Consider the following 56954-nt stretch of genomic DNA (forward strand, 5'->3'; position numbering starts at 1 on the left):
AATATTATGTGGCGGAGGATTCCAGGCTTGGCAGGCTTGGCGGGCATCTGCGCAGCTCCGCCACATAATCTCGCCCGACACATAAGAATGGTTATGTGGCGCGCCACATAACCCTTCAGCGGGGCCGTGTACGTCTTCCGGGCGAAGCGGACAGACCGGATCAAGCTGATCTTCTGGGACGGCACCGGCGTCTGCCTCTATGCCAAGCGTTTGGAGGATGGGGAGTTCCGCTGGCCGAAAGTACATGACGGCATGATGCGGCTGACGGCCGCGCAGCTCTCGGCGCTACTCGAAGGTCTCGACTGGCGGCGCGTCCATGAGGCGCGCCGGACCCGCGTTCCAGCCCAGGCCGGCTGACCCGCGACGAAGTGAATCAGCCTGGATTCCGCTGTCGCGGGCTGTCGGCGAATATGGTCTGATCCTGTCATGGCGATGACTGCTGACCAGCTTCCCGACGATCCGGACGCGCTGAAGGCGATGGTCCTGGCGCGCGACGTCGAGAACGCCCGGCTGATCCAGATCATCAAGGAATTGCAGCGCCACCGCTTCGGCCGTCGTGCTGAAACGCTCCCCGAGGATCAATTGCTGCTGGGGCTCGAAGAGGCCGAGCAGATCGAGGCCGCCGGCGAGGAAGCGAAGGAACAATCTGCTCTCGCCGAGCGCCAAGCAAAGGCCACGAAGCGCCGGGCGAACCGCGGTGCGTTGCCACCCCACCTGCCGCGCACGGAGATGGTCGTCGACATCGAGGACCATGCCTGCCCGTGCTGTCGCAATGGCCTGCACCGGATCGGCGAGGACGTGAGCGAGCGGCTCGACATCGTTCCGGCGCAGCTGCGCGTGATCGTGGTGCGGCGGCCCAAATATGCCTGCCGCGCCTGTGAGGATGTGGTCGTTCAGGCTGCCGCGCCGGCCCGGCTGATCGAGGGTGGTCTTCCGACCGAAGCGACGGTCGCCCAAGTCCTGGTCTCCAAATACGCCGATCACCTGCCGCTCTATCGTCAGGCGCAGATCTATGCCCGGCAAGGCATCAATCTCGATCGCTCCACGCTCGCCGACTGGGTCGGCCGCGCCGCCTGGCACCTGCGTCCGGTGCATGAGCGGCTGCTTGGCAAATTGAAGTCCTCGCCAAAACTCTTCGCCGACGAGACGACCGCGCCGGTGCTCGATCCCGGCCGAGGCAAGACCAAGACCGGGCAGCTCTGGGCCTATGCGCGTGACGATCGGCCATGGCAGGGAGCCGACCCGCCGGGCGTTGCCTATGTCTACGCACCCGACCGGAAGGCCGAGCGTCCGATCGCTCATCTCGCAGGCTTCACTGGAATCCTGCAGGTCGATGGCTATGGCGGCTATCGCGTGCTGGCCGACAAAAGCGACGTGACGCTCGCCTTCTGCTGGGCACACGTGCGCCGACGCTTCTATGAACTGGCGGCAGCGGGTCCCGCGCCGATCGCCAGCGAGGCGCTGAGACGGATCGCCGAGCTCTACAGAATAGAGGACGATATCCGCGGCCGATCGGCCGATGAACGCCGTGCGATGCGTCAGGAAAATAGCCGCGCTATTGTCGCCGATCTCGAACCCTGGCTGCGCGAGAAGCTCGGCCTGATTAGCCAGAAGACAAAGCTCGCCGAGGCGATCCGCTACAATCGCGCTGGCAAGGCCTCTCGCGCTTCCTTGACGACGGCCGCATCGAGATCGACAGCAACACCGTCGAGCGCTCAATCCGTCCAATCGCGCTCAACCGCAAGAACGCGCTCTTCGCGGGCTCGGACGGCGGTGCCGAACACTGGGCAGTCATCGCATCGCTCATCGAAACCTGCAAACTCAACGGTGTCGAGCCGCTCGGCTATCTCGCCAACGTCCTCACCAGGATCGTCAACGGCCATCCGAACAGCCAGATCGACGACTTGCTGCCCTGGGCCTACATCCGGGCGCCTGAGCTCAAGGCCGTGGCCTGAGAACAGCGCTTACGATGCATCCGTCCTGTCGATCATTGAGTTTGAGGCTGCCCGGTTTACTCCACCGGGGAGATCAGGTAGTTCCCAGGTTTCAGTTGAGGGCCGGCCACCAATTCTGTTTTTACCTGCCTCACGATGCCGCCGGAACCAGCCATGAGATGCATCTCGATCGGATAGGGGAATAGTTTCTGAACGTCCTGAAGCGAACTCAGATCTTCTTCAAGGGTCCCGTCACCGATCTCGATCCAGACGACCGGCCTGGACTTGGCAAGTGTCCTGTTGAGCCCTCGCAAAGCGTGCGGTTCAAAGCCCTGAATATCGATTTTGATCGCGTCGACCGTCGAAACCCCTTTCGCTTCCAGAAAATCATCCCCCCGTTCGACCCGCAACACGCCAACCTGCTGGAGCGGTCGGTCATACTGCTCGACGGTGGAGAACGTCCCTAAGCCGAGATTGTCCTTACCGATGTCGAAGAACGGCAGATCGGCCGAATGCTCAGCTAGTCCAACCCGGTGGAGATGCACATTCTTAAGGTCGTTAAGCGCGACGTTCCGTTCGAAGGTACCCCAAAGCCGGTCGTTTGGCTCGAAGGCGTGGACCGCCGCGAAACGACGGGCGAACGCTAGACTGTGGGTTCCGGCGTTGGCCCCAATATCAAGCGCGATGCCTCGCTTCTCGGGCGGGATGAAATTGAGGAAGGCTTGAATGAGGCCATCTTCATAGCCGCCGAACAGGTAGACTTCGCGGTCGAGCCTCGAGGAGAAAGTTCCCGAATAGACGGTCGAACCGTTGACCACCGTGAAAACCGCTTCGCTCGGTGTGATGCGGGCGACTCGGCGCCAGCCGCGGAACCGATCTAGCCACCTCATTGCCCTGAATATCCTTGCGGACTTGCTTGGGTGTATTTCCGAAGTGATCTGCTTCAGCATAGCTCGCGCCTCCGACGCGAGCTTCTTCCCATCAATCTTTTATTGAACGATGTTGTTTTAAAGGAAGATGTTCGCCGCAGAAGTCTATGGCAATTCGGACAACGGTTCAAGCAGCTACTCGCCTGCCGCGATCTCCATCGACACGGGCGGCGCAGCGTGAGTTATCGAATATTCTTCTACTACCGTCGATGAATCGCAGTGTCGGGTGCGCTGTCGAAGATGTTGCCGCTGGTTCCGTTCGCCAGAAAAGACCGGCTCCAAAGACGCACTGCGTTCGACGAATTCCACGTCCAAACCTTCGAAAAAGCGCGAAGCCGATCGCGATGCCGGCACCAAAAAATCAGCGTAAGCGGGCTCGGGTCCATCGTCGTGGAAGGAGCAGAACGATGATGCATCCTCTAATGGGTATCGTCAGGAGATGCCATACCTTAAAATGCCATGAAGCGGGGCTAAGTGGTCAAGCTAGGGTGTCAACGGGCTTGAGACGGTTGCAGAAATGAACAAGTTTGTCTTCCCTCCCCTCGCTTCCTTGCCCGACGACAACGCGTCGTTCGGCGAGTTGTTAGCTCTTGCCGATAGCTAGAGACCCGCCATGAGCGATCTAGGAAAACCGTCTCGTCGTTATTTTTTGCAGGGACTACACGCCACTTTTACGAGCGCAACTTTCCTCCACGGTGAAGGCAGGACAGCTGAAGCAACGCCAACGTTCGGGTCAACCGCCTATCAGTTCGTCAGCGTGCTCGCAGCACCCACATACATCCGCACTGTACAAGATCGCCTTTACAAGGATCGAGTCCACTTATTCGATTTTATCGCCTCATCCGACCAAGCGGCGATTATGAATAAAACGTCGACCCATGATCATGCCAATGAGATCCAAAGTGCTATCGACGAGATCCTATATGGGGAAATCCGAAACAAGCTCTACATGCCTGGCGGCCTATACAATATAACTAAGACGATCCATTTGGGTTACGGTGATTCATTCCGCTCTGGAGTTGTGGAGGGAGACGGATATGCGTACGGATCTAGTGCAAATATAAATGGCCCCGTAATAAAGCCGAGTTTCTCCAATGCTCCAGCTCTGAATATTCAAGGCGCAAGAGGTTCAGTTGTTCGCGGGGTTAGCTTCGTTGGCCCGCTCTCGACTTACATCGAGTGCAACCGCATGGGAGGCAGCGAAATTCCTCTAATTGATGACACGAACCATGACAACTGGAACGACCCAGCACTGCACATTCGTCAGGACGCCAGATATGCGCCTTTTGCAGCTATTAGCATAGACGGGTATTCGGGTGTTCGTCCAGCAATACATTATCCCGATGTAGCTTATCCTCCGCACGCCGTTAGTTCGGCCCAATACAGGAAACACTTCTCTTCTGATGTTCTGATTGAGAACGTGTACATTAGTGGATTCACCGTTGGGATCGCCAATCAGCCATGTGACGACGATGGCAATGGCGACTTCACCCACCTTTCGCGTGTCTTTATTGAGAAATGTAAATGGGGTGTATCGGTTGGAAACACACAGGCTAGGAATACTGGCCTGGACAATGTGAAGTTTAGTCGCGTGTATGCATGTATAACGAACCAGAGGCACGGGAGGCAGAAAGGCAAGTTCGGTGGCGCAATCAGCAACATGTCGGTGTTTGGAGCGATCAATCTTGTCGACTTTGGCAGCTTTTACCCACAGCCCATTGTCTTCACCAACCTGTACGCGGAGAGCCTTTGGAAAATCGGAACCTCTGATGCAAAGTCGAGTAACGAAACCAGCCTGATATGGGTTGGTTGCGAGTTTTCCTTCGGCGGCCAGAACGATACGCGCGGCTATCCGGGCTATGTCATGGACGGTGGAGTTTCAGGCGGCACCTACAACGTGAAGTTCGACGGGTGTTCATTTCACAATTACAAATCTGTTGCGGCATTTGTCCACGCCGGGACGGTGTTCGAAGGGTGTGATTTTAGAGGGCCGTCCAGATCAGAAGAGTTTGAAAAATTTGCGCACAATCTTCTTACCGGCGGCGTCGTCAAATTTGGACTCTCCCGGGCTACACGAGCGCGGGTCAAGAGTCGTCACTATGACCTCTCGACTGGCGCTTTGTCGGTAACCCCACAGGAAACGAGCGTCGTACGATACGGCAGCCGTAAAGGGTGTATCCCCATAATGTGCGAGGCTGTAGGGGCGGCCATGGAAGATGGCGATCGAATGGACCCGCCAACTCTCGCGCGAGGCATTTTTGCAAAATCCGATCTGGCTTCCTGCTCCCTGTCCGGCCGAACACTGACGATATCGTTTTCGTTCCGAACCGATCACGTTTTTATGGAGCAAGGTCCGTTGCCGGGTGACGTAATATGGGACGATGCGTCGGGAAGTATTTTCTTTGTGTCGTCGAGGAATTCACTAGACGTCACGGCGATACTGCAAAACAATTACAAGCGCGATGAAGTCGAAGTGTGGAAGCCCATCACCGCGTTTTCGACCTCTGAGGGAAATTTCTACATTGCAAACAGCCGTGTCTATACAACGCCGTTTTACCTACGCGGGGACCTTAGTTCGGGCCGCGCCGTCATCGTAAATTGTGCTCGAGACGACGGTTATACCGACTGGTTCGACTCGGAAATCGGTATACACGACTGGCTGTTAGTTGAGGCAACCAGGGACCGGTTTGTCGCACCTACTAGTAGCCGTATCGTTGGGATAGATCAATCCGCTGGAACCATCACGCTAAACTCCTCAGTAGGCGTTAGGACGCAGGCGAGACGCCGCCTCAATTACTTCATTCGCCAGCCGCCCGCAAACGTCTTGATCGCGAGGTCGGGCCGATCCTGAAGCCATGCTCAATGCTTCCGCCCAAATTCTATGTGGCGTGAAGGTCTTGTGCAGGATCCGGTCCTGCGGCTATTCTGGAGATAGCGGAAATTGCGCACACTTCCACGCCGAAGCGCGCTAGGCATACGGCTCCTTCTTAGGTGGCAGAGCCATTGGATCTCGTCTCCTGCCGCTCAATTCGAGAGAGCCCGAAGAGCAGAATCACAGAACCGGACTGGAGAAACTTTTGTTGTCCAAGAAGATGCGCTGGCAGCGTCTGCATTCCTCATCACCTTTCTTGGCATTATCGTGGCGCAGAAAAGTAAGCCGAATACGCCGGCACCGAACGCGGCCGCAGCTATCGAGCCATTCGATGGCAAGCTAGCAGTTCTGGCGATCAATGATCTCCGGATAGGCGGTCGAAAGATACTGCTCTGTGGAGTAGCTTTTGCAAAGCCCCAGTCTATGAACAGATTGGCGACGGAGGCAGCCCAACGCGATTTCGAAGGGCTCGCCTTGACATGTAAGCCCGTAGGCTCGGGGACGCCATGCGACGGCAACGCCGCGCGAAATTCCGTGACGCCGTCGTCGTGCAGTGCCTCACCTCCGACGGCACGGATCGGGCCGCAAAGCTCGTCGAGGCAGGCATTCTGTGCGGGCAGCCCGCGCAGGCGGGCTCGACCTACAAGTCTTGCGCGCCAGGCTCGTAGCTCCTGCTGGCCCGGTGGACGACATCACGAAGTTGTCGGCCGCAGCCTGTGCAAAGCCTCGAGCGATTGCGAGGAACGCCGGATTGCTCGCCGGCAACCCGCTCTATTGTGGCCGGCAGTAAAGATGATACATTTCGATGCACTAATGGTGTGTTCAATCAACCACACCGAAACCAAAAATTTTCTCGCATCTGCGAAACGGGTTGGAATTGACGCAAAAAGCTGTTACGCGCATTTGAGTACCTTGGTGGCTGGGTGGGCCTCAGGTAACGTAGGACAGAAGGATTGATGCGGATGAACCTAGTTTTGAAAAGTGCGTTGGCCGGAGTTGTTGTGTTGGCCGGCTTCGCCCCGGTGTCGTCTTTCGCGCAGGATGGGTCGTGCACCTGTGCAACTGCCTATACGGGCGTAAATCCGATTGGGTCGATCGGGAGTGTCAATGGCGATGTGATGATCTCGCAGGTGGCTGGCTATGGTCCGGCGCAAGCGGGGGGCGCTCTTGATTTCGGCAGCCGCGTCGTGGTTGGCGGCAAGGGGTCTGCTTCGGTTAAAGTCGGCGGCTGCAATTTGAGCGTGCCGGCCAATTCGACCCTCGACATCTCCCGCGTCGACAACAAGATTTGCCTCAATGTCCTCGGTTCGGAGCACACTGCCCAAACGGGCGGCGGTAGCAGCACCAACTACACGCCGGCCATTGTGTTTGGCGGCGTAGCCCTCGGCGCTCTTGGCTTGGGTCTATCGCAGGATGATGACCACGGCCGACCCATTAGCGACTAGGCTGACCGTAGATAGGGCAACAGCAGCAGAGGCGCATGGCGCTTCTGCTGCGTGTCTGTTTCTGACGACAGAATGGCCTTGGCCTGTATGCTGGTGTCGTAGCCGGTGTATCAGTTGGATCGCATAGGCCAAGGCGACAAGCGGATGTCTGAGGCTAGCGAATGCCGGGATGAAGGGCGAAGTGCGGGTCGTCCAGGCATCATGGCCGGCTCGCAATCTTTGCTTCGCTGCTGCGTGTTGGTCCAAGTTTTGGACACGCCGTCCGGCAAACGCGACGATCAAAGTCAATCCTGGGGAGGGCGGCATGTGTGTAGCGTTCGATACATCAGGCGCAGCGTTTACCGCCGATCTGGCGCTGATCATCGGCCTGCATGATGACGACAACTTTGTCCGCCGGTAGCCTGGACCTGGCATCCATCGCATCGCATGAACTTGACAAATGCGTCACTCGCTGTCTTGCGAATGACGCATTTGTCGTTTTGGGGGATGACGTCGCTACGTTGCTTCGCTGCAGTCACAAACGCCCATGATCGATCTGCATTCCCATATCTTGCCCGGTCTCGACGACGGCTCGCCCAGCCTTACCGAATCGCTGGAAATGGCTCGGCTGGCGGTGGCCGACGGAACGACCCACATGGCGTGCACGCCGCACGTGACGCCGGGCGTTTACGAGAACGGAACATCGAACATTGTCCGAGCGGTTCAAGAGTTGCACCAGGCGCTGCGTAGCGCTGCCATACCACTTGCTCTCTACGTCGGCGCCGATGTTCACATAGCGCCGGATCTCCCGGACCAATTGGCGGCGGGCAGCGTGCCGACCTTGAACAGGTCCCGCTATTTTCTGTTCGAACCGCCGCATCATGTCTTGCCTCCACGAATGGAGGATCTTGCTCTACGCCTTATAAACGCCGGTTTCATCCCGATTCTTACTCATCCAGAGCGTTTGACCTGGATCAAAACGAATTACGACGTTATCGAGAGGTTGAATGCGGTCGGCTGCCTTATCCAGCTTACCGCAGACTCGATTGTTGGTGCTTTCGGACGCACGGCGCTTTATTATTCGGAAAAGCTGATTGACGAGGGCAGGGTGGATATCATCGCGTCGGACACTCATAGCGCCACGCGCCGGCGCCCTGGGCTTTCACAGGCGGTTGCTGCTGCTGCCAAGCGATGTGGGGAAGACGAGGCCCGCAACATGGTATTGAAACGTCCAGGCGAAATATTGGCGAACCGTCCCATCGAGCCGGTCGGAAAAGCACGTCCGAAGAACCCAACCGCCGGCAACGCCGGCCGTTTTGGAGGATTGGGCCGCCTATTCAAGGGCGGGTCAGCGTGATGGGCATTTTTCATTTCGCAAAAAGCCAAATTATCGCGATACTCGTCTTGCTGGCTTCGGCTGCAATGTCGGCATGCACGAGCACCTCGTCGACGACATCTGCTTCCTCGAGTTCGGTCGATGCGCTGCAATTGACGTCGTCATCGACGCCACTTTCGGGCGGCGGCGCGCTGAAGGTTGTGAAGGATCTGCCTGCACCGCAAAATACCCAGAACGGCAGCGAGCAGCCTTTGTCTCCGAATGATGTGCTCGAAGTGAATGTATTCCAGGTCGACAATTTGAGCAGAACGGTTCAAGTCGACTCCGGCGGTCAGATATCCCTTCCGCTTATCGGAACTATTACGGCGGCAGGAAAAACCGTCCGTCAGCTGGAGCAAGAGATCGAGACGGCCTACGGCGCCAACTACCTGCAGTCGCCTGATGTGACGATTTTCGTCAAGGAGTCGATTGGGCAGCGCATAACCGTCGATGGCGAAGTCAACAGGGCCGGTATCTTTCCAGTAACGAGTAATTCCTCGCTTCTTGACGCGATTGCTTTGGCAGGAAATTTCAGCCCGGTTGGGGATGCAAGCAAGGTCTTCGTCTATCGCAATATTGGTCAGAATACCTTGGTCGCAAATTACAACGTGGAGGAAATTCGTGCCGGCAAGGCCCGTAACCCGCGGATCTACGGTGGTGACAAGGTTGTCGTCTTTGCCTCAAAAACGAAGATTGCGGTGAACAATCTCAAGGACGCGCTAGGCATAGCCTCCAGTGCCGCGCGAATTGCCGTCATCCCAGGAATATAACCCGCAGCCGGTCAGTCGAATAGGATCACTTCGCACCATGCTCGATCGCAACAGGCAGCATCAAATTGCAGGTCCAGGACATGGCCAAGCCTTGTCCTCCGATCTTTATTATGACGGCGGGCAAAACTACAGCTCCTACGGTCGCGATTATTCGGAGCAGGAACAAGGTTTCAATCCGCTCAAGCTGTTCTTTTACGTCGTCCAGTATCGATGGCTGTTCGTCATTATGGCTGCAGCCGGGCTTGTCGCCGGCGTCATCATCACGATGATGCAGACGCCGAAATACCAGGCAACGACGCAGCTGGAAGTGCTGGTCCCTTCGGCCAAGGTATTCCAGGACATTGAGGTGGTTTCTGAAAACAGCGATGTGCGTTCCTTTTTGACGGCCCGCGAAAAGCTTAAAAGCCGCGCATTGGCGCAGCGTGTCGTGTTCCAACTGGGCCTCAGCGAAAAACCGGACTTCCTGTTCCCCACGCCAAGCTTCTCGCTCGGCAATATTTTGTATCGCGCGTTCGGAATTTCCCACTCCCCCTCAATTGAGGAGAAAACTCCAGAGCAACGAGAGGCAGTTGCCATCGGGCGCGTTCTAAATGATCTCAGCGTCAACCTGGTTACTAACACGAGCCTGCTGTCGATCACCTTTGTCGATCAGAATCCAAAATATGCAAGCGACGTCGCCAACCAGGTCGCGCAAAGCTTTATTGACCAACGTCTCGACCAGACCAGCGAAACATCCGACCTGGCGCGGCAATTCATTCAGGAACAGGTTTTGCAGGTGAAGCAGAAGCTTCAGAAATCGGAAGAAGAACTGGTCGCTTATGCGAAAGATGCCGGCATCACGATAACTGGTGATGACAAGTCGCTGATAGGGTCGAACATTGAGGCGCTGAATACCGCCCTTGCGACAGCGATCCAGGACCGTCTCGATGCGGGGCGGATGGTGGATCAGATAGATAAAGGCCGTGGTTCGAGCTTGGCCCCCGTCCTGGAAAGCGAAGGTCTGCAGAAACTCAGTGAAAAGCTGGCGGATTTGACAAGCCAGTACCAGCAGAAGCTAGGCATTCTCAAGCCCGGCTTTCCCGAAATGCAGCAGCTTCAGTCTCAGATCAGGGAGCTGCAACGTCTCTATAAGAACGGCGAGCTTGCCATTACCGATTCACTGCGGCTGAAATATCAGGAGGCGCAGAACAAGGAGGCCGATCTCAAGGCCAAACTTGCTGAGATGGAAAAACAACAGGTTATCTTCAACGATAAGAACATCAAATACACAATCCTTAAGCGCGAGGTCGATTCGAATCGGTCGCAATATGACAATCTCATCGCCAAGCTGAACGAGGTTGGAGTTAGTTCCGAGCTCAAAACGCAAAGTGCTGCAATCGTCGATTTCGCCACCCAGCCGGACCGCCCATATTCGCCGCGCTTGAGCATCAATCTTGCGATGGCGCTGGCTCTTTTCCTAGCTCTGACCGCATCGGTCATTTATGTCATTGAGTTGCTGAACAACACCTTTACCAATCCCGAGCAGGTTGAAAAGGAGCTTGGATTGGCGATGCTCGGCATCTTGCCGCTCGTTGACGACCGGGAGCTCACAGCCAGTATTGCCGATCAGAAGTCCGGGCTATCGGAGGCCTATCGTTCGCTTCGAACATCGTTGCAATTCTCCGGTGCGGAAGGCGCGCCGCGATCGCTAGTTGTTACGAGTTCGGAGCCCTCGGAAGGCAAGTCGACCACATCGTTCAAGCTTGGGCAGGATTTTGCTGCGCTCGGTGCGAGAGTACTCATTGTCGACGGCGATCTTCGAAAGCCGAATCTTCATCGCCTGTTTGGCCTAGACAATGCGATCGGGCTCAGCAATCTGCTGACAAATACCGTCCGCAAAGAGGATCTGACGAATATCTTCAGGGCGACGAAATATCCCAACGTGACCGTTCTGACTTCTGGAACGATCCCGCCAAACCCCGCGGACCTACTCTCATCACCGAAGATGGCGCTGATCGTTACCAACCTCGGCAAGCGCTTCGATCTTGTCATCATCGATGCGCCGCCAGTCGTCGGCCTTTCCGATGCTCCTATTCTCAGCCGGCTCGCTGAGGGCACATTGATGGTCATCTCGACCAATCAGGTGACCCGCAAATCGGCCAAGACCGCGTTGAAGCGTCTACGAGCTGCTGGCGCGAACGTAGTCGGAGCTGCTATGTCTAAGTTTGCGGTGAACAAGTTCGATTACAACTACGCCTACAAATACATGAATTATCAGTACTACAACTACGGCACGGACACGAGTACTCCGAAGATTGAGGGCAAAGTCGATGATGGAGCAGGCCAGCCCGCTTATGCAAAATCTGCGGCGTTCAGTCGTTTGGTTCGTCGCATCCGTTCTAGTGTTCGTGGCTTCCTCGATCGGGCTAAGTCGATTTCTTGAAACTGAAACGCCAACCGTCTCTCTTGCGCTGGAAGCGTTCAACGTCGACGCCTTGATAGCTGAAGTCACCAGCGACTTGAACGATAGGAACAATGCTCCCGATCTTGATGCATTGCTTGCCAGGGCCAGAGGCGCGCTCGCCTTCAATCTGGCGGATGCGCGTCTCTATAGCCTGATTGGCGAGATCAAATACCAACAGGGCGAAAAAGACGAAGCCTATAGGCTTTTCGATCAAGCCCGAAAATTGTCCAAAACAGAGATCCATGCCCTGCAGAGGTCCATTAGCCGCAATATCGAAGCGGGTAATTTGCCGAAGGCCGTTGGCGAGATCGACGTATTGTTGCGGCGATGGCCGGACCAATTTTCGGCAGTCGCCACAGGCATTCCGGCAATTCTTTCAAACCCTGAGGGGTACCAGGCCGTGCTGGCGGCCGTAGAGGCAGAGGCGCCTTGGAGAGCCAGCCTGTTCGTCGCTCTTAGCAACACTTCAGAGGGGCTCGATTTGGCAAATCGCCTGCTGCTCGGCTTGACCGGATCACCTGCGCCGCCCACATCGAGCGAATTGTCCGGTGTGATCAATGGCTACATTCGCCAGAGGCAATATGAACCGGCTTATCGGCTGTTTCTTTTCAGCCTGTCTGAGCAAGAGCGGAAGTTGGGCGGATACATTTTCAACAGCACGTTCGAGCCGGCCTCCCGCGGGAAACCCTTTGATTGGTATATCCCCGGACAATCCGGCTTGGAAGTCACGTTTGCTACATCTCAGGATGTAGTAGAGGGTGAGGGTGGGGCGACGATCCGGTTTTTGAATACCCCCGTCAAGGGCGCAGCTCTTCAGCAGTTAGTTTCGCTGCCGTCAGGCTCATACAAGATTTCCCTGATTGCCTCTGCACGGAACTTGAAGCTTCCCAAAGGATTGTTTTGGTCCATTCGATGTGTTGACCCGGCGGGAGAAATTGCGCGATTCAACATTCCGGAAGGCACTTACAATCGTCAGACTCTCAGCCTGGATTTCTCAGTTGGGCCAAGTGCGTGCCCGCTGCAGTTGCTGCGGTTGCAATCTGCCGCCATTGCCGAGAGCTGGCGATTTCGATATGTCGGCACTCTGGTAATGCACAAATTGAACATTGAGAGACTTCCATCTTGAACGACCGGCCGTCGGAATGGGATAAATATCTCCTCGGCACGGTCCTGTTTGTATCGCTGCTGATCGGCGGCGGTACTGCAAGCGGCCTTTACACGGACACTCTGGTCGAGATCGCGGCAATAGTTTCGGCCGCGGCTGTCTTCTCGCAAACCCCCGGCCAGAGAATCCCCCGGCCCGTTCTGTGGCTGCTGGTCTTCGCTGTGGCGTTGATCGTTTTGCAAATTGTCCCATTGCCGGCGGCCATATTCAACGGGTTACGGCCGGAACTGCTGCTCGGAGATCCCTGGGTCGGAGAAAGTCGATTTCGCTTTATCAGCGTTGGGGTCGGCCGCACGGTCGAAAGTCTGCTCTATCTCTTAGCCGCAGCAGCGTTTTTTTTAGCCGTATTGCGGCTGCGCGCTGAGCAGGTCAGTGCGCTTCTTCCGTTTCTCTTCATGGGGGTTATCTGCAATGGTTTGGCGGGAGCGATCCAATATTCGCTCTCAGACGACGTCGCTATCGTCGGACTGTTGCCTTTTACGATCAATGCCGGGCTTTTTGCCAATGTGAATCATTTTTCGGCGTTGCTTTTTGTGTCTATCCCCTTCGTCGTCTATTACGGTCTGTTCCGCGGACATCTCTTGTCCGGATCCTTCGGCCTGATCGCGCTTTTGCTGCTTCTTTTGGCGGCCGGTTCCCGTGCCGGTGTTTTGATCGGGTTGGCGATCACAATATTATCAGTGATCTTTCTCTCAGCTCGTTCAAGGGTGAGTGGGTTCAGCATTCTCCTGATTTTTATCGGACTTTCGATCTACACGATGAGCGCTTGGACCAAGCTGGATGCACAGGCGCTCGACCCGGCGTTCGGGCGAGGCGAATTTGCGCGAACCACAATTGAGGGAATCAAGGATAATTGGGCGATAGGTATTGGGTTTGGGAATTTCCAGAAAGCCTATCAGATATACGAAAGAGCAGGCATGATTTTCAGGGAGTATGTGAATCATGCCCACAATGAATACCTTGAAATAGCCTTCGAGGGCGGAATTCCTGCTATCTTACTTATGGTAGGCTATTTCGCACTGCTTTTTGCTGCATTGGCCAGGGTTCGCCGCGACCCACTTCAGAAGGCCGCATTCCTCTCGGTATCGTTTCTTCTCATTCATTCTCTGGTCGACTATCCGCTGCGAACCGAGGCGTTGGCGATGACCTTTGCCTATATGAACGCCATCATCTTTCACAAAGGATTTGCGGAACGCTTGGGCCGCAAGAGCGAGATGATCGAGATCGACCACAACGGTGACAAGCTACTTGTTCCCATCGGAAGTTCGTCCTAGCGACCTCGTCGCTGCGGCTGGCGGCCTCTGAACGAGGCGGCCGGCTGTCAGGCGAGCCGGCTCCCGGCCCTCAGGCCCCCCAAGCGCTGGCAGCATTTCCTGCTCCTCTCAAGCGCAACTGGTCGCTGAGCAGAAATTTCCCGATTTCGCCGGCTGCATGGAAAATTCATTCCCGAACCATTCGGCCGCAGGCTTGTCTTGCATTGTTCTGAGCAGGAACGATCTGCTAGAACGCCCTCACGAGAGATAGATTTGTCCAGAAGTGCAGCTTGAACCGGGCGACTGAAGATCGCGTCCGTTGATGATACAGGCCCTTCTGTGGATGGCACGAAAGAACGCTCACAGTCCATGAACATCGCGCTTACGCACCTTCAGCGGCTCGAGGCCGAATCCATCCATATTTTTCGCGAGGTGGCCGCGGCTTTCGCCAAGCCGGTGATGCTCTATTCGGTCGGCAAGGATTCATCCGTGCTCATGCACCTGGCGATGAAGGCGTTTTATCCGGCCAAGCCGCCCTTTCCCTTCCTTCATGTCGATACGACCTGGAAATTCCGCGAAATGATCGCCTTTCGCGACCAGATGCAGCAAAAGCTCGGCTTCGATCTCCTGGTGCATGTCAATGAAGACGGCGTGCGCGACAACATCAATCCGTTCGACCACGGCTCCAACACCCATACGCATGTGATGAAGACGGTGGCGCTGCGGCAGGCGCTCGACAAATACGGGTTTGACGCAGCCTTCGGCGGCGCTCGACGCGACGAGGAAAAATCGCGCGCCAAGGAGCGGATCTTTTCGTTCCGCAACGCTCAGCACGTCTGGGATCCGAAGAACCAGCGGCCGGAGATGTGGAAGATTTTCAACACCCGTATCGCTGCCGGCGAATCGATCAGGGTGTTTCCACTGTCGAACTGGACCGAGCTCGACATCTGGCAATACATTCTCCAGGAAGACATCCCGATCGTGCCGCTGTATCTGGCCAAGGAGCGGCCGGTCGTCGAGCGCGACGGCATGCTCATCCTGAGGGACGACGAGCGCATGCAGCTGCGGCCCGGCGAGACGGTGGAGAACCGGATGGTGCGGTTCCGCACGCTCGGCTGCTATCCGCTGACCGGCGCGATCGACTCGGAAGCCGACACTCTGGAGGCGATAGTCGGCGAAATGCTCACGGCGCGCACTTCCGAGCGGCAAGGTCGCCTGATCGACCGCGACGAAGCCGGCTCGATGGAAAAGAAGAAGCGTGAGGGGTATTTCTGAGCATGCGCCACATCATGGCCAAGAGCCTCGCCCCGACCGACGGCGTCCGCGACTATCTGGCGGCGCAGGAACGAAAGTCGCTGCTGCGCTTCCTGACCTGCGGCTCGGTCGACGACGGCAAGTCGACGCTGATCGGGCGCCTGCTTTCCGATACCAAGCAGATTTTCGAGGACCAGCTGGCCACGCTCGAGCGCGATTCGCGCAAGCACGGCACGACCGGCGACGACGTCGACTTCGCGCTGCTGGTCGACGGCCTCGAGGCCGAGCGCGAGCAAGGCATTACTATCGACGTCGCCTATCGCTTCTTCGCCACGCCAAAGCGCAAGTTCATCGTCGCCGACACGCCCGGCCACGAACAGTATACCCGCAACATGGCGACGGGTGCATCGACGGCCGATCTCGCCATCGTGCTGATCGATGCTCGTCAGGGCGTACTGCGCCAGACAAGGCGGCATTCGATCATTGCCTCGCTTCTGGGCATTCGCCACATCGTGCTCGCCGTCAACAAGATCGATCTTGTCGGCTTCGACGAGGCGGTCTTTAAACGGATCGTCGCGGATTACGGGCAGTTCTCACGTGAACTCGGCTTCCAGACGATCGTGCCCATTCCGATGTCGGCCCGCTACGGCGACAACGTTACTGGCCGTTCCGATAGGACGGACTGGTATTCCGGCCCGACGCTGATCGAACATCTCGAAACTGTCTCGGTCGACGAGGCCGCGGTCGAATTGCCGTTCCGGTTTCCTGTCCAATATGTGAACCGTCCCAATCTCGATTTTCGCGGTTTCGCCGGCACCATCGCCTCCGGCTCGGTTGCGCCCGGCGACGAGGTTGTCGTCGCGAAATCGGGCAAGTCCTCCCGTGTCAGGCGCATCGTTTCGCATGGCGGAGACCTTCAGCAGGCTGTCGCCGGCCAGGCCATCACCCTCGTCCTCGACGACGAGGTCGAGGTCTCGCGCGGCAACATGCTGGTCTCGCCGGCAGCGCGGCCGCAGGTCGCCGACCAGTTCGCCGCCAACGTCGTGTGGTTCGACGAACATGCGTTGCTGCCCGGCCGCTCCTACATCCTGCGCACCGAGACCGACCAGACCAGCGCCACCGTCACCGACCTGAAATACCGGGTCAACGTCAACGACTTTGCCCATGAGGCGGCCAAGTCGCTTGAAATGAACGAAGTCGGCATCTGCAACATCTCGACGCGGTCGCCGATCGCCTTCGATCCGTTTGCCGAAAACCGCACCACAGGCGCCTTCATCCTGATCGACCGCATCACCAATGCCACGGTTGGCGCCGGCATGATCCTGCACACGCTACGCCGCGCCGAAAACATTCACTGGCAGTCGCTCGATGTCGGCAAGCGCGCCCGCGCCGATATGAAGAACCAGCGGCCGGCGGTGTTCTGGTTCACCGGGCTTTCGGGCTCGGGCAAGTCGACCATCGCCAACCTGTTTGAAAAGAAGCTCTTCGCCACCGGGCGCCATACCTACATTCTGGATGGCGACAACGTCCGTCACGGCCTCAACCGCGATCTCGGCTTCACCGACGCCGATCGTGTCGAAAACATTCGCCGCGTCGCCGAAGTGGCGCGTCTGATGGCCGACGCCGGGCTGATCGTCATCGTGTCGTTCATTTCGCCGTTCAGCGCCGAGCGGCGCATGGCGCGCGAATTGATGGCCGACGGCGAATTCGTCGAGGTGTTTGTCGACACCCCCTTCGAGGAATGCGCCAGGCGCGATCCGAAGGGTCTTTATGCGCGGGCATTGAATGGCGAGATCAAGAATTTCACCGGCGTCGATTCACCATATGAGGCGCCGGAAAAACCCGAAATCCACCTCAAGACACTCGGCCGATCAGCCGAGGAGATGGTGGAGGCCCTGGAACACTGGCTGATCGAGCGTGACATTGCCGAAGACCAATATGATAGCGGCGGCGGCATCTGACGACGAAGCGATGCTCGCCGACTTCGAGCGCCTTGCCTTGGCGGCGGGGCGCGAGGTGATGCGCGTGTTTCAGGCCGGCTGCGCGGTCGACAGCAAGTCGGACAGTTCGCCGGTGACGGAGGCGGATCGCGAGAGCGAAAAGATCATCCTTGCCGGGCTGCGCGCCGCATTTCCGGAGATTCCATGCGTGGCCGAGGAAGAAGCTTCTGCCGGCATCATGGCGCCGGATCTCGGCGATGCCTTCTTCCTGATCGATCCGCTCGACGGCACCAAGGAATTCGTCAACCGCCGCACCGATTTCACCGTCAACATCGCGCTGGTTCGCCATGGCGTGCCAGAGATCGGCGTCGTTTTTGCGCCTTGCACCGGGCGCTTCTTTTCCGGCCGGCCGGGCAAGGCGGAAGCGATCGAGATCAATGACGACTACGAGATCGTCGATCGCCAGCCGATTTCGGCAAGGGCCGGTGTGGCGCCGCTGACCGTCGTCGCCAGCCGGTCCCACAATACGCCTGAGACCGAGGCCTATATCCGGGCCTTTGGCGCTGCCGAGATCGTCTCGGTCGGCTCATCGCTGAAATTCTGCCTCGTCGCCGGCGCCGAGGCGGACGTCTATCCACGCTTCGGCCGCACCATGGAATGGGACACTGCCGCGGGTGACGCAGTGCTACGTGCTGCCGGCGGCATGACGCGCACGCTGGACGGTAAGCCGCTCGCCTACGGCAAGCGCAACCAGAGCGATGACGAGGATTTCGCCAACCCGCATTTTATCGCAAGCGGCAAGGCTGCTCGGCCTGCCTAGACGATGACTGCGCAGTTCTAGACCCGTACGAAAGTGCGAGTGTTACAAGCGACTTATAGAAGCGACTTCAGACACTGCTCCAGGTCTGTAAACACAACAGTCGGCCCATCCAGCCGTCGGCGTGCCCGATTCTCTGTGTCCGGTCGATGCTGGCGGAGCCTTCACACGGTGTATCCAAATTGCTCTATACCGGACTGCTATACGAGCGAGTAGCGAGTGAGGTGTGATGGCGTTCCACATCAAGAATCCCGAGACCGACGCGCTGGCCCGCCGGGTCGCCGCGCTCAAGAGGGCTGGTCTGACAGAGGCCGTCCATGCCGCGCTCAAGCATGAGCTTGAGCGCGAACAGGCTAGACCGTCCCTGGTGGAGATCGGCGTCAGGTTCTGCCGTGATCTGCGAGCCTGGGGCAAGCCTGATCACGGCAGGCCCGCCGACAAGGCGTTTCGCGACGGCCTGTAGGAGAATGACTGATGTTCATCGACTCCTCGGCCTTGACGCGCTGATGACGAGGATCATGCGCGCGCGCCAACCCCTGGCCGGCACCCGGCGCGGCTGAACGGTGTTGAACCCGACTTATGTGGCTGGCCACGGTCCAGATTGGACCAGGTTCAAGAACCTAAAATGCGGCGGGCTTGGTTCGGATGGATAAGGCCAGGAGTGCCTCCGAAAGTCGTTTCTTCGCCCGCTCGACCCCGTTCTCGTCGATTGCCTCAACATCGAGGAACAAGTCGAGGCCAGTCGCGTGCTCGCTGATGACCTGAGGGCGCTGGGCGAGTTCACCCAGGAGGCCCTCGACTTCGTAGGGGACAACCTCCCGGCTAATCCCCTTCATCGCAATCGGTGCCAACGGACGCGCCCGGACAAGGTCGCGCACGAGCGCGTAAGTCTCATAGCTGAGGCAGATGCCGCCGGGCTCGGCAATCGACTGCAGACGCGCCGCCAAGTTCGCTTCGGCTCCAATGATCGTGTAGTCCATCCGATCGTCGGAACCGAAGTTCCCAACATTGCAATAGCCCGTGTTGATGCCCATGCGAGCTCGGAAGGGCCGTTCAACTCCGCGGTCATGCCACACCCTGTTCAACTGCTCCACCCGACGCTGCATGTCGACAGCCATGCGCAAGCAGGCTCTCGCGTCTTCCTCGACGCCTTGCGTCTCGGGGTCGCCGAAGAACACAAGAAGCGCGTCGCCGATGAACTTGTCGACAGTGCCGCCGTGTTTGAGGGCGATCGCCGACATCTCGGTGAAGTACTCATTGAGGAGAAGCGTCAGGTCCTCGGGCTGGAGCCGTTCCACGATCGCGGTGAAATCCTTGACGTCGGAGAAAAAGATCGTGAGCTTCTTGCGCTCGGTCGCGATGGTGACGTCCTTCTGGCCGCTGAAGATGCTTTTGTAGATTTGAGGCGAAAGGTATTTGGCGATCTTCAATGAAATCGCGGCCAGGAAGTCGTTTGCCTCCGAAAGCTCCTTGTTGATGCCCTGAATCAACGCGGACTGCCGACGCTGCAGGAGAATGAACGTCAGGCCCGCCGCCGCCGCGAAGGCGAAATATACGAGCAGATACTTGAAAGTGAGGATGTTCGCAGCGATAGGCTGATTGACTGATATCTCCTGGATCCCTCGGACATCCCCTACCTTCCAATCCGTCTTGGGGCTGTCCGGGTGTGAGTTATGGCAGGTCACGCAGACTTGTCCCATTATAACAGGGGCCGCGGCGCGGACCTGCCGGTCAAACAGTGAACCCGAGACTTCGATGATCGGCTCCTTCGGGTTGGCGCGCAAAGCCAAGATTGCATTCCGCTCGAATACATCGAGCTGGTGGGGGGCGCGACCTTTGAAGGGCAGATCCGAGACGAACCGATATTTGACGGACCCGTCGTGAGCGCTGATGCGCTTGCCGAGTTCAATCGAGAGGGTTGCTGGAATAGGGATCGCACCCGGCACGTCCCGGTAGTTGTGCGTCGCAGTCACGGCGCCGTTTGCTTGCAGCACGCGTCCCACGACGTCGCTGCCGTAGAATCCGCGCATTTCGTCGATGATCCGGCTGATTTCGCTGGCCTGCCTGCGCAGCATCCGTTCCGATAGGTCTCGGAGGTCGAGCCAGGCTGCGACGGGCAGGCCGATAAGGCCGATGACCACTGCCGCCACAAGGAGCGGTCCCATGGTGCGCTGCTGACGCGCAATCTGTTCACCCAGTCCAGCCATTGTGCAAGCGCCCGGCCGTCTTAGTATCTGAACTATAGCTCATTCCCGGCACGGTACCAGAGTCAGTCTTGGCTCGATGAAAACACGTCAGCCCTGCAACCTCGGACCGACCTTGAGCGGTTGCTAAGCCCCGACCCTCACAGCGGATTTCGCATTCTGGCGCTAGACGGGCAGTGAATCAGTGAGGGGGATGTCGCAAAGTCGGTTGTGACCCGGAATGCGCTCCGCGATAACCGCTCAGGGGTCAAAAATTCACCTCTGGCAAGGTTGAGACTTCTGCGGCCGGAGAGCGCGTCGGAAAAGAAAGTGTCCCGCCAAACGTATCCGCGTTTCGGCCGCACTATGGAATGGGACACCGCGGCGGCTGACGCGGTGCTGCGCGCTGCCGGCGGCATGACGCGCACGCTGGATAGCGCGCCGCTCGCCTGCGGTAAGCGCAACCAGAGCGACGACGAGGATTTCGCCAATCCGCATTTCATTGCCAGCGGCAAGGCTGCCACGGCCGCTTAGGCACCATGATGAACTCCGATCCCATCCCGGCTCGTCGCCCGCGCAAATGACGCTGTCGCGCATGCGACGCTTGAGTGAAGCACTTATTTTCAGCCGAACGCTCGTGGCAGGGAGTAACTATCCGGTGTGGATCGTGGCAGAGGCCCTTCGCGTGTTAGGCTGCTTGCATGGAGATCGACACCGACAAGATCGACGAAGCCGTTCTGGGCCTGCTTTGGCTGACGCTGCATGAAGAGAGGCGCGCCTGGAAGGGTTTGGATTGGAGCGCTCTGGATCGCTTGCACGAGAAGGGGCTGATCGCGAATCCAGCAAACAAGGCGAAGTCAGTGGTTCTGACAGATGAAGGACTGCGGCGTGCGCAGGAGCTATTCCGAACCCTGTTCACCCGTCCGGCGCCATGAGCCATGAGCGCTGGGAGGGCGCCGCGAGATGATGGCGCACCTGGCTGAATTTCGATAGTGGCGGCGCGCTGACCGCAGGCGGGACGGGCAGTGCCCTCGCCGTGGCGGCCAAACTCGTCTTCGTCACCTAGGCCAACGGGGGCATCCTGTCTGTTAAGGCAGTGGCAGAGAACACCGCAGTCGCGACGCTAAATGTCAACGGCATTGGCGCGAGGTCCATCCGCAAGATGCTTTCTGCCGGCGAATCGGCGCTTCCCGGGCCGAGTTGCAGGCAGGCAGCGGGTCTGCGCCCGCTGCTGGTAGATGGATGTTTAAAGGGCAGACTACCACAAGGAATGTGTCATCATGGCTGCGGATTTCCGAAGGCAGGTTTCTCAAGAACGAGCACATGACTACCAAGAGGGGATGTGTGAGTGCTCTTAACTTGGAATCCCTCGTCGGACAGCGTTTCGATGAACGCGGGCAACAACGTTTGAGGTGCGCCTCACAATATTGGAAAGCACCCTTCGCGCCTTGCCTGGGCCGATGTTGCGCTGCATGTGCTGATAGACGGCCAGCAGCAGGACGATATCGTATTTCGGTAGAAGGATATTGCCGAGGGGCCGGCTGCCAAGATTCAGGCGATCGAACCGGGCATGCACCGGGGAGCAGCTCAATAACATTTTTGCAGTCTGGATGTGCGGCTTGGCAATGTCGATCCCGTGGATCGAGCTGGGTTTCAGCTTGGATATCTCATAGGCGACAACACCCATATTGCAGCCAACATCGAGAATGGATTTCCCGGCGTAGTCGACCTTTGCGGAGAATAGCCCGTCCAGTCTGTCGTCCCACGTTCCGGCAAAACCCCTTTTGAATCTTGACCACCACAGATCATCAGCTCCTTTGGGAAGAGCCCCCTTGAGCGCCTCCTACCACGAGAGAATTAATGGTCGATACCCATTCAACTGGAATTGATCACATTGACGAACCAAGGCAGGGACGTGTGCGGCGGCGTCACAACCCCATCACCCTGAGTGCCGCCGGAACCGGATAGCGGTTGCCGTCATAGCGCAGCCGGTAGGTCCGCTTCACAGACTTGGCGGGATGGGACTTGCATTCGCCATCTTTGTCGGGGGAGGGATTGTCGGTATCCGTCCGCTCGACCGCAATGATGTCACGATAGCCGTGGTGGCGCGCCGGGCTCATCGCCAGGCTGACCTGGCTGGAATGAAACGATCCGGCGCAACTGGCATCGCCTTCGCCGCCATGGCCGGCAACCACGAGGCCGTCGAGCACCAAGCGCAGCGCATCGCTGGCGACGGCATAGAGCCGCAGGTCGGTTTCAGTGAAGGGAGTAGCCTGCGAATGGTTTGCCATTTCGATGCGCAGGCCGAAGGCGGTGACCTCAGGGGCCAGTGCATAGCGGCCGGTGCCGAATTCCGCCTTACGGATCGCGATGGCATCATCGGTCATCAGTCCAGGCTGGAGCAGGCGCTGGCGCACCCGCAGGCTCTTTCTATCGACGACCAGTAGCTCGATGTCGCCGACATGCAGGTGGTCGCTGTTAGCGCTGTCGATCAGCGGTACCGCGACCAAAAGCAGGTCGTCATGAGCCGGCCAGATCTTGCAGGCCAAGCCGAATGGCGCATCGCTCTCCGGGAGCGTTGAGGCGATGCTCGTATGGGGTACAAGCGTGAACGAGGCGCCGTCGGGGCTCTTTCGGGCCTTGGGATAGGCCTGCTGCACCAGGGCGGCGGCATCGCCGCAATCGCCGGCCGCTGCCCGGGCGGGCGACAGGCTGGCGAGGGCCGCGCCGAGCAACAGGACAGGCAACACTATTCGCATGGAGTTCTCGCGTCGCAGGGCCGGGTTCGGCCAGGGCCCTTCTACGCGAGATTAGTGGCGGCGCACAGGGTGTAGGGAAGTGACGGCTAGCTCCAGCCGCTGCGTCAGGACCATAGGTATCCTGGAAAGTCGTAAAGTCCGAGCTCGCTTAGGAACGGTGATCATGAGAACGCCGCCCGAGCGCCAATTTTTGCCAATGCTGTTCGAGCTACCTGAAACAGATACTGACAATGTGATCTCGGTTGCCTTGTCGCGCTCCGATTAGATAAAGAAGCGCTCCGACAAGAAACCTCTACAAAACCGGACCTCGCCGATCCGTCAAGCGCACCTTCTAGGGTGTACATTCCAAAATTAATTCGGCATGACCTCCGTTTCTGACCCCTGAGCCGGGCGCGTTCGCTGTCGGCGCGTATCGAAGCAGAACCAATGCCGCGCTTGCTTCGGCTTTCCGAAACCGCAGCGTGTCTTTCCTGGACTTGGCAGCACGGCGCGTTCAATCGGAACCGTGCTGCCTTCAATGTACAGCCAGTTGTCCAATCAGCCGGCGGGCTTGTAAACGCCGGCAGCCTTTTTGGCAACTGCGAGCACCGCCTTCATGTCGAGTTCTTCGAGGACAACGAGGTCGTTTACCGAGCCGCTTGCCCGCACCGCCAATGCTAGACCCATCCCAGCAGCCTGGTCCGGAACCTCAGCATTGATCATAGGCGCCGCGAGTAAACATCATGCCGGACACCTTGCCGCCAACGCTTTCAAAAAGCGCCTTGATTGCAGCTTCCCGGTCTGAGCCCTGTATCAATCCCTTATAGGCCTGGGGTGCATAGTTTGCCAGTATTGTCACTTTCATGGGTATTCCTCCCTATCTTGTACTAGTTTCGTTATTGATCGTTTCACCAACACGGAGCTATGGCGGACGGTTGGGTCAGCCGTAAACCTGCATTGGAACGGTCTTGCTCACATCCAAAGCTGGCAGCGGGAAAGGTTCGACCTGCCCTGCGGTCTTGTCCAGATACTGCATCAAGGCCGTCACGAGGTGGTAGAAAATGCTCGCGGGCACCTCCGTTGCCAGTGACCTTCCGCGCTCGTCAATCCTGTCGATCCACAAGCCAAGCGGTGCGGGATCGATATGCCATTTGAAGAGGCGGGCGACACGAGCTTCGATCTCGGGTTTCAGATCAGGCCCGCCGATGCCGTCCAGGGCGACGGCCGCCTTGACGGCTTCGCATTGCGGCCAGCTGCGGGAGAGCCGGTCGAAGGGAATTCCCTGCCGCGACACGGCTGCATAAGCCAGGCCCGTGGCCCGGTTCAATCCGCTGGCGATCGCCGACGAATAGAGCTTCCTGGCGTAGGCTGCCAAGTCTTTCTGCCCGCTTGCCCGCGCGAACTCGACGAGGAGCGAAGCCCATTCGAAATGGTGCCCCGGTTCGGTCCACTGTCCCTCGTCTCCCGGCAACGGTAGCCAATTGACGTCGAAATGTTCCCCAAGCGTCCAGCTCTCCTGGTCGAAGAAATGGCACCGGAAGAGATCGACGACGCGTGCCGCCCGACGGAGATATGCACGCTCGCCGGTGACGCCATGCCAGGCAAGGAAGGATTCCAGCATGTGCATGTGCGGGTTCGAGAACCGCACCCCCTTCCAGCCGGGGGTCTCGAGGAAGCCGTTCAGGCTGACGTCCTCGAGATGGGTGTCGATGAAATGGAACGTCTCTTGTGCCAGCTGCAGGGCATCCTGATGGCCGCATCGGTGAGCATGGGCAAGCGCCAGGAGCACGCAGGAATGGTCGTAGGCGTCCTCCGTCGGGTCAGCCACGCTGCCGTCGCAATTAAGGGTGCGCACCCAGCCACCGCGATCGGTGCGGCCGCGTTTCGCGATGAACTCGATGCCGTGGTCGATGAGCTTGTCGGCCGGTCCAACCCAGCCGCGTTCTTTGGCCACCGCGAACGCGTAAATCTGGCGAGCCATCGTCCGCATGCGCTTGGGTTTGCCCAACGGCCTTGCATCGAAACCGAGCGCCTCGTGGAAGCCGCCATACGCATCGTCGACACCTGCAGTGGACCACAGCGGCAGGGTTTCATTGAAGAGCCAGTGCTCGACGCGCTTGCGCCATGACCCGCTGATGATAACCCGGTCGTCCGACCCCGTGAACTTCGTTTCAAGGCGTCCGCTCTTCTCGAGTTGTTCGACGACTTTCTTCACGTTCTGGCTGTGGCTGACAGGAGCGACGAATACCGCGTCCGGTGTCGTCACCACCGCCACATGCTTCATTCCAATGACTGTCAGCAGTCTGCCCTGGCTTCTGAGATAGGAGTTGCCGCAATGCATGGCGACAACGTCGCCCATTACGACATTGCCGTCGCGGTCCGTCGGGCTGGCTTCCAGCAGCGATTGCCACGATCCAAGGTCGTTCCAGCGGAAGGAAGCTGTAACCATCGCAATACCGCGTGCATGCTCCATGACTGCGTAGTCGATCGACGTCGACGGGACAGCCGAATAGAAGCCCTGGGGCAGGTAGATGCCCAAGACGTCGGTCCGTGCAGCCTTATAGGCCCGTTCCGCGGTGTCCCAGATGTCTGGCCGGAACTCGAGAAATGCGTCCGCATCGTGTCGGCACGAAACAGGAAGATGCCGGCGTTCCAGTAATATCTTCCCGAAGCCACATATTTGCGGGCCGTCTCGGCATTGGGCTTTTCGACAAAGTGCGAAACGGCGGCCACTCCGTCACCAGTTGCCGCAACCTCGATGTAACCGTAGCCGGTTTCGGGATGCGTCGGCTTGATGCCGAGCACGACAATGCTGCCTGATTCGGCGGCAGGCATGCCCGCCTCGACGGTTTCCCAGAATTGCGTTTCGGTCGATATCTGATGGTCGGAGGGGACCACGAGCACAAGCGCGTCCTCGCCATATTCGGAGATCGTGTGCAAGGTGGCTATGGCCACCGCAGCGGCGGTATTGCGGCCGACGGGTTCGAAAATCGGTCTGCCGCCGTTCAGACCGAGCGGACCGATATCCGATAGAACGCGGTCTGCATGCCGTTCGGAAGCTAGCAGGTAGATCGGCAGCTCGCCGTCCGGCCGCGCTTTGAGGCGTCCGACAGTCTTCGCGAGCATGGAACCGTCGCCCGAAAGATCGTGAAATTGCTTGGGATTGTCTTCGCGCGAGAGCGGCCACAGCCGTGAGCCGACGCCGCCACTCATGACAAAACTTATGATCCGGTCCGACATGGTCCAGTCCCTCTCAGAATGTCTGGTTGTAGGCTCCGATCTCTGGATTGCGGCGCAGCACGGCACCCTCTGGGCAGTGGGGCGACATTGTCGGTCTGCTGAAGGTCAGCGGCAGATCGCGGTAAAGGTCCGCGAGTGTCTTGCCCAAGCTGCGGTCGAGCATCTCGCAAACGGCTATCGCCGTGAGGCGCCCGTCGTCCTAGCTGCACCCGATCGGCGGGTTGAAGATGAAATGCCCCGACTTCTCGAAGCCAGCTATGGCATTGACGAGTTCGGCAACGCGCCTCTTGATGGGAGCTACGGAGGTAGTGCCCAGTGATGGTGTTTGGGGCTACACCCGTTCGGCGGATCATGGTGCCAAGCCCCAATGCGATCGCCTCCACGCGCATCAGGTTGAGTTCGGGCTCTTTCTCCAAGTCTGGATGGCCAAACCACCAGCGTGCGTCGTATTCCCGAAAGCCAGTGGCTTTGATGAGAGCACTGTTTTCGAAAACGAATGTGTTCGGCCTGGCCTGGCCGAGTATGTCCAGGGTCACGGTTTTGATCCGCTATTGCGCGCAACAGTCCTAGCACGCTGCCGGGCGCAGGCCCCTTCAGGAATTCGGGGTAGTCCTAACACGCTGGTTCGCGCGCCGCCTCACCCGATAGGAGCATGCCCGCCGATCCGCGAAACGAGGTTTCGTCCAAGCACGGCCGTCCCGAGAATGTCGACGAAAGGCGTTTCGGACGCCTGCCTCGCCTTCTCAATGGCATTCAAGTGGAATCGAGAGGGATCAGCGGAACTCCGTCTGCCCGGAGAAAGGATGATGGACTGCGCCGCGTTCGTCTTGGAGGCGATGGGAACACGGCGAAACCCCGACCGCATGTACACGACCATCAATACCCTCACGCGAAAGGGTCCGCGGACGGCAGGTCTCTCTGGGGACAGCAGATGTCATTCGTCGACAGGACGAGAGGACGTTTGGGGGCCGATATCGACGACCATGATCTCCGGCGACACGCCGAAGCGCACCGGCAGCCACGATACGCCCAAACCCCCGGATACGATCATGTGCCGCCCACCCTCGACGACATGCCCATAGGCGAAGCGCTGTCCGTAGGCTGAATTGCTGATGGGGGGGCCGATGAACGGCAAGCGCACCTGTCCACCATGTGTATGGCCGCATAACGTCAGGCTGACACGGTCAGGGACAGTAATGAAGATGTCCGGTTCATGCGCAAGGAGCAATATCGGATTGCCGTCGTCGGGTATTGCGGCCATTGTTCCAGGCAGATCGTCGACGCCCTTGTAAACGCCGCGAGAAAACTGCATGGCCCACTGGTCGCCAAGACCCGCAAGCCAGAATGCTGGGCCATCCTGCTGACGGATAAGCGTGGCGGTGTTCTCGAGGACCGGAATGCCATTGTCGACGAGGGCTGCGCGGACGCTGTCGACACCGTGCCACCAGTCGTGGTTGCCGAGAATGGCGTGGCAGCCGAGTGGCGCGGAAAGTTTCGAAAGTGAATTGCCCCAAACAGTGTCGGGCACGATCCCGGTGGCATAGCGCGGCGACACACCCATCACATAGTCGCCAAGGAGAAGGATGATGTCGGGCTGCAGGCTATTCGAAACACCAACGATCTCGTCGATCCTGGAAGCCGGCATCCAAGGCTCGCAGGCGTGGATGTCAGCGACCACGACGATGCGCAGGGGCTTGGCAGTGGTCGGCCAGCGCGGCGGAAGGAGCTTGTAGTGAGTGACACGCAGTCGAAACCGAGGCTCAATCGCGATGACATAACTCGCCAGACCGAATGCCGCCAGCGACACGGCGCCAAAGAGCTGCAGGAATGACCGCCGCGACGTCAGCACTTGTATTTCCCAGCAGAACGAGGTCTGTTTTAGAGATCGCCACGAATTCAGCTGCGGCAGCCTGAACCACATCAACCGCGTGAGAGGCCTCGCGGGGTCAATAGTTTCCCAAATTGGCGTCACCTGCAAGCATTGGTGTTATTGCGCAGGGGAGGGAGCTCGGGCTAGGACCCGTCAACTGCTCCGATTTGCCACTGATCTCGGGCGGATGGTGTAGTTCCATTCCGGATGAATGCGTCGCCTTAGATGGCGAGCGCCTCCATCTCGACATCTTCACTTGATCCCTTTTTTCGTCGGTCGCGGAATCGACCGCGCGCCCAACTTCAAGCCCGTTAGATTGTCGTGACTGCGATCAGCTCGACCAGGGCCACGCGATCGAGGAGGGCGCCGTCCGCGCCAGGTTTGCGTGATGCGGCAGAACAGGGTGTTCGATGTTGCTCCACGTCAATGTACCCGTCGGATGGTAATGCAATGTGGAGCGCGAGGCCTGTCTCGCTAGCATTGCAGTTCGACCTTCCACAACCGGCTTTGGTCATCCAGCTTCGAGCCGACCGCTTCCCGCCTTTGACGTATCGCATGCTTCGGCTGCGCTTCGACAAGATTGCGGCGCTCTCGAGCTGAAACCGGAGGGCGAACTTTCGTCGGCTGCAAACCGGCTTCTTACCGCTCTCGCAGTGTTTCCTGCTTGTATTGCATCATTGGCGAGAGAAAGTAGCTGATGATGCTGCGCGTGCCAGTCTGGGATGTTCATTCGGACGCGAAGCTTGGTAACTTCAGTCTCCTCGGTTCGGTCCGAATGGACAACCTACAGAAAGCTCGCAACTAGAGCCTGTTCCATCCCGATGGCATCGGGATGGAACCCCATCTCTTTTGCTTGAGCATGATCTTCTCCGAAAACCGGGCTCCCGCCTTTTGCTACGCTGACTTCGGTTCGGGATCATGGCTTTGAGGTGCTGTTTATCCAGTCCTTATTTGGCCACGGCAGCCCCGCGTTCCTTCAGGTCACATAAAATGAGGCTGCGCCAAGCGAGAGATGTGGGGAAAGGGTGGCGAACTGTATTTGAGATGCGCCGCCGGCCCCGTCACTGTCGAAAGAGAGCGCCCCGGTTTCACTGTTGTAGATGATATGATCGGAACTGTCATGCGCGGCTGCACCAACAAAGAAAGCTTTGGATGGAAGCCCTCCCGGCTGAAGCCCGGCAAAAACGGTATCGCTGAGATGGAACGTATCCTGGGAGCGCTTGAAGTCGGTGATCTTATCGACATTGCCGGCTCCAAGAGCAGTATTGAACGAGAAGGCATCGTGGCCTCCGTAACCGGTCAAGACGTCGGCGCCGAGCCCGCCGTTGATGACATTGTTGCCGGCATTGCCCTGGATGGTCTGGGCGAACTCGTTGCCGGTGAGGGTCATCGCCTTCGTGTCGGACGGGTTGTTGGTGGCGAGATGCTCGATCTCCGAATCGGCCGAAAGCGCATAGCTCACCGAGGCGATCACACTGTCGTTGCCGCCGCCCACTGCCTCAACCACCTTCTCGTTGGCATTATCGACATAGTAAGTGTCGTTGCCGCCATAGCCGATCATCGTGTGGCCACTGGTTCCATGCAATACATCGGCGCCGCTGGTGCCGTACAAGGTGCCATCGCTGGTGCCGCCGGAAGGAGGGACAGTCCCGGTCACGGTCCCAGGCCCAGTCTCGGTCCCGGTCGAGCCAGTAGTTGGGGGAGTGACGTTGGCACCTGTGACGGTGTCGCCGCTGCCGGCCTTCTGATAGAGCTGAACCCCATCGATCTGCATCTGCATCGATGAGGGGGTCGAGCTATCCAGAGTCGTATGCCATCCGGTCGCGCTCGAATTCGCGACCTGATTGCTCATGATCAATTCCATCGGTTCATTCGGAATCGGCGCCTGCGCGCTGGTCACTTGCCCGATCTGTTTCCCATCGAAATACCAGGTGATCGACTGACCAGGCACCCAGTTGATGGCGTACGCGTGGAAGCCGGCCGTGAGATCAACACCTGTGTCGGTGACACCGCCGAACGTCCCCGACGGTGTGTGAATGTGCCAAGACAACGCTTGATTTGCCGGCCCCGAACCTTCGGTAAATCCACCCTCCTGCATATCGATCTCGAAATTATCGCCGCTGCTGCCCGCGCCTTGGCCGGGCATCATCCAGAGGCCAGGCCACGCGCCGTTGCCGCTCGGCGCCTTCATGCTGATCTGAAGATAGCCACCGTCGAATTCGAAGTTGCCATAGCTGCTGACGGCGCCGGACGTGACAGGGAATGTCTGTGCAGACCCCTGAGCCACCCCGTCCACGGGCTGTTCGATTGCCGTGAGATTCAACAGCCCGTTGCTCACCGTATCTTGGCTCGGCATATTGTATTCCGCATTGAACTGGTTGCCCATTCCACTTCCGCCCGACCCATTGTCGTTCCACGGCCAGCCGTTGGCGGCATTGCTCGTGATGTAGGTATTCCAGTCGCTGTCGAGCGCCGTGCCGGAGAAGTTTTCCTCGAAGACGAGGTCGCTAGAGGCAAAGCCTGCGGGTGCGGAAAGAGCCATTGCATGATCCTCTATGGTGTTGAAAAAAGGGAATTCCACTGCCGCGCATCGCCAATGCGCGCGACATATCGCATGCTCGCAGCTGGGCACCGCGAACGGATTTCAAAGTAGCGGAGATTTGGAAGTCCTCGCCCGGACATTATTGTCGAGCGAGCTTAACGTTGAACTCGCCATCGAAGGCGAGTTTTGTCGGCGGGAATGCCCATCAGGCCCTCCCTTGAAACGGTGTCGCAGCTGACGCCACAAGGTGTTCAACGGTTCGAGCCGCAGCCGCATTGAAGCCGAGGCAGCTCTTCCGGCGGACGCGCCGCCAAGCATGCCGTTTAGTAAAAGCAACGGTAGATCCTTAGTTCATTGCGTTTTTTTTGTTGTCATTCCACCCGCGCCCTAAGTAAAACGCAGGCATTTCCGCTTCCTGGCTTATCCGCACACCGTCTTGTACCTACGTGAATAGATTATTCGTGGACGATGTACGCAAGCCAGGAGACCTTACTGCCATTTGCGGCCAGAATGAGGCTAGGTGAAAACTTATCAACACTCTCATATAGTGTGAAAACTTATCAACACTCTCATGTAGTGCGTCGGACAACCACTCCGAAACAGCGTTCCGGGCTACACGCGTCGCTGGGCGACGTCGCCGGTGGCACGGCGGCGATGTCCGCATCATGCGCCTTCAATGATCGAAGGTGGAAGGCTGGCACCGTTATCGAGCGTAGCCCTACAGCACCGGACAGGCCGCTCAATCGCAACGCCAACGTGCCTGCATCGGGATCAAATTTTTCAAGATCTGGACAGCGCCAAGATGTGCAACCGCATCCAAGGGAAGTACGGTCGCTTAAGCGGCTTTTTGTTGAAATGGCTGAACGTGGCCCTAGGGCACTAGGGCGTGAGGGCGCTTCGTCGCCGCGGGGCGGCCCCGCGGATTGTCAAATTTGAACTGCGCAACCGGTCGCCAAAGCTCCAGCTTGTGGCCGTCTGCTAACCGCCTGGCGTGCTCTTTCGCCGCGTCGCCCACAAGCGGCCGTGTTCGTCCAGAACGTAGACACGATAATGCGGCATCGCTTGTCCAGACCGGCGACGACATTCTAACGGTCAGCCTCGCTGTGGAACGGCGAGATTTTGGTTCCTACGAGTTACCTGCGATGGGGCCGCGCGCCGGGTGAGGGTGCATGAAATCGCTGGCCCATTCGCTTTGCGGTGGCAGATCGACGCTCTCGATGGAGCCGGCGCCGCCGGTCAACAAGGCCATCTCGGAGACTTCCCGTATCGGCCAAACCGGTTTCCCTGCAATGCCTAAATCGGCGTCGGCTATGCTCTCCAAAGTCGGACCCGCGATAGCAAATGCTGTGACAAAGCTTCGGCGGCCCCGCCGAGGCGCGTCGTGGCGTAGGCGAACGCAGTAAGGGCCAAGCCCGCCACGATCGCTCCGGCCCGCCGGGCGGCGCCTACCTTGCCGCGCATGGCCGCCTTCAGATCGCTTGCCACGGCGCGCGGCAGCACCTCCCGGACGTATCGCCATTCGGCTCCAAGAACGTCTTGGGACCCGGCGAGACCCGTCAACACTGCCTTGGCGGTGCCCTCGACGAGACAGCGGTGAACGAAGTATTTCCACGTGGTGCGCTGGACCGGCACAGTGTGGAGCACATGCGCCGCTGGCCGATACGCCCAATAGCCCCCAGGGTATAGACCGGCGGTCCGGATGCAGAACTCCGTCTCCTCGCAGCTCTCAGCCTTGCCGCCGATCCTTGCTCGGCCGCTGACGGAGAACCCGAGCTTGCGGCGCCCGAGATCCGGCGCAAAGCCACCGGCGTGCCGCAGCACGTCGGCCCGCACGGACATGTTGGCCCCGATAGGGTTGCGGATGCGCCCGTCGCGCACGTGCATGCCGGCGTAGGTGCAGCCGACGACCCAGTGGAACTCGCCGGGAAACCAGGAGGGCGGCGGCACTTGCCACAGCGGCTCAACCGGGCCGCCGGCGCCCAACACTGCTGGATCCCGATAAGCCTCCAACAGCTCCTCCAGCCAGTGCGGGTCGGCGACAGCGTCATCATCGAGGAAGGCGATCACGGGGGCCGTGGTGTATTCCGCTCCTGTCATGCGCCCGCCCGACAAGCCCGCTTGCCTGGCATTGGCGAGGATGGTGACGCCCGCAATCTCGCGCGCGGCGCGCTTTAGCAAGGCCTCGTTGTTGTCCACGACCACGACGATTTCACGTGGGACATGCGTTTGGGCGCGGACGGACCCGACCGCACGCTTCAACTCGTCCCAGCGGTCGAGAGTGTGTGCGCAGATCACAACGGAGGCTTCAGTCATGGGGCCTCCCGGCTGGTTTCTGAGGCCGGGCCGGTTTCGCGTGTCTGCGTCGCCCGAGCCGTGGCGGCTTTGAGGATGTTCCAGAGCGCACCGCCGTCATGGTGAATATCGAACTGGTCGTATTCGTCGACCGGATAGCGTCCGCTGTCCTGCTGCGACACCAGCCGCCACACCATCCAGCCGGCGCAGTTGCGATCACGCGTCAGCGTGTCGAGCCACATGGCGTAAGCTGCAGCCGCATTCTGATTGGAGCGGGCGTGGCCGAACTCCTCCAGAAGCACCGGCTTCCCGGCGCGAACTGCCAACCGGCAGAACTCGGTGATCATGTCGTTGAATTGCTGGATCGTGAGCTTGTAGTAGAGCGGGTAGCCGTGCCAGGTCCCGAAATCGAGAGTCGGGACGGTCAAATCGGATAGCTTCGGGTCGAGACTGTTGGCGTTCCCTGAGCTGACAAGGTGATTGGAATCGAGGGACTTCACGTAGGCCGACATTTCGGCAGTCCAGGCCAACCGCAAAGCCTCTGGGCGCGCATTGCCTTCGTTCATCAGCTCCCAAGCCATGATAGTCGGGTCGTCCCGGTAGGCACGCCGAGTGAGCGGGTTGACGCGCTGCACGACGTGGCGGACCCAAGTCCTGTAGTCTCGCTTCGTGCGCGGGTCATCGAAGAAAAACGTGGCCTCGTCCCGGCTCCCATACCAGGCCCGCATCTGCTGGGCGCCCCCCGTGTAGGCCCAGAAATCCAGGACGGCGATGATGAGCCTGAGGCGTCGCTTGCCGGCCTCGGCGATGAGGAAATCAACCTTCTGCATGCCGTTGACGCCGTCATTGATCGTCATCCTGTTTTGACTCGGATCCCAGTGGAGCAGGTATGTGCCCTTGACCGCGAGATTACTGGCTTCGCCTTCAAGCCGCCAATCCCAGATCGTAGGCTTGCTTCCGTCGAGCGACCCGATCACCGGCTGGAGGAAGGTGCGGACCACATTGGCGCCCATCGCCACCGCGTCGTCGAGAACGCGGGTGACCTCATCCTGCGACCCGTAGGTTAGATAGTGGTTGTTTACGCCGGTCACGAAGAACGGGCTGCCGTCCAACGTAAAGTTCGTTCCGGAAGTCTTGACGAAGGACGTTGCCGGCGGATCGTCTGCGGCGCTCGCGACAGCCGGAACGGATACGAACGCGAACACGAGCGCACACAACCACGCCTTGCGCAGTTCGTATTTCGCCCGTTGCCATTCGACAATCATCCCTCCACATGACCCTTGCCGGAGGCACAGCGCAAGAACCCCGAAGGATTACCTCCTCTGACCTCGCACAGCCCGGCGTCGTTCGGGCATAGTGGTGCTTGGCCGCTTCCAGCCGCTCGAGTATGGACCCGTGCTGTCAGACATCTCCCAATCAAGTGTTCGGCTCCCCACATGGCGAGTCCTCGCAGCCGCAGTAGGTGGAAACTATCCTCGCGATGCGGCGCGCGATGCGGCTTTCCATCTGCCGCCCTTGGCTTGCGGGCCCGCGGCGGAGTCCAGGTTAGGCGGATCGCCTGAGGTGGTTCTCGTGGAACTGTGAGCTGGCGTCCTTTGAACTCCGCCGTGAGGACAACAATGCGCATTTGCCTGAGTCTCGATCCGTCCCGGCTACTGCGATGGCACCTCTGGCTGGCAGAAGCGCTTGCTGAACTGCCCGGCAACGAAGTCTCCTGCGCTTTGGCGGCCGGTCGCCGCCCGCTGCCGTTAATCTGCCGTCTGCTGCTCGAACTCGAACGACTGGTCTATGGCTTTCGCGGGAACGGCGCCATCGACCCCGTCGAGGCGGCGCTGCGGTGCCTGCCTTCGCCTCCGGCCGACCAAGTGGATGTCGTGATCGATTTGAGTGGGGCGGAATCGCTCCCGGCGGGGCGGCGCGTGCTCACACCGGTCTTCAACGGCGCACCCGGCGAGATCGGAGTCGTGGCGGCCTGGGTGGATCATCAGGATCTTCTCGTCGACCTGCATGACACGGCGCGCCCGTTGCGGCCGTGGACGGCGCGTCCGGCCAGTGGAGACCGTGAAGTCTTGGCAGCGAGGCTCGACAGCGCCCTTTCCTGCGCTGTGCCGCTGATCCTCAAAGCACTGTGCGAGGAAACCGGTTCTGCTGCGGCCGTTATCCCCGGTCCACGGACCGCAGTGCCTTCGTTTGGCGCGCTTTCGGCGTTTGCAAGGGCGACCGGCACGGTGGCATCGAAGGCGATCGGGCTTTTGGACGTCCTGGCGAGGGGCGGCAGGATGTGGGGGATTGGCTGGCGCTTCGATGAATCGGCGAGCCTGCTCGACAAAGGCGAAGGAGCCTTCCGGGTGCTCACCGGAAATGCCGACAGCTACCTTGCCGACCCGTTCCCGTTCCCGCACCAGGGGCAGGATTTCATCTTTGTCGAACAATACCTCTACTCGAAGAACCGGGGGTGCATTGCGGTCGTGACAGTGAACCGGGACGGGACAGCCGGCGCATCCCGGATCGTCGTGGAGGAACCGCATCACCTCTCCTACCCGTTCGTGTTCAAGCACGACGGGCAGATCTGGATGATCCCCGAATCGGGGGCGGCCAGGAACGTCAGCCTCTACAGGGCAGTGGAATTCCCTTACCGATGGACGCGGGAGGGCTGCCTTATGGAAGGCATTGAGGCCTACGATACCACGCCGCTCTGGCATGCGGGCGGCTTTTGGTTTTTCGTCAGCCCAAGGCTGTGGAGGTCCACGTCCTGGGATGTCCTCAGCCTCTACCGTGCCGAGAGCCTGACCGGGTCCTGGACGCCCCATGCCGCCAACCCGGTCCTGCTCGATGCCAGGCTCAGCCGCCCCGCAGGCGCCGTCATCCGACACGGCGGACGCACGCTACGCCCGGTCCAAGACTGCGCGCGCGGCTATGGCGGCGCGGTGACGTTCTGCCAGATCGATGCGCTCGGGGCGTCGGAGTTTGCCCAGACCCCGGTCGGTCGCATTTGGTCCGGAGCGTTGGGGTGTCACACCTACAACCGCCGGTCTGGCTTGGAGGTGATCGACCTGTTCGGGCATATCCGGGGTTTGCGAGAGGTCACGACCTCGTATCGGCTGCTGGTACCCGACGCGCCGGTCTCGGGACCGCGTGGGCAGTCCCTCTCTTGGCCGGTCTCGTCCGGGTTAGCTACCCGTAGCCAGGCGGTCGAGCGCAAGATACCCCGCCTGCGAAGGGCCGGGCGCGCTCGACCCTTCTCGGGCACAGAATAAGCTCGGAAATCACAGCCGAGTGAAGGAACGAGCCTACCTGGACATCGCAGCTTCTGGCCAGTGGCAATGTCAGCGTGCGCTGAACGTTCATTTCTTCGCGCTGTCTTCCGCATGGCTCGCTCAGTAGAAATTGTCGCTTGTGAGCTTGTGCCGGCCGCGGGTCGATGAAGGTCCTTGCTGGCGTTGAAGGTGGCCCCAGAGCTCTAAACGGTTTGGCAACGCTGCCAACACAGCTGCTGAAGATGATCGGTGCCGCTGCCGTACTGTCCGCGCCGTGGCATGGCTCGAACTAACCTAAATGGATACCCCCAAGGAGCTAATCATCTATTGTTTTTCCCTAACCATCTATCGTTCTTCCATTTCAGATCTGCATCAGTAATGTTCGGGTAACTAAAGATTAAGATGCCATCTAGGTCACAATCTTATTTCACATCATCTTGATTTCACTTTCCGGGGAGTCTGCACATGGCTAGATCAAGCACATCCGTGGATGTGGCGGTCATTGGAGCGGCCCCCTACCTGTCTCTGGCCGCGCATTTACGTGCGCGAGATGTCGAGCACCGGATTTTCGGGGAGCTCATGGGGTCATGGCTCATGGGGTCATGGAAGCATTTCCTGGGCCCAACGCTGTTGCGCCAGATCCGCCTGGTTGAGGGCGCGCCGCAGCTATCGGCCCATTACGAGACCTCGGTGCCTGGCCTGCATTTCATCGGTCCCGCCGCCGCGAACAGCTTCGGCCCGGTGTGTCGATTCGTATACGGGACCTATCACCCGGCCCATCATCTCGCTCGACACCTAGCGGCAGTTCTTGCGCGCTTCCAGCCCGCCTCCTGGGTTCCATCGTACGACCTCAAAGCGCTGTCATGAACGCCCGTCTCGCCAGCATTCTCGCCCCTGTCGGTGGCGTACCGTCGCCTGACCCGATTGATTTCGCGCTGCGCCGATCGCTGACTCTGCCCCGGGTCAGCTTCGTCGTCCCGACGCTCAATGAAGCCGAGAACCTCCCTTGGCTTCTGCCGCGCATCCCCAACTGGGCGCATGAGATCATTATCGTGGATGGTCGCTCGACCGACGACACGGTCGCGGTCGCGCGCCGCCTGCGCGAGGACGTGAAGATTGTCATGCAGCCCCGGCGGGGCAAGGGTGCTGCACTGCAGGCAGGATTCCTGGCCGCCACAGGCGAAATCATCGTCATGCTGGACGCCGACGGCTCCATGGTGCCGGAGGAGGCGATCGTCTTTGTCAGTGCGCTGATGGCCGGCGCGGATCTCGTCAAGGGTTCACGCTTTATCCAGGGCGCCGGCACCGACGACATGTCGCTGTTCCGGATGTTCGGTAATAAGGGGCTGACCCTGTTCGTGCGGCTGCTCTATGGCGGTTGGTTCTCCGATCTATGCTACGGATACATAGCCTTCTGGACCAAGCACGTCGCCACGCTTGACTGCGATTGCGATGGGTTCGAGATTGAGACCCTCATCAACGTGCGGGCCTTGAAGAACCACCTCAATATCGTCGAGGTGGCGAGTTTCGAGGCTTCGCGCATCAGCGGTGTGAGCCATCTGCGCGCCATGCCGGACGGCTGGCGCGTCCTGAAGACCATCCTGCGCGAGAGGGTGCACCAACAGCGCAGGCGGAGCGTGACAGCCTGTGTTGTCGGTGGACAGACCTGATGCGAATCCTGATGGTTGCCGCTCGCTGCTACCCCCTCATAGGCGGCATCGAAACTCACATCCAGGAAGTCGGTCCCCGCTTGGTGGCGCGTGGCCACGCCGTCGACGTGCTCACCACCGATCCCTCGGGGGAGTTGCCGGTTGAGGAGGAGGTGCGCGGCATGCGCGTGCGGCGCGTGCCGGCCTGGCCGAGGGAGCTGGACCTATATTTTGCGCCCGGCATTTATACCGCGATCCGGCGCGGGACTTGGGATCTGATCCATTTCCAAGGTTACAACACCTTCGTGGCGCCGATCGGGCTGCTCGCCGCCATCCGCGGGGACCTGCCGTTCATCCTGACCTTCCACAGCGGCGGGCATTCCTCCCGGCTGCGCAACGCCGTGCGCGGCACACAGCACGCGCTGCTCCGGCCGCTGGTGGCCCGGGCCGCGCGGCTGATTGGCGTCTCCGAATTCGAAGCCAGCTTCTTCAGCGTGAGGATGGGCGTGCCGCGGGAACGGTTTGTCGTCATCCCGAACGGCGCCGCGATGCCGGCTCCGAGCCCCGGCATCAAGGTCGATCCGCACCTGATCGTCTCGGGCGGCAGGCTGGAGCGCTACAAGGGCCATCATCGGGCGATCGCGGCCTTGCCCGAACTAATCCGCCGGATACCGGACGTGCGACTGCACATCGTCGGAACAGGCCCGTACGAGAGAGAATTGCGGCGCCTCGTCGCGACGCTCGGCCTCGAGAAGAGGGTCACAATTGCGGGTATTCCCGGATCCGAGCGGCAGCAAATGGCAGACCTCCTGGCGAGCGCCGCGCTGTTCGTGCTGTTCAGCGACTACGAAGCCCATCCGGTCACCGTAATGGAAGCCCTGTCGCTGCGCCGTCCGGTCCTCGTCAGCGACACGTCCGGTCTGCGGGAGCTGGCCGCCAACGGCCTGTGCAGGGCGATTCCGCGCAACGCCGGTCCGGGAGAGCTGGCCGCCGCCATGGCCGAGGAACTGGAGGCCCATCGGGAGGTCCCGGATTTGGCGCTGCCCGACTGGGATGCCTGTGCGCAAGCGCTGAGCGACGTTTATTGTGAGGTCCTGAGCAGCCGATCCGCGGTCCGCTTGCCCTCCGGCGGCGTGACATCGTGGCCTCCTGCGACGAGGGCATGATGCTGATGATGCCGGCTCATTTCACCGCCGGAGCCAGGGTCAACCCGCTCCAGGCCGGGATACGATTCGTCTCGGCCGTTGTCGGTCCCGACCTTCGCGACGGCAGCGCCGATGCCCCGTCGCAACGCGCCAGTTCCGGATGGATCGCGGTTCTATGCCTGACGACCGCCGCTGCTCTACTCCTCGTCGTGACCGGGCACGCAGCCGGGCGCCGGGGCTATGACGTGGCGCCGCCGCTCTTCTGGTCGGGTGTCGTTCTCTTGGTCGCTCCGACCAGCCTTCGCATCGCCTGGCCGACAACAGCCCGGGGTGAGCGCCTGGTCCTCCTGTTCCTGCTTGCCGAAGCCCTGCTCTACTGCACGATAGTCTATTCCCCGACGAGCTTCAGCGGTTACGACGAGGTTTTGCACTGGATCGCGGCCGAGGATCTCATCACGGCCCGCCGGCTGTTCCTGTCCAACCCGCTTTTCCCTATCGGGCCAACGTATCCCGGCCTGGAAATCCTGACGATGGCGATCGTAGATCTGACAGGACTGCCCTTGTTCGTATCGGGGACGCTCTTGTTGGTCATCCTCAAGGGCACGTTCATCGGTGCCCTGTTTCTGTTCCTCGAGAGCATCGCCGGATCGCCGCGTATCTCGGCTATCGCCTGTCTGGCCTATATGGGCTGCTCAACCTTCTTCCTGTTCGATTCAATGTTCTCCTACGAGAGCCTCGGCATCGTGCTGTGCGTGCTGACCTTCGCGGTCGAGGCAGCGTCCAAGGATCTCGTCGGGCGACCGAGGCTGAAGTCGCTCTGGCTGATTGCCTTGCTATTGGCAAGCCTTGCGGTCACGCATCACCTCTCGGCCGCCTTCGCCGCCATCTATTTCGGAGCGCTGGCAGCCCTCGAGGCTTTGCGCCGGCACGACCCCCTGCGGATCAAGACCAGCATTGCCGTGGGCCTCGCGGCGATCCTCGCCATAGTCCTGCCGACCCTGTGGGTGCAGGCCCGTGGCATCCCTCTCACAGGCTATCTCGGCCCGGTGATCGACTCCGGCTTCGACACATTGCTCGGGAAGATCCTCGGCGCGCCCACACCGCGGTCGGAGCACCTCGGAGCGCCGGACAAGGCCCTCTACATGCGGCTGACCACCTTGCTGGCGCTCCTGCTGGTGGTACTCGGACTGGCAACGGGATTCTTTCGGTCGCTGGCCATGGCAGCGCCGAGTGGTGCGCGGTCCGGTTGGCGTCCGATCCAGGACATTTTCGAACGCCGCTGGCGCGATAGCCGCCTCGTGCTCCTCAGCTTGCTGGCCTTCGGGCTCCCAGTCTCGGTGGCCTTCCGACTGACCGTCGCCGGATGGCAAGTCGGCAACCGCATGGGAACGTTCGTGTTCATCGCCGTCGGGCTGGTCGTCGCGGTGAGCATCGTCCACTTCTGGCAGGGCCGCACGCCACGCGGGTGGCGCCGCATCGCACCGGCCGTTGCTCTGGTGATCATCGTCCTGGGCGGCGTCACGAGCTCTTCGATTAATCCGATCCATGGACGCTACAGAGTGGCCGCAGATCAGGAATCGATCGAGCCGATGGGGATCGAAACGGCACGCTGGGCCAAGGAATGGCTCGGTGCCGGCAACCGCTTCACCACCGACCGCATCAACCGCCTTCTGCTTGCGGGCTACGGCCGGCAGGACGTCAGGGTCACTATCGTCGAAGGCGTCGATGCCGCGCGCATATTCGAGGCCGAGACATTGGGGCCCGACGAGTTTTGGGCCTTAGCGGGAAGCGACATCGATTTCCTGCTGATTGACCTGCGCCTGACCACGGCCCCGCCGGTGCTCGGCTTTTACTTTCAGCCGTGGCAAGCGCCGCGGGGAACGCCGCTCTCGGGCGCAGCGCTGCTCAAGTTCAATGACGTCAAGGGCGTCACCCGCATCTACGACAACGGCTGGATCGTCATCTATGACGTGAGGGGATTGCATGAGAATTTGTAGCAAGCGGGACCTTCTGGCCGCGTGCATGTGGGCGGGGGCCGCGGTGGCGGCCGTTGCGGTCAGCGACAGCTTGCTCCTCCGTACTGCCCTGGGCGCGCCCATGGTGTTCCTCGTCTCGGGCCACACGGTGCTGCGGGCCATTGGCGTTAGGACCACCTCCGCGTTGCAACACTTCGTCTACGCGGTCGGAGCAAGCCTCGCCGCTGGTATTGCCGGGGGCTTTGCCCTGAACGCCGCAGGCTTCCTTACGCCTCTCGGCTGGGCGGTGTGGTTCTGGGCCGTGACGGCCGCCGCGGCACTGGTGGCCGCCGGCCGCCGCGACACTCCCGATCTGCCAGCCTGGCCGGCTCCGGCGGGGGTCCGGCTCTGGCAGGGGGCCGCGCTCATGCTAGCGGTGCTTGTGGCGACCGGAGCCTATGCGCTGGCCGTCCGGGACGAAGCGGCCTACCGGGAGTTCAAATACACCGCGTTCTGGTTGTTGCCATCGGCCAGTGGCGAGTCCGGCCGGATCACCATCGGCATCAGGAGCGCCGAGACTCAACCTCAGCGATTCGACGTGGAAATCACCCTGGACGGGCAACCGTTCGCCGTTTTCCGATCGATCGCCGTCGCGCCGGGCGACACCTGGGCGCGGGAAATCCCGGTGCCTGCCTTGGCAACTCGCCAGACGGCCGAGGCGCGGCTCTATCGACCGGAAGACAACCGGCTCTATCGCAGCGTTTCGACGCTGGTGCCGGGCATCTGAAACGAGGCTCGACCATGCGCATCCTGCTGCTGTCGCAGTTCTATCCGCCGGTGATCGGGGGAGAGGAGCGGCACGTCCGCAACCTCGGCGCGGCGTTGGCGCAGCGGGGCCATCATGTCAGCGTCGGGACCTTGATGCATCCCGGATCGCCCGAAACCGAGCTGGACGGCACGGTCCGCGTGCATCGCCTGCGCGGCACGTTCCAGCGCCTGTCAGGCCTCCACACCGATCCCGAGCGCCGCCACGCACCACCTTTCGCGGATCCCGAACTGGTGCTGGCCCTGAAGCGGCTGGTCACCCAGGAGAGGCCGGACATCGTCCACGCCCATAACTGGATCTACGCGTCCTTCCTGCCGCTCAAAGTTTTGAGTGGGGCACGCCTCGTGGTCACGCTCCACGATTACGGCCTTGTCTGCGTCAAGAAGAACTTCATGCACTTGGGCGCCCATCTCTGCAGTGGCCCAGCGCCGGCCAAATGCTTACATTGCGCCACTGGGCATTACGGGGCCGTCAAGGCAGCCGCGACCACTTTGAGCAACTGGGCGTCGAGCTTCGCCGCTCGGCGCGTGGTGGACCGCTTCATCGCGGTGAGCCACGCGGTGGCGCGTCACACCGGACTCACCCAAGGCGGCGCCCCCTACGAGGTCATCCCCAACTTCGTGCCCGACGATGTCGGGGTGCTTGGCCCGGAAGATCCCTGCCTGCGGGAGGAGCTACCTGGGGATGGATTCATCCTGTTCGTCGGTGACATGATGCGCCTCAAAGGCATTGACGTTCTCCTGCAAGCCTATGCCGGCCTGGAGCGGGCGCCGCAGCTGGTCCTGATCGGGCGCCGGGTCGCCGACACGCCAACCGAATTTCCGCCGAACGTTCGAGTTTTCAGCATGTGGCCGCATTCCGCCATCATGCATGCATGGCGGCGCTCACTGTTCGGCGTGCTGCCATCGCTGGGGCCCGAAGCCTGTGCGACAGTGATCATGGAAGCGATGGCGTCCGGCAAGGCAGTCGTTGCAACCGACGTCGGCGGCATGCCTGATCTCGTCGATCATGGCGAAACAGGGCTTCTCGTGCCGCCTGGTGATGCGCATGCCCTGGCCCACGCGATGCAAACACTTCTGGAGGACCGCAACCTGCTTGCCCGCCTGGAGGCGACAAGCCTCGCCAGGGTGGGGCGCCTCAAGGCCGGAGCGGTTGTGACCCGGATCGAGCAGGTCTACCGGGACGTCCTGCGCCCAGCCGCCAGCAGGTCGGCGGTGCCGGCGCACCAAGGGTCGGGAGAGCCTTCATGCCGGTAGGCCTCGCCGGGACGGCCATTGTTCGCGTGCGCCGGGCGCTTCAAAAGAACGCCACGCTCGTCACGAATTCCGGCGCTCTGGCGATCGGAACGATGGCAGCGGCCGGTCTTGGGTTAATCTATTGGTTGCTCGCCGCCCGGCTGTTTCCGCCGGAGGTGATCGGCAAGGCCTCTGCCCTCCTGTCCGTGATGGGGCTCGTCGGCCTGCTGGGGGAGGGCGGGCTCGGGACCCTGCTGATGGGCGAAATCGTTCGGCACCCGGGCAAGGAGCGCGGCCTCGTGGCCGCGGCAGCGTCCGTCGGGGTGGCGCTGGCGGTTGGCTTCGCCTTGTTGTTTGTCTTCGGGGAGGCGTATCTCAACAGATCGACCGGGCCGATCGACGGTTGGTTCGTGGGCGTTGCGTTCGTCCTCGGCTGCTGCCTGACCGTTCTCAGTGCGGTGGTCGACCAGGCGCTCGTCGGCAACTTGCGCAGCACCGGCAGGATGATCCGGCAAGTGCTGTTTTCCACGTTCAAGCTGATGCTGATCGCCGCCGCCGCAGCCGCTGGCTACGACTCCAATGCCGCGATTCTTCTGACCTGGGTGGCCAGTATGCTGGCGTCCTGGATCGGCGTCGATCTCTTGACCCGCGGCGGCGCGCGTCACCTCGTTGGGCCCCCCGATTTCCCGCTACTGCATACGCTTCGACGCAAGGTCTTTGACCACTACACGCTCGATGTGGCCTTGCAGACCCCGGGCCTCATCATGCCGTACCTTGTGGTAATTCTCCTGTCGCCGGCCATCAATGCCGCCTTCGTATCGTTGTGGATGGTGGTATTCATGGCCTCGATCATTCCCGCAGCCATGGCTACGGCCCTGTTCCCCGTGATCAGAGCAAGCCCGAAACAATCCAGACACAACATCCTTTTGTCGCTCATGGCGTCATTGCTCTTCTCGCTGGTCTGCGCCGTCTTCGTCTTCACCTATTCGCAGGAGGTCCTTGCGGTCTTCAATCCGACCTATCCTGAGATCGCCGGTTCGAGCCTGCGCTTTCTCGGTTTTAGCCTGCTGGGATTAACGCTCAAATTTCATGCCTGCACGCTGGCGCGGCTGAGCGATACGATGCGCAAAGCATCTCGCTGGTTCATGCTTGGCGGATTACTGGAACTGTGCTTCGTGGTCGCGGGGGCGAAGCTTGATGGACTGCAAGGCCTGGTCCTAGGCTGGACGCTCGCCATAAGCATCGAGGGTGCATGTGCGGCCCTCGTTTTGGCATTCGCAACGAAGCTGAATTCCGCCAGCGGTCCTGTGCACGAAGGGCCGTCTGTTGCGTCACCATCTGAGACTTGAGGAGACACCGCTCATGGCGCAAGGTTTTCGACCGCAGGATTGCGCGCTGAAGATTGGTTAGGGGCATTTTGGCGCGTTCCGATTGCTGCTCGCGATTTTCGTGGTTCTGCAGCACTTCCTGGCAATCTCGTGCCAGAGCCCATCGCAACGGCGCCGCTACCCTATGAGTTTGGGAACATCGCCGTTCTGGTCTTCTTCGCCCTGTCGGGCTTTGTGATCAGCGAGGCGGCCGATCGGATTTATGCGGGGAGGCCCGTCGCCTTCATGGCCAACCGTTTGCTCAGGATCCTGCCGCATTTCGCGCTCGCGACGATATTGCAGTCCTTACTTCTCGCAACCACTCTTGTTCTGGCATAAATGACGCAGCAGAGATCTCTGCCGGCGGCGGGCCTTGGCATTGCGGCGGCTTTTGCGCCCATCTTCAGGCTCGCCCTGGTAAGGAGGGCACAGCCGATATGCGGATTTGAGCCTTACTTTCGTGTATGGCTGTGCGCTACTTCGCCCTGAGCGGCGGCACCAGGCTCAGTTGGGCCACCGCCGCCGTGGCTTGCGCGGGCATAGTCTCGCGCTTCTCCTGCGCCAGCCGGCACATGACCCGGTGCTCGGTTTCGAACGAGCAGTTGCGACCGAGTTCACTTTGCTTGTAGGGCTCCTCGGCCTCATGACCGTGCTCCATGCGTCTGCATCGGGCCATTCCGCTGGATCGACCGGGGGCTCGGGGATTTCACCTATCCCATTTACCGTTGGCAAAGTGAATTTCATGATATTCGTTCTCTGGTGACTGCGGAATACTCCTGCACTGGCTTAATCGGAGGGCTGGCCTTGAGTTTGATTGCGACATACGGGCTGCGTGGCCTGGTCGATTGGAAAATTGACTTGCTATGGGATGCTGTTCGGGGCGGCCAAATCGATTGATTCAGTGGATGAACCCGACATGGGCGGAAAGGGCTGCTGGGCGTACTGGCCAAGATGCGAGCCGATACGGGCCAATCGTCCTGATGCGATCCGCATGTTCAACCCGGTTTCCATCACGACAGCATGGGAGATCGTTGCCGCCTCTGGACGAACCACGATATTGGTCGATCTGTCGATGTGGTTGCGGACTTGACGCCGCACGACTAACCCAGCCGCGCAGCTACCGGATGGCAATTCAGGCGACCCGCGCAGGCAATGGCATCCGCCTGATCGGCGATCCTCGGAGCAATGCGGAGATCGGCCGCTCGATGGTCCGATAGAACACAAGGCCGAACAGGTTTGACAGCAGCAACGCCGCCAGTACAAAGAACACGGCGGTCACTGTCGTGATCGGGAGCACCATTTTTAGCCCCGCGACCAAGAAAATGTGGAACAGATACGTGCTATATGATGCGTCGCCCAGCGCCTCGGCAATGGTTTCAAACCTGCCACCCGATACGGGCGCGGCGAACGCGCACGCCGCAACAGCCACTGCGCCAGCTATCCAAATCGAAATGACTTCCGGAAATGGCAGACGCGACGGGATCCGAAAAACGATATTCACAAGGATCTGGGCCACAAGTAGAGCCACCGCGATCCAAAATGGATAGCGAAGAACAAAGCGGCGCCCCAAGTGGTGTTTCAGCACGCCGATCGCCATACCAGCCGCAAACAGGAGGATTATCGGATCGGCGAAGAACGTCAATACTGTCTGTGCCGGTGTACTATTAGAAAACGGCTTCACCAAGGATCCCTCTGCGACGACAGCACAAAAAACTAGAAACACACCAGTCAAACCAATGCGCCGAGGCAATATTAAGGCGACAGTGAATAACGCATAAAAGAACATCTCGTAATTGAGCGTCCAACCTTGCCCGAGTACTGGCTGCATGTCCATACCGGGACCAGTCGGATAAGGAATAAAGGTCAGCGACTTAACCAGTTCAATTATAGAGGGTTCTCGAGAGAGCGGAGCAATCTGATACAGCGCGAACGCGACAAATGTGGCGATCCAGTAGGTCGGCACAATACGGATGAGCCTGCGTTTGGCAAAACCTAGAGACTTTGAGAAGCTGCCAAAGTCACCATAAGAAATGGTAACCATGACAAACCCGCTGATGACAAAAAATGTCGTCACACCAAGTCCACCAATACTAAACGCGACAGGCCTAAACCACTCCGGAAGAATGCGATGCTCGACGATAACATCAATTGCATGGCTCAGGACGACAAGCGATGCGGCAATTCCGCGTAAAGCCTGGACGTGATGATTTCTCGGCCTGACCATAGTGGCGGGCTCGGAGCTGTATTCTGCATCCATGGCCATGGCGCGTAGCTTTCACTTTCGATGGTCGCCATCCGGCCCCGAACTGGTCGAGCATGGGTCGACGAGCAAGGCTATCGTGACCCATCACCGCCACCGGCACAACTATCCCTTTGTGGGCACTCCTTCCGGATGACACACCGCCCGGGGCGAAGTGACAAAACTCGGCCAATGAGCACATGGCTGCGCTGCTGCGGGAGCCCCTCAATGGCAGACCGGATGTCCAACCCAGTCGCGACCGAGAGCCCCGTGCAGTGCACTCCATGGCAGAGATGACGCTGAGACAATCAGCACCTCAACCCTGGTTGATCTTTCCGGTACGTTGAAATCGGTTCAGTTTTGCCGGAGCGCCAGATCACACGGCGCAGCGTTTCTTTCGCAGCTTGCGCTGTCTCCAGCAGCGCCGGACCTGGATCGTCCCAGCGCCAGTAGGCGCTATGAATCCGATAACTCGGTGGATAGAGACAGCCGGCGCCAAGGAGCCGGGCCGAGATGAAATCCCTGAATTCATCGCGCCAGACGTGGGTCGGATCAAGCATCAATGGTGGGTGTGGCTGCCCGGCGGCGTCGTAATAGCCGATATGACAGAGATTGACGCCACAGAGGGCGGAGATCTCCACCTGGCCATCGATCCGGCCAACGGTTGGCTCGACAAACCGAAAGCTGCCGTCACGCTGGTCGCGCTTAAATTCCATGCTGGCGAATCCGTTTGTCAAACCGATTGATCGGAAGAAGCGGATTGTCAGATCCTCCAATTCCTCGGCGACTTCCGGCGCCGCCCAGCAACTGGCGGTCACGCCGATCTGAGGCGGCCAGGAACGGCCTTTGCGGCCCGTAAAGGCGACCGAAGCACCCGGGCGCAGGTAGCACAGGCAAAAGTAGATGGAGTCATTCGACCCCTCGATCCACTCCTGAACAATCACCTCCCCGACCGCGTCCAGCACTTGCTCGCAGAGCAACCGAGCGTCGGCTTGGGTCTCGATGCGATAGGCCTTCTTGAAAGAGCCGTCATACGCCGGGCTGTTTGGCTTCACGCAGAATGGAGGGGCGAAGCTTGATGGACTTCAAGGCCTGGTCCTGGGGTGGACGCTCGCCGTCAGCATCGAGGTGCATGTGCGGCTTCGTTTTGGCCTTCGCGATGAAGCTGGATTTTGCCGCCGGCCCCGCGCACGAACGACCGCGCCCCCCGCTGCAGACTTGAGATGTAATCCATGGCTCGTGTTTGGTGGCGACGCGGTTGTGGCGGCGATCTGGACGGCACTGAGCTGGTGCACCGGAAAAAAAGGCCCGTTGACCGCCAGATTCGCGGCGCTTCGCATCCGCATTGTCGACGGGCCGCCTCGGCCTCGACCACTTCGAGGGCCGCTCCTGGCAGGGTCTGCATCGACACGCGCTCATGGCCATGATCGCTTATACTTTCCTCTAGCGCCGCCGCCTGAGAGCGGGTGGGGGAAAAGAACAGCCGAAGGACCCCTCAGCCAACCATACCCGCCGTGCGAAGAGCCCTTCACGCAGCCACGCCAGAGCGATGTCCTTACTGCCGCATTAGGCTCACGACATCGACGCGACCACCTCCAGCATCACCTCCGTCGCGCCGCCGCCGATGGATAGGACGCGGGCGTCACGCGCTATGCGCTCGATCGGGCTCTCGCGCATGAGGCCCATAGCGCCATGGAACTGCACGCACGTATACACGACCTCGTTGACGAGTTCGCCGCAGATGGCCTTCACCATCGAGACTTCGCGCAGGCAATCTTCGTCCGCCGCCATGCGCCAAGCGGTGGCATAGAGAAACTGGCGGCCTGCCTCCACCTTCGCAGAGAGCATCGCGAGACGTTCACGGATCGCCTGCATGTCCCATAGGACGCCCCCGAATGCGCGGCGAGCTTTCACCCAGGCGAGGGTCATATCGATCGCCGCCTCGGCCGCCCCTATCGCCATGCCGGCGAGGACAAGGCGCTCGTTCTGGAAGTTGCGCATGATGGAGTAGAAGCCCTGTCCCTCCGCGCCGAGCACGTTCTCGGCGGGGATACGGCAACCGTCGAAGACGAGCTCCGCCGTGTCGGAGGAGCGCCAGCCGTGCTTGTCCAGCTCGCGGGCGACGCTGAAGCCTGGTGTGCCCTTTGCGACGAGGAACATCGTGATCCCGTGGCTTCCTGCCGAGGGATCGGTCTTGGCGGCGACGCAGTAGAGATCCGCGTGGGCGCCGTTCGTGATGTAGAGCTTCGTGCCGTCGAGTACGTAAGAGTCGCCCTCTCGGCGGGCGCGCGTGCGGATGGCCTTCACGTCCGAGCCAGCATCCGGTTCCGTGATGGCGATCGCGGTGATCACCTCGCCGCTGATAATGCCCGGCATCCAGCGGGCCCGCTGGGCTTTGGTCCCGTCGTGAAAGACATGCACGGAAGCCATGTCGGTATGGACCAGCGTCGCGATGGCGACGCCGCCATAGGTCGAACGCCCGAGCTCCTCGGCGAAGATCGTGGATGCGACCGCGTCCATCTCGGCACCACCATACTCGGCCGGGTAGCGGATGCCGAAGAAGCCGAGTTCGCCCATGCGGCGCAGGATCGGGCGGGGAATGAACCCGTCCTCTTCCCAGCGATCCGCACGGGGCTTGATCTCCTCCTCGACGAAACGGCGCACCTGGTCGCGTAAGAGCTCATACTCCCCCGCCGCCCAAGGCAGCCCCGGTCCTCGCGCCGGTACCCAAGCTTTGTCCATCCTCTTCATCCGCTCTCCTGTGCCGTCCAACGCAAAAGCGTCCGTCCGGATTGGTTCCCCAAGGCCATTCGTAGGCCTTCCGGTAAGCTAGAGTTCGATTTCCTCCCTCGGTCCTTCCGAGGCTGAAGGGGCACTGGAATCGGCCACCCAGAGCATTCCGTCGATCACTTCCGCCAGTCCGGCCACTGTCGAGCGCTCGAAGAGGTTGCGAAGCTGCACGTCGACGCCGAAGGTCTCCCGCATGCGCGACACCGCCCGCATCACGAGGAGCGAGTGCCCGCCCAGGCCGAAGAAGTTGTCGTCACGGCCGATCGACTCGACCTTTAGGAGATCGCACCACAGCGCGGCCAGCGTCTTCTCGGTCTCCGTCGAGGGGGCGACGAAGTCTTGTGCAGGCTGGATGTTTTCCGCCGTCGGCTCGGGAAGCGCGGAGCGGTCGATCTTGCCGTTGGACGTGAGCGGCATCCGTTCGAGGCGAACATAGTGCGTCGGAATCATGGACTCCAAGAGTTCTTCGGCGAGGTGGGCGCGCAGGTCCGCCACGGTCAGGGGTTTCGACGTGACATAGTAGGCCACAAGTCGTGCGATGCCGTCTTCGGCCGCTGGCGGTTCGACATAGCCGATTTTGGCCATAATCTCCTTGATGCGGGGTACGTCCAGCTCGTCGTTGAGTTCGTCAATGGCTTCATCGCGCGTCTTCTGGCCGAGACGCACATCCCAGCTGTAGGGAAGGGCGTAATTGTGATGTCCCCGCTGCTTTTTATGAACGTAGATGCCGACGTCGTTGATGAGGCAGTTCGTGGAGCGTCCTGTATCCGCAGGCCGATCCCATCCCGCCTGCGTCTTCAGGAAGTCGAGCATGTCCTCCAGAGGGACGCTCCAGTAGCGGTAGAAGTCGATGAACTTCACTTCCTCGAATAATGAGTCGTTCCGGAAGGCATCCACGTCGAGAAAGCGCGACACAGCATCCTCGCGGCGGTGATACTCCTTGCGCGCCTCGGCGATGAGCGCGTCCAGACGGGCCGGATCGTAGTCGTCCCGCTTGAAGACCTCCTCGGTCAGGCGCGTCTCAAAGAACTGGCCGCGGGACAACCCCGTCACGATGTACCCGATCCCTCGCTCGCGGGCGACGTTCGTGGCCAGGGTGTAGATCGTCTTGAAGCAGCCGTTGCAGACGTTCGCGAACCGTTTCAGGCTGTCGACGAAGATCTCGTTCATATGCGGCGTGCTTCCCCAGTGGTGATCCACGCCGAGGGAGTTCACGAGCCGCCTGATATTGGCCTTGGCTCCTTCCGAAATGAAACCGTTGTCGAGGGTGAAGGTAAGCGGCTTCACCCCCATGGCGACGAGCTTGCACAGCATAAAACTGCTGTCTTTGCCGCCGCTCAACAGCACGATGCAGTCGTAAGGTCCCTTCTTGTTACCCCGCATCTCCGCGATGAGAACCTGGAGGTCATCCGATGTCTTGAAATAGGTCTGCGCCTTGTCGACATAGGTGTCGAAGGCCCGGCATAGATTGCAGACGCCTGCCGCATCGAATGTCGTGCCAGGCAGGCCGGACTCAACACCGCACCGTTCGCAATAACGCACCTGTGTCGCTGGTTTCGCCACCGAGGTGGCGATGGCAGCGACAGCGCACTCCTGAACGTGCGGGTGCTTCAGAAGCCGCGCTTCGATCTCGCCCAGCTCGACACGCGCGCCACCAACCTTCACCTGATGATCGGCGCGGCCGAGAAAGTCCAGGCGCCCTTCCGAGTTCCAGCGGGCAAGATCGCCCGTCTTGTACAGCCGCAGCTTCGAAAACCCATCTCGGGGATCCGTGGCCGTGAGGAAACGCTCGTCGGTCAGGTCAGGGCGATTGAAATAGCCTCTCGCGAGACCGTCGCCGGCAATGAACATCTCACCGATGATGCCAGGGGCGGTGGGTTGATGTGCCTTGTTGAGGACGTAGATGCCCGCATTGGCGGCCGGAACGCCGATCGACACCGATGCGGATTGATCCCGGTCGATGTCGAAACGGTGAATCATGCAGCCAACAGTGGCTTCGGTTGGCCCGTACTCGTTGTAGATCTCGACACGATGGGGGATGGCTTTCATGATATCGCGAGCCAACTCGGTTTTGAAGTCCTCACCACCCACGATGAACTTGCGAAGCCTTGTGGTCTCAAGATTGCGGTCGCGGATCATCGCGAGATGCGCCGGCGTCAGCTTCATGATATCGACGGCATTGTCGTCGATGACCTTGAGCACGACCATGCTCTGGACTCCGGGATCACCAAGATAGACCACGATGCGGCCGCCGGTGATGAGTGGCGTGAAGAGCGTCGTGACGGTCAGGTCGAAGGCGAGGGATGAGAAAAGGGGCCATGCGAGACGTTCGCCGGAACTGTACACCCGAGCGGCCCACCAGATATAGTTCATCAGGTTCCGGTGCTCGATCACGACGCCCTTGGGCGTGCCGGTCGAGCCGGAGGTGAAGATGACATAGGCGGCGCCGTCCGGAGTGGCAGCGGACGGTCGGGCCGAGTCCGGCTGATTCAAAATCGACCCGAAATCGGCGTCGAGCACGAAAATGTCGGCAAGGTTCGGGGAAATGACGGATTGCAGGCGCGCCTGAGTGATCGCCACCGGCGCCCGCCCGTCGGTCCCGTTGGCAATGTCCTTCAGGATTGTTGCCAGACGCCCCTTCGGCGTTGCCGCATCCACCGGTACATAGGCTGCGCCGGACTTCAGGACGCCTAAGATCGCGACGACGACTTCAATGGAGTGCTCCATGAACACAACGGCAATTTGACCCGGCCCCACGCCGGTCGAGCTCAGATGCGTGGCCATCTGGTTGGAGCGTTCGTTGAGCTGCTGGTACGTCAGCGTTGCATCGCCGAAGCGGATCGCTTCAGCGTCAGGACTACTCGTCGCCTGGTCGCGGAAGAGATCGATGATCGTCCTGTCCGACGGGTAAGGCGCTGCAGTGGCGTTGTACCCGACAACCAGCGCCTGATGATCGGCATCTTTCAGCAGGGGAAGCGCTATGCCCTCCGCCGCGATAGGTAGGACTTCATTCATGAGATACGCTCCCCATCTCGCGGAAATCAAAAAATCAAATCACGTCAATCGTTCAGCTTTTTGGGTTGCCTGGCGATAAAGCTCTGCGATGGCAGGTGCGTCCGGTTCCTCCAGCATAAGGGGATCGTTGCAGTCCTCGGGCCCGAAATAAAATTCGGCATGGGGCACCACTCGAAGCCATCGGTGAGGTGCGGCACCCGATCGCAGCCAGGCCTTGTTCGGAAGGAATATGCATACTCGACCCGAATACGGAGTGGGAATGTACCGCCGCAAAGCCGTGATCGCCGTGGATTTGAGTCGAGCTCTGCTCGCCAGCACCGGATCTGTCGTGACAGGCTCTTTGCTTTTGCGAACGAGGGTCACGAGGGCGCGGACGCGCTCGCTGAGATTCCGGAGGCGACTGCCGAAATATCGGAGACGGGCGCCGAATGTCGGCAGCTTCGCCATCTCTCGCAGGAACGAATGGGCGCTGCGCTTGGCAAAGAAATACACCAGACGCGGCAATTCCTTATAGGTGGTGGGGTGAAGAGGGCCAAAGAGCGCTATGCATGGGACCTTCGCTCCGCGTTGACCCAGGATTTTCGCCAGTTCGAAAGCGGTTGCAGCGCCGGAGCAGTAACCGGCGATGATGTACGGACCGGTGGGCTGATATTCGACGATCTGGCGGGCGAAGTACTCGGCGATATCTTCGACGCAGTCCATCGGCTCGCTCTGCCCATCGAAGCCAGACGGTTGGAGTGCATAAAACGGTTGATCGCCGCCCAGGTGCTTCGACAGGTCCGAGAATGAGAAGGGCGCCCCGATATGCCCGGGTACGGCGTAAATGGGCGTGCGTGTTCCGCGAGACTGCAGGGGAATGATTGCAGGCTGTTGCCGGGCCGCCGCCGTGGCCATATTCAGAAACGCGATGATCTCGCCCTTCCGGTCCCGCAACTGGTCGCGAAACTCGGCCGTCAATGCGCCAGCTGGGGCGTTGCACCGCAGCCGGTCGCCCTCTACCCAGACCTTGATGTCCTTGACCGCGAGATCTGCGAGAAGCTCCGGGAACTGCATCACGTCCGCCGACATAGGGCCTTCCGATCACTTTCTTCATGATTCACGACGGAGCCAAAGTGGTTCCCGCGTCCCAGCTCCTCCAGCACGACGGTTTCATCGATGAAACTGCCGCCTCTTTCTCCGTACGCCCGGGACATGTCAGTGAAGCGCTGTCCCGTGTTCTCGACTACGCCCCACCGCGAAGTGTGGGAACAAGTGCGGTTCGAATGAACTTGCGTGCAGTCCAATGGAATTGGTTGAGCTCCTCGTTTATCCGCGTTTATCCGCAGTGCATCGTAAGTGAATGATGGCATCGCGGACACTTCAATTCCGGACTACCACTCAATTCCAGACTACCACGGTCCCGATGTACCCAGGCTTCGGTATGAACCTACGCACAGCCCAATCCCTTTCATCCCAAGAAAGGGGCTGTCCTAAGCCGCACCCCAGGGCCTTAGAGATAGCCTCCAGCCGGGTCCACCGCCGGAGGAAGCCTTGCAGCCGGTCTTGCGGACCAAGGGCGGTGTAGGATCCATACTCGGAGGCGGAAAAGCAGAGCGCTGCGATCTCGTCCGCTTCGGGCACAGGGAGAACTGCCTCGATGTCCACCCCGACCTCCTGCCTGGTCGAGAGGGCGACGACCGCGACATCTCCGGATCGTGAGACGCTGAAGCGCAAATCGCGAGCAGGCATGCGGTGCGAGAGGTGGGGTTTGCCTAGGCGTCCATATTCTAGTTCGACGTCGGACGGCGAGATTCCCAGTTTGGAAGCGAGGACCCGGCGCAGCTGCCCACGGGTAGCGACAAAGCGGAGGCGGTCCCGCTCCAGTCTCAACCCCTCGGCGCGCCGACGTTCCTCTTCGTTGAGGCAAACGCCTATCGCGCGGATGACGTTCTGCTCCGCATCGAGCATGAATGCCAGGACCTCCAAACCATCATTCTCGAGAACCGGCATTATGATCCCGGGTCTCAGCTCGACTTTATCCAAAAAGTTTGAAGGGGGCGGTGCCGGCTCCACAAGAGGCTGACTGACGCCGAATCTGACGGGTCGAATTAATCGATGTCCCGGCCGAGTCGAGACAGCATGAAAATTCCGGCTCGCGCCCAATGCGCCATGGCGATCGTCCCCGCCCGCGCCAGAAAATTGGATACAGTCGAGCTCTGGGCAGCAGTCAGAAGTCATGCGTGATTCCAATCGCTGGGAGCGCTCATGCGCACAAGTGCAATTCTTTCTAATGAACGGCAGGGCCATTCATTAGGATTTCCCCGATGAAACAATCAGGAATGGGCGAACGCAAGGAGCGCCTGGTGGATATTTTGATGTATGGATGGGCTACATCAAAAGATCCAGACACGCTGCTGCTCGCAAGGGGCCTGCCGGAGGCGAAACTGCCAAACTTATCTTGCCTACACATGAAGGCCCCTGGCCGAACAGCACGGCCTGCTTTCGAAAACCAACCTGCTCAAAAGCGCTGGACAATTCACGATAGCTGTGTTCCTTCAGGTGAAATTCAGTTGCGAAGGGCAAGGCCCTGGAAGTCCCGGCCGCGCGCCCTGAAGTCCGGCGCTGTTATTTGGTGGCGACTGCCGTGATGCCCATCAGGACGCCGGCCAATTGATTGTGCCGCAACCGAGCCGGAAGCCGTTGCACAGCCCGTTCGATGCCGTGCAGCAGCCGGTAGGGCGGCGTGGCGAGCCAATATCCGGCGACCACCAGCGGGAACTCGATCGTGCGAAAGCCCGCCTGGAGCATCAGGGCGCGCAGTGAGCGGTAGTCGTATTCCCGCATGTGCGTACCCGTCGCCACCTCGTCGAAAAACATCGAGATATCGTGCGGCCCCGTGACGCTGCTAGGGGTAGTGCACACATAGTGCCCGCCGGGCCTGAGGACCCGGTGGATCTCCCGGAGCTGAGCCTCGGCGTCCTCCACGTGCAGATGCTCCATGAGCTGGTCCGAATGCGCCAAATCGACGGAGTTGTCCGCGAGCAGGATCTCGACCCCGTCCGTCTTCAGGAAGCGGAAATTGGCCGGAGCAACGGCGAAATCCACCAGGGCGTCCGTGACATCGAGGCCCACTACCTGACGGGTGATCCCGGACAGCGCGAAGGGCAGCGAGGCGTCACCGCAGCCGATCTCCACGTACACGTCGCCGCGCCCCATCAGAGGCTTGAGGGCCCTGACCTGTTTCGCGATCCGGTCCGGGCGCGAGCCGATTGCGGTTTTCTGCGGGTGGTCCGGCAGGCTGTTGAACAGTTCCGAATAGACCTCAGGATAGAGTCGGGACCGCTCGTCGCGGGAGGCGGCCCGCAGCCGATCCGCGAGCCGGCGTTCGAGTTCGTAGTGCGCGATCAGGCGCTCGGGCGGCCGTGTGTCCTTGCAGCGCCGCTGGATCGCGACATAGTCAGACTTCAAATTCGTCAGCACGCGCGCCCCATTCGATCTGCCCGCTTCTTGTGGCCTAGTCTGAGACCCTGGCGACCGGCTGGCGCGGTCCACCCGGCAGCCGAGCGGCCCAGCACAAAGGCCTTAGGGAGAACCTCGGCCCGACAGTTGAAATCCCCGGCCAGCACAGAGTGTATCCATGCAGAACAATCCTCCCTCGATGGCCTCCCAGTTTCTGACCGCACCCCTCCCAGGGCGGTGACCCCGGAGGGCCTCAAGACAAGCAGGAGGGCCTTCATTCCCCTGCGGCGGGCCGCCTGTGACGTGGGAGTGATGTGCTCGGAATTGTATTCTGTATCCGTGGCCATGGAGCGTGGCTTTCACTTTCAACGATGGCCATCCCGTCCCGAACTGGTCGAGCACGGGTCGACGAGCAGCTCTGCCTTATCGTGAGCTTTCTCCGCCAGCGGCACAACTATCCCTTTGTGGGCACTCCTTCCGGACAAAGCACCGCCTTGGGCGAAGTCACAAAACTCGGCCAATGAGCACATGGCTGCGGTGCTGCAGGAGCCCTTCAATGGCACCACCGGATGTCCAACCCAGTCGCGACCGAGATCCCCGTGAAGTGCGCTCCATGGCAGAGATGACGCCAGCCAAGGTCGCGTCCCTACAGGTGGTGTAGCTCGGCGGTAGCGAAGCCGCTTGCGAGCGCGCTCTCGATAGCGCTGTAGCGAGCGAGCGGCTTTGCGGTGGTCATCGACAGTTCGCCGGTAAGGTCGGGGTTGCTGACACCAACCCATTTCGGAAGGACCACCGATGACCGACGACATGATGAACCTGCGCACGCTCGTGGAGAAGACCCCTGATGCCGATCTCTTGCGCGAGATGATCGGCTTTGCCGCCGAGCGGCTGATGGAACTGGAGGTTGGGGCCGCCACCGGCGCCGCCTATGGCGAGAAGAACCCGCTTCGTCTCGCCCAGCGCAACGGCTACCGGGAACGCGACTGGGAGACGCGGG

Annotated in this window: 43 protein-coding genes and 6 pseudogenes; 28 read left to right on the forward strand and 21 right to left on the reverse strand. The window is 60.2% G+C overall.

Annotated elements, in window-relative coordinates; all coding sequences use genetic code 11:
* Positions 1-123: 123 nt before the first annotated feature.
* A pseudogene (gene tnpB / locus NKH43_RS30010) lies at positions 124-357 on the forward strand (IS66 family insertion sequence element accessory protein TnpB); the annotation flags it as partial.
* 69 nt (positions 358-426) lie between these two features.
* Positions 427-1955, forward strand: a pseudogene (gene tnpC, locus NKH43_RS30015) (IS66 family transposase).
* 56 nt (positions 1956-2011) lie between these two features.
* Here the strand turns inward: tnpC and NKH43_RS30020 are convergent.
* Positions 2012-2884, reverse strand: coding sequence for an FkbM family methyltransferase (locus NKH43_RS30020; protein ID WP_352861204.1), 873 nt, complete (start codon positions 2882-2884; stop codon positions 2012-2014).
* Positions 2885-3476: 592 nt separating this feature from the next.
* Between NKH43_RS30020 and NKH43_RS30025 the strand changes: the two genes are divergently transcribed.
* From NKH43_RS30025 to NKH43_RS30080, 12 genes are all read left to right on the forward strand, one after another.
* Positions 3477-5714, forward strand: coding sequence for a hypothetical protein (locus NKH43_RS30025; RefSeq protein ID WP_352861206.1), 2238 nt, complete (start codon positions 3477-3479; stop codon positions 5712-5714).
* Between the two features lie 527 nt (positions 5715-6241).
* Complete coding sequence (locus NKH43_RS30030) at positions 6242-6403, forward strand: hypothetical protein (RefSeq protein ID WP_352861208.1); 162 nt, start codon at positions 6242-6244, stop codon at positions 6401-6403.
* Between the two features lie 294 nt (positions 6404-6697).
* Entirely contained in the window at positions 6698-7180 is a 483-nt protein-coding gene (locus NKH43_RS30035; protein ID WP_352861210.1) for a hypothetical protein, read from the forward strand.
* A 526-nt stretch (positions 7181-7706) separates the two neighbouring features.
* A complete protein-coding gene (locus NKH43_RS30040) occupies positions 7707-8516 on the forward strand; it encodes a tyrosine-protein phosphatase (RefSeq protein ID WP_352861212.1) in 810 nt (269 codons plus the stop codon).
* On the forward strand, positions 8516-9304 hold the full coding sequence (locus NKH43_RS30045) for a polysaccharide biosynthesis/export family protein (protein ID WP_352861251.1): 789 nt from the start codon (positions 8516-8518) through the stop codon (positions 9302-9304). The genes NKH43_RS30040 and NKH43_RS30045 overlap by 1 nt, the downstream gene beginning before the upstream one ends.
* A 37-nt stretch (positions 9305-9341) precedes the next feature.
* Positions 9342-11726 carry a GumC family protein gene (locus NKH43_RS30050; protein ID WP_352861214.1) on the forward strand — a complete coding sequence of 795 codons (2385 nt, stop codon included), beginning with the start codon at positions 9342-9344 and terminating at the stop codon, positions 11724-11726.
* The gene (locus tag NKH43_RS30055) at positions 11614-12873 is read left to right on the forward strand and encodes a tetratricopeptide repeat protein (RefSeq protein ID WP_352861216.1); all 1260 of its coding nucleotides are present in this window, start codon (positions 11614-11616) and stop codon (positions 12871-12873) included. The genes NKH43_RS30050 and NKH43_RS30055 overlap by 113 nt, the downstream gene beginning before the upstream one ends.
* Complete coding sequence (locus NKH43_RS30060; protein ID WP_352861218.1) at positions 12870-14186, forward strand: O-antigen ligase family protein; 1317 nt, start codon at positions 12870-12872, stop codon at positions 14184-14186. The genes NKH43_RS30055 and NKH43_RS30060 overlap by 4 nt, the downstream gene beginning before the upstream one ends.
* Positions 14187-14534: 348 nt before the next feature.
* Positions 14535-15440 (forward strand): sulfate adenylyltransferase subunit CysD, encoded by a 906-nt coding sequence (cysD, locus tag NKH43_RS30065; protein WP_352464033.1) that lies wholly within the window; start codon positions 14535-14537, stop codon positions 15438-15440.
* 2 nt (positions 15441-15442) lie between these two features.
* Positions 15443-17380 (forward strand): sulfate adenylyltransferase subunit CysN, encoded by a 1938-nt coding sequence (gene cysN, locus NKH43_RS30070; protein WP_352861220.1) that lies wholly within the window; start codon positions 15443-15445, stop codon positions 17378-17380.
* Between the two features lie 10 nt (positions 17381-17390).
* Positions 17391-18179, forward strand: coding sequence for a 3'(2'),5'-bisphosphate nucleotidase CysQ (gene cysQ, locus NKH43_RS30075; protein ID WP_352861252.1), 789 nt, complete (start codon positions 17391-17393; stop codon positions 18177-18179).
* 226 nt (positions 18180-18405) lie between these two features.
* Positions 18406-18639, forward strand: a complete 234-nt coding sequence (locus NKH43_RS30080; RefSeq protein ID WP_352861222.1) for a type II toxin-antitoxin system VapB family antitoxin — start codon at positions 18406-18408, stop codon at positions 18637-18639.
* 157 nt (positions 18640-18796) lie between these two features.
* Here NKH43_RS30080 and NKH43_RS30085 read toward each other — a convergent pair whose 3' ends face one another.
* Complete coding sequence (locus tag NKH43_RS30085; RefSeq protein WP_352861224.1) at positions 18797-20383, reverse strand: adenylate/guanylate cyclase domain-containing protein; 1587 nt, start codon at positions 20381-20383, stop codon at positions 18797-18799.
* Positions 20384-20704: 321 nt separating this feature from the next.
* Here NKH43_RS30085 and NKH43_RS30090 point away from each other — a divergent pair.
* Together NKH43_RS30090 and NKH43_RS30095 are read left to right on the forward strand one after the other, a co-directional pair.
* A pseudogene (locus NKH43_RS30090) lies at positions 20705-20893 on the forward strand (inositol monophosphatase family protein); the annotation flags it as partial.
* Between the two features lie 167 nt (positions 20894-21060).
* Entirely contained in the window at positions 21061-21294 is a 234-nt protein-coding gene (locus tag NKH43_RS30095; RefSeq protein WP_352861226.1) for a DUF6429 family protein, read from the forward strand.
* Positions 21295-21713: 419 nt separating this feature from the next.
* Here the strand turns inward: NKH43_RS30095 and NKH43_RS30100 are convergent, their stop codons facing one another.
* The 11 genes and pseudogenes from NKH43_RS30100 to NKH43_RS30145 form a co-directional block, all read right to left on the reverse strand.
* Positions 21714-22163, reverse strand: a complete 450-nt coding sequence (locus NKH43_RS30100) for a class I SAM-dependent methyltransferase (protein ID WP_352861253.1) — start codon at positions 22161-22163, stop codon at positions 21714-21716.
* A gap of 124 nt (positions 22164-22287) precedes the next feature.
* Positions 22288-23118 (reverse strand): PA3715 family protein, encoded by an 831-nt coding sequence (locus tag NKH43_RS30105; RefSeq protein ID WP_352861227.1) that lies wholly within the window; start codon positions 23116-23118, stop codon positions 22288-22290.
* A gap of 537 nt (positions 23119-23655) precedes the next feature.
* Complete coding sequence (locus NKH43_RS30110) at positions 23656-23784, reverse strand: hypothetical protein (RefSeq protein WP_352642473.1); 129 nt, start codon at positions 23782-23784, stop codon at positions 23656-23658.
* 22 nt (positions 23785-23806) lie between these two features.
* Positions 23807-23962 (reverse strand): GYD domain-containing protein, encoded by a 156-nt coding sequence (locus NKH43_RS30115; protein WP_352642475.1) that lies wholly within the window; start codon positions 23960-23962, stop codon positions 23807-23809.
* Between the two features lie 75 nt (positions 23963-24037).
* Positions 24038-26337, reverse strand: a pseudogene (locus tag NKH43_RS30120) (AGE family epimerase/isomerase).
* Positions 26338-26404: 67 nt separating this feature from the next.
* Positions 26405-26629: pseudogene (locus NKH43_RS35385) on the reverse strand (phosphomannomutase/phosphoglucomutase); the annotation flags it as partial.
* Positions 26630-27271: 642 nt separating this feature from the next.
* On the reverse strand, positions 27272-28183 hold the full coding sequence (locus tag NKH43_RS30125) for a metallophosphoesterase (protein ID WP_352496295.1): 912 nt from the start codon (positions 28181-28183) through the stop codon (positions 27272-27274).
* A gap of 1000 nt (positions 28184-29183) precedes the next feature.
* Positions 29184-30749, reverse strand: coding sequence for a family 16 glycosylhydrolase (locus NKH43_RS30130; protein ID WP_352861230.1), 1566 nt, complete (start codon positions 30747-30749; stop codon positions 29184-29186).
* A gap of 1126 nt (positions 30750-31875) precedes the next feature.
* Complete coding sequence (locus NKH43_RS30135) at positions 31876-31998, reverse strand: hypothetical protein (protein WP_352861232.1); 123 nt, start codon at positions 31996-31998, stop codon at positions 31876-31878.
* Positions 31999-32057: 59 nt separating this feature from the next.
* The gene (locus NKH43_RS30140) at positions 32058-33062 is read right to left on the reverse strand and encodes a glycosyltransferase family 2 protein (RefSeq protein ID WP_352496286.1); all 1005 of its coding nucleotides are present in this window, start codon (positions 33060-33062) and stop codon (positions 32058-32060) included.
* Entirely contained in the window at positions 33059-34306 is a 1248-nt protein-coding gene (locus NKH43_RS30145) for a glycoside hydrolase 5 family protein (RefSeq protein WP_352861234.1), read from the reverse strand. The genes NKH43_RS30140 and NKH43_RS30145 overlap by 4 nt, the downstream gene beginning before the upstream one ends.
* 354 nt (positions 34307-34660) lie before the next feature.
* Here NKH43_RS30145 and NKH43_RS30150 point away from each other — a divergent pair, with 354 nt between their 5' ends.
* The 9 genes from NKH43_RS30150 (at position 34661) to NKH43_RS30190 (ending at position 44814) form a co-directional block, all read left to right on the forward strand.
* Positions 34661-36298, forward strand: coding sequence for a glucosamine inositolphosphorylceramide transferase family protein (locus NKH43_RS30150; protein WP_352861235.1), 1638 nt, complete (start codon positions 34661-34663; stop codon positions 36296-36298).
* Between the two features lie 465 nt (positions 36299-36763).
* Positions 36764-37165, forward strand: a complete 402-nt coding sequence (locus NKH43_RS30155; RefSeq protein ID WP_352642483.1) for a hypothetical protein — start codon at positions 36764-36766, stop codon at positions 37163-37165.
* Complete coding sequence (locus NKH43_RS30160) at positions 37162-37968, forward strand: glycosyltransferase family 2 protein (protein WP_352642485.1); 807 nt, start codon at positions 37162-37164, stop codon at positions 37966-37968. Before NKH43_RS30155 ends, NKH43_RS30160 begins: the two co-directional genes overlap by 4 nt.
* Positions 37968-39113: a glycosyltransferase family 4 protein gene (locus tag NKH43_RS30165; RefSeq protein ID WP_352496281.1), complete on the forward strand. Its 1146-nt coding sequence runs from the start codon at positions 37968-37970 to the stop codon at positions 39111-39113. Before NKH43_RS30160 ends, NKH43_RS30165 begins: the two co-directional genes overlap by 1 nt.
* The gene (locus tag NKH43_RS30170; protein ID WP_352861238.1) at positions 39089-41089 is read left to right on the forward strand and encodes a putative glycosyltransferase family protein; all 2001 of its coding nucleotides are present in this window, start codon (positions 39089-39091) and stop codon (positions 41087-41089) included. The genes NKH43_RS30165 and NKH43_RS30170 overlap by 25 nt, the downstream gene beginning before the upstream one ends.
* Before the next feature lie 43 nt (positions 41090-41132).
* Positions 41133-41834: a hypothetical protein gene (locus tag NKH43_RS30175; protein ID WP_352496279.1), complete on the forward strand. Its 702-nt coding sequence runs from the start codon at positions 41133-41135 to the stop codon at positions 41832-41834.
* Between the two features lie 14 nt (positions 41835-41848).
* Entirely contained in the window at positions 41849-43129 is a 1281-nt protein-coding gene (locus NKH43_RS30180) for a glycosyltransferase family 4 protein (protein WP_352861240.1), read from the forward strand.
* Positions 43120-44457 carry a lipopolysaccharide biosynthesis protein gene (locus NKH43_RS30185; protein WP_352496277.1) on the forward strand — a complete coding sequence of 446 codons (1338 nt, stop codon included), beginning with the start codon at positions 43120-43122 and terminating at the stop codon, positions 44455-44457. Before NKH43_RS30180 ends, NKH43_RS30185 begins: the two co-directional genes overlap by 10 nt.
* Before the next feature lie 39 nt (positions 44458-44496).
* Positions 44497-44814 carry a hypothetical protein gene (locus NKH43_RS30190; protein ID WP_352642490.1) on the forward strand — a complete coding sequence of 106 codons (318 nt, stop codon included), beginning with the start codon at positions 44497-44499 and terminating at the stop codon, positions 44812-44814.
* Positions 44815-44950: 136 nt separating this feature from the next.
* Here NKH43_RS30190 and NKH43_RS30195 read toward each other — a convergent pair whose 3' ends face one another.
* The 3 genes from NKH43_RS30195 to NKH43_RS30205 all read right to left on the reverse strand — a co-directional run bounded on the left by NKH43_RS30195 (position 44951) and on the right by NKH43_RS30205 (position 47769).
* Positions 44951-45133, reverse strand: a complete 183-nt coding sequence (locus tag NKH43_RS30195) for a hypothetical protein (RefSeq protein WP_352496275.1) — start codon at positions 45131-45133, stop codon at positions 44951-44953.
* A gap of 474 nt (positions 45134-45607) precedes the next feature.
* Positions 45608-46738 carry an acyltransferase family protein gene (locus NKH43_RS30200; protein ID WP_352861242.1) on the reverse strand — a complete coding sequence of 377 codons (1131 nt, stop codon included), beginning with the start codon at positions 46736-46738 and terminating at the stop codon, positions 45608-45610.
* A gap of 284 nt (positions 46739-47022) precedes the next feature.
* Positions 47023-47769, reverse strand: coding sequence for a hypothetical protein (locus NKH43_RS30205; RefSeq protein ID WP_352861254.1), 747 nt, complete (start codon positions 47767-47769; stop codon positions 47023-47025).
* A gap of 202 nt (positions 47770-47971) precedes the next feature.
* Between NKH43_RS30205 and NKH43_RS30210 the strand changes: the two are divergent.
* Positions 47972-48284, forward strand: a pseudogene (locus tag NKH43_RS30210) (hypothetical protein); the annotation flags it as partial.
* A gap of 2 nt (positions 48285-48286) precedes the next feature.
* Here the strand turns inward: NKH43_RS30210 and NKH43_RS30215 are convergent.
* From NKH43_RS30215 to NKH43_RS30230, 4 genes are all read right to left on the reverse strand, one after another.
* Positions 48287-49465, reverse strand: coding sequence for an acyl-CoA dehydrogenase family protein (locus tag NKH43_RS30215; protein WP_352496272.1), 1179 nt, complete (start codon positions 49463-49465; stop codon positions 48287-48289).
* Between the two features lie 78 nt (positions 49466-49543).
* Positions 49544-52519: an amino acid adenylation domain-containing protein gene (locus tag NKH43_RS30220; protein WP_352861244.1), complete on the reverse strand. Its 2976-nt coding sequence runs from the start codon at positions 52517-52519 to the stop codon at positions 49544-49546.
* Between the two features lie 39 nt (positions 52520-52558).
* On the reverse strand, positions 52559-53587 hold the full coding sequence (locus NKH43_RS30225) for a TubC N-terminal docking domain-related protein (RefSeq protein WP_352642494.1): 1029 nt from the start codon (positions 53585-53587) through the stop codon (positions 52559-52561).
* A gap of 309 nt (positions 53588-53896) precedes the next feature.
* Positions 53897-54508, reverse strand: a complete 612-nt coding sequence (locus NKH43_RS30230; RefSeq protein WP_352861246.1) for a 4'-phosphopantetheinyl transferase family protein — start codon at positions 54506-54508, stop codon at positions 53897-53899.
* Between the two features lie 314 nt (positions 54509-54822).
* Here NKH43_RS30230 and NKH43_RS30235 point away from each other — a divergent pair, with 314 nt between their 5' ends.
* Entirely contained in the window at positions 54823-55146 is a 324-nt protein-coding gene (locus NKH43_RS30235) for a hypothetical protein (RefSeq protein WP_352861248.1), read from the forward strand.
* On the opposite strand, the gene NKH43_RS30240 is transcribed toward NKH43_RS30235, so the two are convergent.
* Complete coding sequence (locus NKH43_RS30240) at positions 55124-55978, reverse strand: class I SAM-dependent methyltransferase (protein WP_352496795.1); 855 nt, start codon at positions 55976-55978, stop codon at positions 55124-55126. The genes NKH43_RS30235 and NKH43_RS30240 overlap by 23 nt on opposite strands.
* Before the next feature lie 774 nt (positions 55979-56752).
* Between NKH43_RS30240 and NKH43_RS30245 the strand changes: the two genes are divergently transcribed.
* Positions 56753-56954 (forward strand): transposase (locus NKH43_RS30245; protein WP_352861250.1); only part of this gene is annotated, 202 nt, incomplete at its 3' end.

The organism is Mesorhizobium sp. M1163, from assembly GCF_040318415.1.
Taxonomy (GTDB): Bacteria; Pseudomonadota; Alphaproteobacteria; order Rhizobiales; family Rhizobiaceae; genus Mesorhizobium.

Bases quoted from the DNA above. Each gene is read 5' to 3' on its own strand.
- NKH43_RS30035 (WP_352861210.1), top strand. From the start codon at position 6,698: ATGAACCTAGTTTTGAAAAGTGCGTTGGCCGGAGTTGTTGTGTTGGCC.
- cysQ (WP_352861252.1), top strand. From the start codon at position 17,391: ATGCTCGCCGACTTCGAGCGCCTTGCCTTGGCGGCGGGGCGCGAGGTG.
- NKH43_RS30115 (WP_352642475.1), bottom strand. From the start codon at position 23,962: ATGAAAGTGACAATACTGGCAAACTATGCACCCCAGGCCTATAAGGGA.
- NKH43_RS30235 (WP_352861248.1), top strand. From the start codon at position 54,823: ATGAAACAATCAGGAATGGGCGAACGCAAGGAGCGCCTGGTGGATATT.
- NKH43_RS30150 (WP_352861235.1), top strand. From the start codon at position 34,661: ATGCGCATTTGCCTGAGTCTCGATCCGTCCCGGCTACTGCGATGGCAC.
- NKH43_RS30215 (WP_352496272.1), bottom strand. From the start codon at position 49,465: ATGAAGAGGATGGACAAAGCTTGGGTACCGGCGCGAGGACCGGGGCTG.
- NKH43_RS30155 (WP_352642483.1), top strand. From the start codon at position 36,764: ATGGCTAGATCAAGCACATCCGTGGATGTGGCGGTCATTGGAGCGGCC.
- NKH43_RS30185 (WP_352496277.1), top strand. From the start codon at position 43,120: ATGCCGGTAGGCCTCGCCGGGACGGCCATTGTTCGCGTGCGCCGGGCG.
- NKH43_RS30025 (WP_352861206.1), top strand. From the start codon at position 3,477: ATGAGCGATCTAGGAAAACCGTCTCGTCGTTATTTTTTGCAGGGACTA.
- cysN (WP_352861220.1), top strand. From the start codon at position 15,443: ATGCGCCACATCATGGCCAAGAGCCTCGCCCCGACCGACGGCGTCCGC.
- NKH43_RS30130 (WP_352861230.1), bottom strand. From the start codon at position 30,749: ATGGCTCTTTCCGCACCCGCAGGCTTTGCCTCTAGCGACCTCGTCTTC.
- NKH43_RS30080 (WP_352861222.1), top strand. From the start codon at position 18,406: ATGGCGTTCCACATCAAGAATCCCGAGACCGACGCGCTGGCCCGCCGG.
- NKH43_RS30045 (WP_352861251.1), top strand. From the start codon at position 8,516: ATGGGCATTTTTCATTTCGCAAAAAGCCAAATTATCGCGATACTCGTC.
- NKH43_RS30105 (WP_352861227.1), bottom strand. From the start codon at position 23,118: ATGCGAATAGTGTTGCCTGTCCTGTTGCTCGGCGCGGCCCTCGCCAGC.
- NKH43_RS30230 (WP_352861246.1), bottom strand. From the start codon at position 54,508: ATGCCGGTTCTCGAGAATGATGGTTTGGAGGTCCTGGCATTCATGCTC.
- NKH43_RS30110 (WP_352642473.1), bottom strand. From the start codon at position 23,784: ATGGGTCTAGCATTGGCGGTGCGGGCAAGCGGCTCGGTAAACGACCTC.
- NKH43_RS30020 (WP_352861204.1), bottom strand. From the start codon at position 2,884: ATGCTGAAGCAGATCACTTCGGAAATACACCCAAGCAAGTCCGCAAGG.
- NKH43_RS30040 (WP_352861212.1), top strand. From the start codon at position 7,707: ATGATCGATCTGCATTCCCATATCTTGCCCGGTCTCGACGACGGCTCG.
- NKH43_RS30195 (WP_352496275.1), bottom strand. From the start codon at position 45,133: ATGGAGCACGGTCATGAGGCCGAGGAGCCCTACAAGCAAAGTGAACTC.
- NKH43_RS30095 (WP_352861226.1), top strand. From the start codon at position 21,061: ATGGAGATCGACACCGACAAGATCGACGAAGCCGTTCTGGGCCTGCTT.
- NKH43_RS30140 (WP_352496286.1), bottom strand. From the start codon at position 33,062: ATGACTGAAGCCTCCGTTGTGATCTGCGCACACACTCTCGACCGCTGG.
- NKH43_RS30160 (WP_352642485.1), top strand. From the start codon at position 37,162: ATGAACGCCCGTCTCGCCAGCATTCTCGCCCCTGTCGGTGGCGTACCG.
- NKH43_RS30050 (WP_352861214.1), top strand. From the start codon at position 9,342: ATGCTCGATCGCAACAGGCAGCATCAAATTGCAGGTCCAGGACATGGC.
- NKH43_RS30180 (WP_352861240.1), top strand. From the start codon at position 41,849: ATGCGCATCCTGCTGCTGTCGCAGTTCTATCCGCCGGTGATCGGGGGA.
- NKH43_RS30055 (WP_352861216.1), top strand. From the start codon at position 11,614: ATGATGGAGCAGGCCAGCCCGCTTATGCAAAATCTGCGGCGTTCAGTC.
- cysD (WP_352464033.1), top strand. From the start codon at position 14,535: ATGAACATCGCGCTTACGCACCTTCAGCGGCTCGAGGCCGAATCCATC.
- NKH43_RS30165 (WP_352496281.1), top strand. From the start codon at position 37,968: ATGCGAATCCTGATGGTTGCCGCTCGCTGCTACCCCCTCATAGGCGGC.
- NKH43_RS30030 (WP_352861208.1), top strand. From the start codon at position 6,242: ATGCGACGGCAACGCCGCGCGAAATTCCGTGACGCCGTCGTCGTGCAG.
- NKH43_RS30220 (WP_352861244.1), bottom strand. From the start codon at position 52,519: ATGAATGAAGTCCTACCTATCGCGGCGGAGGGCATAGCGCTTCCCCTG.
- NKH43_RS30200 (WP_352861242.1), bottom strand. From the start codon at position 46,738: ATGGCCATGGATGCAGAATACAGCTCCGAGCCCGCCACTATGGTCAGG.
- NKH43_RS30225 (WP_352642494.1), bottom strand. From the start codon at position 53,587: ATGTCGGCGGACGTGATGCAGTTCCCGGAGCTTCTCGCAGATCTCGCG.
- NKH43_RS30145 (WP_352861234.1), bottom strand. From the start codon at position 34,306: ATGATTGTCGAATGGCAACGGGCGAAATACGAACTGCGCAAGGCGTGG.
- NKH43_RS30085 (WP_352861224.1), bottom strand. From the start codon at position 20,383: ATGGCTGGACTGGGTGAACAGATTGCGCGTCAGCAGCGCACCATGGGA.
- NKH43_RS30135 (WP_352861232.1), bottom strand. From the start codon at position 31,998: ATGGCCTTGTTGACCGGCGGCGCCGGCTCCATCGAGAGCGTCGATCTG.